The 57,671-nt window shown below is 56.4% G+C and carries 40 protein-coding genes, 2 tRNA genes and 2 pseudogenes (1 of these 44 running past the window's edge); 23 read left to right on the forward strand and 21 right to left on the reverse strand.

Going from position 1 to position 57,671, the window contains the following annotated elements; all coding sequences use genetic code 11:
* From Tam1G_RS05230 to ribF, 5 genes and pseudogenes are all read left to right on the forward strand, one after another.
* A pseudogene (locus Tam1G_RS05230) lies at positions 1-454 on the forward strand (transcription termination factor NusA); the annotation flags it as partial.
* Positions 455-721: 267 nt separating this feature from the next.
* Entirely contained in the window at positions 722-3,625 is a 2,904-nt protein-coding gene (gene infB, locus Tam1G_RS05235) for a translation initiation factor IF-2 (protein WP_101625701.1), read from the forward strand.
* A 152-nt stretch (positions 3,626-3,777) separates the two neighbouring features.
* The gene (gene rbfA / locus Tam1G_RS05240; protein WP_101625702.1) at positions 3,778-4,305 is read left to right on the forward strand and encodes a 30S ribosome-binding factor RbfA; all 528 of its coding nucleotides are present in this window, start codon (positions 3,778-3,780) and stop codon (positions 4,303-4,305) included.
* A gap of 72 nt (positions 4,306-4,377) precedes the next feature.
* Positions 4,378-5,487, forward strand: a complete 1,110-nt coding sequence (truB, locus tag Tam1G_RS05245) for a tRNA pseudouridine(55) synthase TruB (protein WP_101625703.1) — start codon at positions 4,378-4,380, stop codon at positions 5,485-5,487.
* A gap of 115 nt (positions 5,488-5,602) precedes the next feature.
* Entirely contained in the window at positions 5,603-6,790 is a 1,188-nt protein-coding gene (ribF, locus tag Tam1G_RS05250; RefSeq protein ID WP_101625704.1) for a bifunctional riboflavin kinase/FMN adenylyltransferase, read from the forward strand.
* 71 nt (positions 6,791-6,861) lie between these two features.
* Here the strand turns inward: ribF and radA are convergent, their stop codons facing one another.
* A complete protein-coding gene (gene radA / locus Tam1G_RS05255; protein ID WP_101625705.1) occupies positions 6,862-8,307 on the reverse strand; it encodes a DNA repair protein RadA in 1,446 nt (481 codons plus the stop codon).
* 148 nt (positions 8,308-8,455) lie between these two features.
* On the opposite strand from radA, the gene Tam1G_RS05260 reads away from it, so the two are divergent.
* On the forward strand, positions 8,456-9,085 hold the full coding sequence (locus Tam1G_RS05260; protein ID WP_033889894.1) for a hypothetical protein: 630 nt from the start codon (positions 8,456-8,458) through the stop codon (positions 9,083-9,085).
* Positions 9,086-9,201: 116 nt separating this feature from the next.
* A complete protein-coding gene (locus Tam1G_RS05265; RefSeq protein ID WP_004268639.1) occupies positions 9,202-9,291 on the forward strand; it encodes a 30S ribosomal protein bS22 in 90 nt (29 codons plus the stop codon).
* A gap of 167 nt (positions 9,292-9,458) precedes the next feature.
* Here the strand turns inward: Tam1G_RS05265 and rpiA are convergent, their stop codons facing one another.
* The 4 genes from rpiA to Tam1G_RS05285 form a co-directional block, all read right to left on the reverse strand.
* Positions 9,459-10,157, reverse strand: coding sequence for a ribose-5-phosphate isomerase RpiA (gene rpiA / locus Tam1G_RS05270; protein WP_033889892.1), 699 nt, complete (start codon positions 10,155-10,157; stop codon positions 9,459-9,461).
* Between the two features lie 171 nt (positions 10,158-10,328).
* Positions 10,329-11,282, reverse strand: coding sequence for a ribonuclease H family protein (locus tag Tam1G_RS05275; protein WP_242689720.1), 954 nt, complete (start codon positions 11,280-11,282; stop codon positions 10,329-10,331).
* Positions 11,283-11,462: 180 nt separating this feature from the next.
* The gene (pgm, locus tag Tam1G_RS05280; RefSeq protein ID WP_033889889.1) at positions 11,463-13,139 is read right to left on the reverse strand and encodes a phosphoglucomutase (alpha-D-glucose-1,6-bisphosphate-dependent); all 1,677 of its coding nucleotides are present in this window, start codon (positions 13,137-13,139) and stop codon (positions 11,463-11,465) included.
* Positions 13,140-13,349: 210 nt separating this feature from the next.
* Positions 13,350-14,873 (reverse strand): sugar porter family MFS transporter, encoded by a 1,524-nt coding sequence (locus tag Tam1G_RS05285; RefSeq protein WP_101625740.1) that lies wholly within the window; start codon positions 14,871-14,873, stop codon positions 13,350-13,352.
* A gap of 432 nt (positions 14,874-15,305) precedes the next feature.
* Here Tam1G_RS05285 and Tam1G_RS05290 point away from each other — a divergent pair, with 432 nt between their 5' ends.
* Positions 15,306-17,378: a glucose PTS transporter subunit IIA gene (locus Tam1G_RS05290; protein WP_101625741.1), complete on the forward strand. Its 2,073-nt coding sequence runs from the start codon at positions 15,306-15,308 to the stop codon at positions 17,376-17,378.
* A gap of 55 nt (positions 17,379-17,433) precedes the next feature.
* Complete coding sequence (locus Tam1G_RS05295) at positions 17,434-18,276, forward strand: PRD domain-containing protein (protein WP_101625707.1); 843 nt, start codon at positions 17,434-17,436, stop codon at positions 18,274-18,276.
* Between the two features lie 5 nt (positions 18,277-18,281).
* On the opposite strand, the gene Tam1G_RS05300 is transcribed toward Tam1G_RS05295, so the two are convergent.
* Complete coding sequence (locus Tam1G_RS05300) at positions 18,282-19,460, reverse strand: diacylglycerol/lipid kinase family protein (protein ID WP_101625708.1); 1,179 nt, start codon at positions 19,458-19,460, stop codon at positions 18,282-18,284.
* 178 nt (positions 19,461-19,638) lie between these two features.
* On the opposite strand from Tam1G_RS05300, the gene serS reads away from it, so the two are divergent.
* The 7 genes from serS (at position 19,639) to galE (ending at position 29,431) form a co-directional block, all read left to right on the forward strand.
* Positions 19,639-20,925 carry a serine--tRNA ligase gene (serS, locus tag Tam1G_RS05305; RefSeq protein WP_033889884.1) on the forward strand — a complete coding sequence of 429 codons (1,287 nt, stop codon included), beginning with the start codon at positions 19,639-19,641 and terminating at the stop codon, positions 20,923-20,925.
* 280 nt (positions 20,926-21,205) lie between these two features.
* A tRNA-Ser gene (locus tag Tam1G_RS05310) sits at positions 21,206-21,290 on the forward strand.
* Between the two features lie 796 nt (positions 21,291-22,086).
* Positions 22,087-23,403, forward strand: a complete 1,317-nt coding sequence (locus Tam1G_RS05315; RefSeq protein WP_101625709.1) for an ABC transporter substrate-binding protein — start codon at positions 22,087-22,089, stop codon at positions 23,401-23,403.
* Between the two features lie 192 nt (positions 23,404-23,595).
* Positions 23,596-24,567: a carbohydrate ABC transporter permease gene (locus tag Tam1G_RS05320; RefSeq protein WP_033889881.1), complete on the forward strand. Its 972-nt coding sequence runs from the start codon at positions 23,596-23,598 to the stop codon at positions 24,565-24,567.
* Positions 24,564-25,523 (forward strand): carbohydrate ABC transporter permease, encoded by a 960-nt coding sequence (locus tag Tam1G_RS05325; protein WP_033889880.1) that lies wholly within the window; start codon positions 24,564-24,566, stop codon positions 25,521-25,523. The genes Tam1G_RS05320 and Tam1G_RS05325 overlap by 4 nt, the downstream gene beginning before the upstream one ends.
* A 456-nt stretch (positions 25,524-25,979) precedes the next feature.
* Positions 25,980-28,235, forward strand: a complete 2,256-nt coding sequence (gnpA, locus tag Tam1G_RS05330; RefSeq protein WP_101625710.1) for a 1,3-beta-galactosyl-N-acetylhexosamine phosphorylase — start codon at positions 25,980-25,982, stop codon at positions 28,233-28,235.
* Between the two features lie 173 nt (positions 28,236-28,408).
* Positions 28,409-29,431, forward strand: a complete 1,023-nt coding sequence (galE, locus tag Tam1G_RS05335; RefSeq protein ID WP_033889877.1) for a UDP-glucose 4-epimerase GalE — start codon at positions 28,409-28,411, stop codon at positions 29,429-29,431.
* A 9-nt stretch (positions 29,432-29,440) separates the two neighbouring features.
* On the opposite strand, the gene Tam1G_RS05340 is transcribed toward galE, so the two are convergent.
* Both Tam1G_RS05340 and Tam1G_RS05345 read right to left on the reverse strand, forming a co-directional pair.
* The gene (locus tag Tam1G_RS05340; RefSeq protein WP_101625711.1) at positions 29,441-30,124 is read right to left on the reverse strand and encodes a LuxR C-terminal-related transcriptional regulator; all 684 of its coding nucleotides are present in this window, start codon (positions 30,122-30,124) and stop codon (positions 29,441-29,443) included.
* Positions 30,121-31,443 carry an ATP-binding protein gene (locus Tam1G_RS05345; RefSeq protein WP_101625712.1) on the reverse strand — a complete coding sequence of 441 codons (1,323 nt, stop codon included), beginning with the start codon at positions 31,441-31,443 and terminating at the stop codon, positions 30,121-30,123. The genes Tam1G_RS05340 and Tam1G_RS05345 overlap by 4 nt, the downstream gene beginning before the upstream one ends.
* A 113-nt stretch (positions 31,444-31,556) precedes the next feature.
* Here Tam1G_RS05345 and Tam1G_RS05350 point away from each other — a divergent pair, with 113 nt between their 5' ends.
* From Tam1G_RS05350 to Tam1G_RS05360, 3 genes are all read left to right on the forward strand, one after another.
* Entirely contained in the window at positions 31,557-33,512 is a 1,956-nt protein-coding gene (locus tag Tam1G_RS05350; RefSeq protein WP_242689585.1) for a PspC domain-containing protein, read from the forward strand.
* A complete protein-coding gene (locus Tam1G_RS05355; protein ID WP_051917282.1) occupies positions 33,505-34,368 on the forward strand; it encodes an Asp23/Gls24 family envelope stress response protein in 864 nt (287 codons plus the stop codon). Before Tam1G_RS05350 ends, Tam1G_RS05355 begins: the two co-directional genes overlap by 8 nt.
* Positions 34,369-34,501: 133 nt before the next feature.
* Positions 34,502-36,091: an alpha/beta hydrolase family protein gene (locus tag Tam1G_RS05360; protein ID WP_101625713.1), complete on the forward strand. Its 1,590-nt coding sequence runs from the start codon at positions 34,502-34,504 to the stop codon at positions 36,089-36,091.
* Between the two features lie 2 nt (positions 36,092-36,093).
* Here the strand turns inward: Tam1G_RS05360 and Tam1G_RS05365 are convergent, their stop codons facing one another.
* From Tam1G_RS05365 to Tam1G_RS05385, 5 genes are all read right to left on the reverse strand, one after another.
* Positions 36,094-36,729, reverse strand: coding sequence for a DUF4125 family protein (locus Tam1G_RS05365; protein WP_101625714.1), 636 nt, complete (start codon positions 36,727-36,729; stop codon positions 36,094-36,096).
* Positions 36,730-36,933: 204 nt separating this feature from the next.
* The gene (locus tag Tam1G_RS05370) at positions 36,934-39,072 is read right to left on the reverse strand and encodes a DUF4037 domain-containing protein (RefSeq protein ID WP_101625715.1); all 2,139 of its coding nucleotides are present in this window, start codon (positions 39,070-39,072) and stop codon (positions 36,934-36,936) included.
* Between the two features lie 336 nt (positions 39,073-39,408).
* The gene (locus tag Tam1G_RS05375; RefSeq protein ID WP_101625716.1) at positions 39,409-40,599 is read right to left on the reverse strand and encodes an MFS transporter; all 1,191 of its coding nucleotides are present in this window, start codon (positions 40,597-40,599) and stop codon (positions 39,409-39,411) included.
* A gap of 120 nt (positions 40,600-40,719) precedes the next feature.
* Positions 40,720-40,793: transfer RNA gene (locus Tam1G_RS05380), tRNA-Pro, on the reverse strand.
* A gap of 112 nt (positions 40,794-40,905) precedes the next feature.
* Entirely contained in the window at positions 40,906-44,865 is a 3,960-nt protein-coding gene (locus Tam1G_RS05385; RefSeq protein ID WP_101625717.1) for a glycosyl hydrolase family 95 catalytic domain-containing protein, read from the reverse strand.
* 378 nt (positions 44,866-45,243) lie between these two features.
* Here Tam1G_RS05385 and lysS point away from each other — a divergent pair, with 378 nt between their 5' ends.
* The 4 genes and pseudogenes from lysS (at position 45,244) to Tam1G_RS05400 (ending at position 50,289) form a co-directional block, all read left to right on the forward strand.
* Positions 45,244-46,923, forward strand: a complete 1,680-nt coding sequence (gene lysS / locus Tam1G_RS05390; RefSeq protein WP_101625718.1) for a lysine--tRNA ligase — start codon at positions 45,244-45,246, stop codon at positions 46,921-46,923.
* Positions 46,924-47,153: 230 nt separating this feature from the next.
* Positions 47,154-47,219, forward strand: a pseudogene (locus tag Tam1G_RS12075) (zinc-ribbon domain-containing protein); the annotation flags it as partial.
* A gap of 36 nt (positions 47,220-47,255) precedes the next feature.
* Entirely contained in the window at positions 47,256-49,019 is a 1,764-nt protein-coding gene (locus Tam1G_RS05395; protein WP_165781914.1) for a serine hydrolase, read from the forward strand.
* A 103-nt stretch (positions 49,020-49,122) separates the two neighbouring features.
* Entirely contained in the window at positions 49,123-50,289 is a 1,167-nt protein-coding gene (locus Tam1G_RS05400; RefSeq protein WP_033889866.1) for a zinc ribbon domain-containing protein, read from the forward strand.
* A 103-nt stretch (positions 50,290-50,392) separates the two neighbouring features.
* Here Tam1G_RS05400 and Tam1G_RS05405 read toward each other — a convergent pair whose 3' ends face one another.
* The 8 genes from Tam1G_RS05405 to Tam1G_RS05440 all read right to left on the reverse strand — a co-directional run.
* Positions 50,393-50,647, reverse strand: coding sequence for a hypothetical protein (locus tag Tam1G_RS05405; RefSeq protein WP_033889865.1), 255 nt, complete (start codon positions 50,645-50,647; stop codon positions 50,393-50,395).
* Between the two features lie 55 nt (positions 50,648-50,702).
* A complete protein-coding gene (locus tag Tam1G_RS05410; protein WP_033889864.1) occupies positions 50,703-50,996 on the reverse strand; it encodes a hypothetical protein in 294 nt (97 codons plus the stop codon).
* Position 50,997: 1 nt separating this feature from the next.
* Positions 50,998-51,261: a hypothetical protein gene (locus tag Tam1G_RS05415; protein ID WP_033889863.1), complete on the reverse strand. Its 264-nt coding sequence runs from the start codon at positions 51,259-51,261 to the stop codon at positions 50,998-51,000.
* A gap of 47 nt (positions 51,262-51,308) precedes the next feature.
* The gene (locus tag Tam1G_RS05420; RefSeq protein ID WP_033889862.1) at positions 51,309-51,563 is read right to left on the reverse strand and encodes a hypothetical protein; all 255 of its coding nucleotides are present in this window, start codon (positions 51,561-51,563) and stop codon (positions 51,309-51,311) included.
* A gap of 44 nt (positions 51,564-51,607) precedes the next feature.
* Positions 51,608-54,211, reverse strand: a complete 2,604-nt coding sequence (locus Tam1G_RS05425) for an FtsK/SpoIIIE domain-containing protein (RefSeq protein WP_101625720.1) — start codon at positions 54,209-54,211, stop codon at positions 51,608-51,610.
* A gap of 21 nt (positions 54,212-54,232) precedes the next feature.
* Positions 54,233-55,675: a hypothetical protein gene (locus Tam1G_RS05430; protein ID WP_101625721.1), complete on the reverse strand. Its 1,443-nt coding sequence runs from the start codon at positions 55,673-55,675 to the stop codon at positions 54,233-54,235.
* A 33-nt stretch (positions 55,676-55,708) separates the two neighbouring features.
* Complete coding sequence (locus Tam1G_RS05435) at positions 55,709-56,887, reverse strand: zinc ribbon domain-containing protein (protein ID WP_101625722.1); 1,179 nt, start codon at positions 56,885-56,887, stop codon at positions 55,709-55,711.
* Positions 56,888-57,052: 165 nt separating this feature from the next.
* Positions 57,053-57,671, reverse strand: the 3' portion of a protein-coding gene (locus tag Tam1G_RS05440; RefSeq protein WP_101625723.1) for a Rossmann-fold NAD(P)-binding domain-containing protein. 323 nt of this gene lie beyond the right edge of the window; 619 of the gene's 942 nt are visible here — the last part of the coding sequence; its start codon lies off the right edge, out of view — the gene reads right to left on this strand; its stop codon occupies positions 57,053-57,055.

Genomic DNA, 57,671 nt, shown 5'->3' on the forward strand with positions numbered 1-57,671 from the left:
GCCGGAACTGGTTTCCGGTGCTGTGTCCATCATGGCCATTGCTCGTGAGGCTGGCGCTCGCACCAAGATTGCCGTCAAGGCCAACACCGAGGGCGTGAACCCGAAGGGTGCACTGATTGGGCCCGGTGGTTCCCGCGTGCGTGCGGTGATGGAAAACCTTGGCCCGGAGAAGATTGATATTGTTGACTACTCCGATGATCCGGCCAAGTTCGTGGCCGCTGCGCTTTCCCCGGCTGTGGCAACCGGCGTGCAGGTGATTAGCGAAAAGAACAAGACTGCCATCGCCTTCATCCATGACGATCAGCTTTCGCTGGCTATCGGCAAGGAAGGCCAGAATGCTCGTCTTGCCGCGAAGCTCACCGGCTGGAAGATCGGCATCGAATCTGCCGAGGCTCATGCGAAGAAGGTTGCCGCTGAGCAGGCAGCTCGTGAGGCTGCCGAGTCGCAGAACTGAGTAATCTGCTGCAAGCTGCAGTAGGTGTATAGACTGCCCAAAAGACCGCGAATTGTACCGACAATGGTACGGCTCGCGGTCTTTGTTATGCTATCCAGCGCTATGAGTATGCTTGACTGGCGTATGTGGGTTGTCGCAGTGTGCGTAAAATCGCCCGCACAAAAGCGAGGTAACACGATCATGGTCGAACGATGAGACAGGGTAGGCTTGCCGTCATCACCAACTGACCACGCTCTTGTACGCGTGGTCACAGAATAGGAGTAATTAGTGGGGAAACCACGCGTTTATGAATTAGCCAAGGACTTGCACGTCGACAGCAAGACCGTTCTTGAGAAGCTCAAGGACATGGGAGAGTTCGTCAAGTCCGCTTCTTCCACCATTGAGCCGCCGGTGGCTCGTCGTCTGAAGGCTGCATTCGCCAAGGATAACGATAAGAGCGGCGATAAGGGCAATGCTAAGCCCGCAGCTGCAGTTCCGCATAAGCCAGCTGCACCGAATACGACTCCGGCTGCCGCTGCACGCAGTGCCAAGAGCGCACAGGCTACGCCGGCTGCTCAGCAGAATAGCCAGAATACTCAAAATCATCACGCAACGCCGACTCCGGGTGCTCGTCCTGTACGTCCGGGCCAGGGCAATGCACGCCCGCAGGGCGGTGCTCGTCCGGCAGCTCCGTCTCCGGCACGTCATGGCGGTCAGCATGAAAACCGTGAAGGTGCTCGTCCTGCACGTCCGGGCCAGGGTCGTCCGAACGGTGGCCAGCCTGGTCAGCATCAGAACAACCGCAATGGTTCCGCTCGTCCGGCTCCGCACGGCAATGGCAATAATGGTGGCAACAACGCTACCTCCAATGCCATTCCGCGTCCGCACGCTCAGGGTCCGCGTCCGGGCAATAATCCGTTCTCTCGCAAGCAGGGCATGCATACGCCTACGCCGGGTGATATTCCGCGTCCGCATCCGATGGCTCGTCCGACTGCCGAAGGTGGCCGCAATGGTCGTCCAGGCCGTCCGGGCCAGGGACAAGGCCAGGGCCGTGGCTTCCGTGGCGGTCGTCCGGGCCAGGGCGGTCCTCGTCCAGGCCAGTGGGGCCATAACCGTCCGGGCCAGGGCGCTGGCGCTCAAGGCGGTGCCCAGGGCGGCGCACGCGGTGGTTTCCGCGGCGGTGCCGGTGGCAACAACTTCCAGGGCGGCGGTGCTCCGAGTAACGGTCCCGCACGCGGTGGCGGCCGCGGCGGTCGCGGCGGCGCTGCAGGTGCATTCGGCCGCCAGGGCGGCAAGTCCTCCAAGGCTCGTAAGAACCGTCTGGCAAAGCGTCAGGAATATGAGGAGCTGAAAGCACCAACCATTGGCGGCGTTCGCATTCCGAACGGCAATGGTCAGGTTATTCGTCTGCGTCAGGGTGCTTCTCTGGCTGATTTGGCCGAGAAGATCAACGTCAATCAGGCTGCCCTGGTGACTGTGCTCTTCCACCTGGGCCAGATGGCTACCGCTACCCAGTCCCTGGACGAAGAGACCTTCCAGATCCTGGGCGATGAGATCGGCTGGAAGATTCAGCTGGTCTCCGCTGAGGAAGAGGACAAGGAGCTGCTCCAGCAGTTTGACATCAACCTTGATGAGGAAGAGCTGCAGGATGATAAGGATCTGAAGCCTCGTCCGCCGGTTGTCACCGTTATGGGCCACGTCGATCACGGTAAGACCCGACTGCTGGATACCATTCGTAAGACCAACGTCATCGCACGCGAGGCCGGTGGTATTACCCAGCGCATCGGTGCATATCAGGTTACGGTGGATCTTGATGGCGAAGCCCGCAAGATCACCTTCCTCGATACCCCTGGCCATGAGGCGTTCACCGCAATGCGTGCCCGTGGTGCGGAGCTCACTGATGTTGCCATCCTTGTGGTTGCCGCTGACGATGGTGTGATGCCTCAGACCGTTGAGGCCATCAACCACGCTCAGGCAGCTAAGGTACCGATTGTCGTGGCTGTGAACAAGATCGATGTGCCTGGCGCCAATCCGGATAAGGTTCGCGGTCAGCTCACCGAGTTTGGTCTGGTTCCGGAAGAATACGGCGGCGATACTATGTTCGTCGACATTTCCGCCAAGCAGAACATCAACGTGGACAAGCTCCTCGAAGCTGTGCTGCTCACGGCCGATGCAGAGCTCGATCTTCGCGCCAATCCGAACATGGACGCCCGTGGTGCCACCGTCGAAGCCCGACTCGACAAGGGTCGTGGTGCTGTGGCCACCGTGCTGGTTCAGCAGGGTACGCTGCACGTTGGCGACGCCATCGTGGCCGGCACCTCCTACGGCCGCGTCCGTGCCATGCTCGACGAGAATGGTCACACGATGGAGGCCGCAGGTCCGTCCACGCCTGTTCAGGTGCTTGGCTTGACTTCCGTGCCTACCGCAGGTGATCTCTTCCTCGTGGCTTCCGATGATCGTGCGGCCCGCCAGATTGCTGAGAAGCGTCAGGCTACCGAGCGCGCCGCCCAGCTGGCAAAGCGTCGTAAGGTCGTCTCCCTTGAGGACTTCAAGAAGAAGTTCGCCGAGTCCGAGATCGACATGCTCAACATCGTCATCAAGGGCGATTCCTCCGGTTCTGTCGAGGCGCTGGAAGATTCCTTGATGAAGATCGAGGTGTCCGACGAAGTCGGCATCCAGGTTATCCACCGCGGCGTTGGTGCGATTACCCAGAACGATGTCAACCTGGCTACGGTCGACAAGGCCGTTATCATCGGCTTCAACGTGCGCCCGAACCGTCAGGTCGCCGACCTCGCCGAGCGCGAGGGCGTGGAGATCAAGTACTACTCGGTCATCTACCGTGCGATCGAAGACATTGAGGCATCCCTCAAGGGCATGCTCAAGCCGGAATATGAAGAGGTCGTCACCTCTCACTCCGAGATTCGCGAGATCTTCCGCTCCTCCAAGTTCGGCAACATCGCCGGCGTTATGGTGCAGGACGGCGAGGTCAAGCGTGGTACGAAGTGCCGTATTCTGCGCAATGGCGTTGCCACCGTCAACGACCTCGAGATCTCCTCGCTGCGTCGCTTCAAGGACGATGTCCAGTCCGTCAAGGAAGGCTACGAGGCCGGTATCAACCTCGGTACCTTCAACGACATCGAACTTGGCGACATTATCGAGACTTTCGAGATGCGCGAGGTTGAACGCAAGTAGTTCATGATGCGTATAGGCCCCCTCTGACGAGGGGGCTGTCAGCCGCAGGCAGACTGGGGGAGAGCCCTTTCTCATAGGTTCTTCCCACATCTGGCCTACGTTCGGCAGCCCCCTCCGATCAGAGGGGGCCAAATTATTGAAAGGAAACCCTTATGGCAGGAACCAACCCCCGTGCCGCACGCATTGCAGCGTTGATTCAGCGCGTTGTAGCCTCCTCCATCGAGCGTGAGCTGCATGATAAGCGTCTGACCAACATCACCGTCACCGAAGTGCGTGTGACCAACGATTTGCAGATTGCCAAGATTTACTGGACTCAGCTTGGCCACGAAGGCAAGGAAGCAGGAGAACGCAAGCGCGCTCAGCAGGCTCTTGACCAGGCCAAAGGCCATCTGCGTTCCCTGGTCGGTCACAAAGCTGGCCTGCGTCTGACCCCTCAGCTGCAGTTCGTGTTCGATGAAGTGCCCGGCGAGGCTCACGAGATCGAAGATATTCTGGCTTTGGCTCGCAAGCGTGATGAGGAACTCGCAAAGGCTCGCGCCACCGCCCAATACGCTGGTGATGCCGACCCATACAAGCACGATGATGAGCCTGAAGACGATTCGAACTTCGAAGACGACCTTGATTCCGATGATGATGCGGACGACTTCGAAGACGATTCCGTGGACTCCTCCGAAGAATAAACTGTCAACCCAGCCGAAGGCGAAGAACACCATATCGAGCGAAGCTCGCCTCTGTTCTTGCGAAGGAGAACCATGCCACAATCCACTCCATCCGGCCTGCTTATTATTGACAAGCCGCAGGGTGTGACCAGTTTTGATGCGGTGGCCGCAGTACGTGGCGCACTGCATATCAAAAAAGTAGGCCATGCGGGCACGCTTGACCCTATGGCCACTGGTGCGTTGGTGATTGCATTCGGTCATGCTACGCGCTTATTGAACGCGATTGTGGCACACGATAAAACCTATGAGGCTACGATTCGCCTTGGCCTCGGTACCACTACCGATGACGCCGAAGGCGAATTGGTGCATGCGGCTGCTTCTACTGATGTGCAAGGTCTTACTGAATCACTGATTCGTGAGACTATCGAGAGTCGTTTCACAGGTGATATTGAACAAGTGCCAAATACCTTCTCCGCCATCAAAATCGATGGCAAGCGAGCTTACGATTTGGCTCGTGAAGGCAAGGACGTGGAGTTGAAGGCCAGGCCGGTGACGATAGGTGAGTTTACGGTTTTGGCCGTTCGCCGAGGCTTCGTACCGGGCAAATGCGCTGGTGAACCACTTATGCAAGCCGAGACGAACATGCCTTCCGGCATGGTTCCAGTAGTGGATGTCGATGTTCGAGTCAGTTGTTCGTCCGGCACATATATCCGTGCGCTGGCCCGTGACTTGGGTGCTGAACTTGGCGTAGGCGGACATTTGATTCGTTTGCGTCGCACACGAGTCGGTAGGTTCGCGTTGCCGGACGATACGAGCGGGCTGATTAGTGATAGCGCCATGAGCGAAACTCATACACATACGATTACTGCCCATACGGAGTCGAAAACATTCACCACTCGCGAAGGCGAAACCATCACTCGTAGTAAATGCGTGTTGGATACTCCCGCTGAGTTATCTGGTGATGATCGCCGTACTTGGTTGCTGGATCATGCTCTGACGATGGAACAAGCCGCTCGAGGCGCTATGCCGGCATTGGATATCACCACCGAGGAGGCTGCGGAACTGCGGTTCGGACGCCGCATCGAGCGCACCATCAGCGAACCTACGGCCGCCATTGTTCCGCAGACTCATGATGTAGTGGCAATTGTTGAGCGAGCCAATGCGCATCAGGCGAAGCCCGCTACCGTATTCCCCATCGCGTAAAGTAGACGCGGTTAGTTTGATGCTTCGGGCTCCTCTTTATGAGGGAAGCGATCACGCGAAAGCGTGACCGCACAACATGTACGGCCCAGTTTGAATAAAAGGAATCCTACGAGATATGGAAATTACTTATCTGACTCCGGATGAACAGGGCGAAGTCGCTTGGCCCTCGTTCGATAACGATAAGAAGGCCGTGGTGACGCTCGGTGCGTTCGACGGCATGCATCTGGGGCATCAAGCCGTTATCAAGCGTGTAGTGGAGCTTGCCAAGAAACACGATTCATTCTCCGTGGTGATTCTTTTTGAACCGCGCCCGGCTTTTGTGCACGGATGGGCCGCCAAGCACGATGGACAGGAACCTACGGAGGCCAATATCGATGCCGAAGCTTTGACCAGTGTGCATGAGCGTCTGCAGCGTATTGAGCAGCTTGGTGTGGATCATGTGCTTGTGGTCCGTTATACGTTGGCGTTTGCTTCAAAGTCGTACATTTTCTTCCTTGGCCGACTGGTTGGCAAGCTGGGCATGCGCACGCTGGTGCTTGGTCAGGATGCTGCTTTGGGCAAAGACCGTGCAGGCGACATCAAGCATATTGCCAATCTGGCTGCTGGCGCTGGCGTGTTCGAGCTGGATGTGGTGGATGATCGTGGTCCGGGCGAGGTGCGTATTCCCCGTGATTTCAAGCCGCAAATGCCGTCTGAATGGGGGGAGCCGGCCGATCCGCTGGCTGGGCTGAGCAAGGCGGAACGTCGCTCTTGGAGCAAGAAGCATCAAGCCAAGGCCATGCGTGCCTGGAGCTCCACCAATGTGCGCTACCTCTTGGCGCATGGCCGTATTCAGGAAGCTAACGCCATTTTGGGTGCGCCTCATGCCATTGAAGGCGAAGTAGTGCATGGCGAAGAGCGTGGCCGTACCATTGGCTTCCCAACTGCGAACCTTGGCACTGATATCGAAGGCTACATTCCCGTGGACGGCGTATATGCCGGCTGGCTGGTGGATTTGGGCGTGAAAAACGCTGATTCCAGCGAGCGGCCCGAAACCGATGCGTCACCCGAGGAGCAGTCTGCTCGACGCTGGCCGGCCGCCATTTCCATCGGCACCAAGCCCACGTTCAGTGAGAAGACCGGTCTCAACGAACGCGTGGTGGAGTCCTACTGCATCACCGATGATTGGCTTGACCTTTATGGGCACAAGGTGCGCGTGGAATTCACCGGATTCCTCCGCCCACAAGTCAAGTTTGACGGTGTAGATGCACTGACTGCAGAGCTCAAGCGTAACGTTGAGGAAACCAAGCGTCTGACCGCGTAGCGGCCGCCTATGATTCACGCTGAGAAAGGCATATAAGCTGTTGGAGCTGATAATCGTTCCAACAGCTTCTTTTATTTCTTAATGCCTAATGCCTCCAAAGCATCGGTCAGTGTTCCCACCTCAATCAACCGGAGCCCATCGATGTGCACTGGTTTACGCAGCGGAGGAATAACTGCCGTGGTAAAACCCAAACGAGCTGCTTCTCGCAGCCTATATTCCATACGTGGTGCGGGCCTCACCTGACCGGTTAGGGAAATCTCGCCAATCGCGCATGTGGTTTTCGCAATAGGCTTTGCGGTTGCGGCGCTCGCCAACGCGCTCACAATGGCTAAATCCGAGCCGGGTTCTTTAGCCTGCCCTCCGGCGATAGTGGATACGTAGAGGTCATTGGCCAATAGATTGAGCTTGCTGTGACGATATAACACCGCCGTCAGCATGGCAATACGGCTGGGATCCACGCCATTAACCGCTCTGCGAGGCGTAGGCAACACTGATTTGGTTACCAATGCCTGCACTTCGATAGGCAGACTGCGATGACCATCGAGCGTGAACGTCACACAAGTACCTTCTACCGGTGTGGAATCAGTGGTAGAAGGGCCGCCTCCAGACAGGAACAATCCTGATGGATCAGTGACTTCCTCAATACCCTCGCCGCTCATATCAAAACATCCGATCTCATCGGTCGGTCCAAAGCGATTCTTGATTGCGCGCAACATACGGAGCGCTGTTTCGCTATCACCCTCAAATTGGCACACCACATCAACCAAATGCTCAAGCGTGCGTGGGCCAGCAATAGAACCATCCTTGGTTACATGTCCCACTAAAAACACTGGAATATCCAGAGTTTTAGCAGTATCGATAAGCGCGCTTGCCACTTCGCGCACTTGTGTGGAACCGCCTGAAATGCCATCAACCTCTTGAGAGACAATGGTTTGCGCGGAATCAACAATAACCAAAGCCGGCTTGGTTTGTTCAATCAATCCTAACGCGGTGGCCAAATCAGTGGTGGAAGCCAGCAGCAGATTCGGCTCCACGGCGTTGATGCGCGAGGCGCGAAGTCGAACCTGAGCTTGTGATTCCTCGCCGGAAATATACAGCACGGTGTGCGCATTGCTGTTATCAACGCTTGCTACAGCTCTGGCCACATTGCCCGCCGTTTGCAACAGCAGAGTTGATTTGCCGATGCCTGGCTCTCCGGCGATTAATGTCACCGAACCAGGCACCACGCCGCCGCCGAGTACTCGATCGAACTCGCTGAACCCAGTGGATAGCCGCTCCACAGTCTCTGTGCCGATCTCAGTAATGGGTTTTGCTGCTGAACGGGAAGTATCGGCTACGGTAATCGACTGTGTACGCGAGGTGCGGCCGGGGGCTGCCGTTTTGGAACCCGCAGCCGGTCGAGCCTCGTGGAATTCCTCCACGGTGCCCCATTGCCCGCACTCAGGGCATTTGCCATACCACTTCGAGCCGTTCCACCCGCATTCGGAACATACGTATTGCACAGTTGATTTCGCCATGCTTCCACCCTAACGCCGAATATGAGGCGCGGTAAAATTTTTCCCTGCTAGCCCCTCAGGGGATCAATGCTGCGTGAAGATTCCAACAATCGCCGTAATGCTCTTGATATATCGAGCAGCGTCACACGGCTGTGAGAGAATCAAGGGCATGACTAACTCCGAGAATGTTTCGACTACACAATCCCACGGCAAGTTGATCGCAGTCGTCATCGCAGCCGCTGTGGTTATCGTTTTGGCAGTACTTTCGGCGTTCATCTGGCCGGGCTGGGCAATCGTTTCGAAAAACGATACCAACGCTACACAGACCACTCAGCAGCAGTCTACGGATACTGAGCCTACTAAGCCGACCATCGATCCTACCGCTTTGCCGGATGACGCAAGCGAGCTGTTGAAGGCCATGCCGGACAGTGTATTGAACTTTGCTCGTACCAAGGCTGAGGCTTCTACCTCATGGAGCAGTGCTTCCCCTCTTGAGGAATACACGGTGACCTACTCCACTGGGGATACGGCCAAGGATATTACGTTGATTGTGGCCCAGTGGTCCACCGCCGACAATGCCAAGACACAATATGATGCTTTGGCTGCCGCTCAAACTGGCGAAGAACTGGCTTCCGGCAATGTGAAGGTGTCCGGTGACGCAACTGGTTCGTACACCGTCAAGGCTGATGCATCAGATGCTAAGAAAGCTGTGGCCACTTGGCAGAACGATACGGTGGTGTTCCAGGCCAGCGGTAACAAGCAGGCGCTTGAGCGTTTCTACCAGAAGTTCCCGCTGTAAACCGTCTGATGACTCGCTCAACTACGTTGTGCGCCACACAGGTTTTCTCTGTCTGGCAAGACGTGTACTATAGTGCGAGTTGCAACTTTTACGATTAATCGAAATGGAGGCTTCAGATGGGTTCTGTCATCAAGAAGCGCCGCAAGCGGATGAGCAAGAAGAAGCACCGCAAACTGCTGCGTAAGACCCGCCACCAGCGCAAGTAGTCTTACTTAGCGATTTAAGGCATTGAAAACCCCGCGAGCCGTTTGGCTGCGGGGTTTCTTTATCTTCCGTCTGCTGTGCCGAGTAATGCAAAGAGCCGCACCTGCGTTGTGCAGATGCGGCTCTTGGTGTTGCGTCAGCTAGTAGCGGGCATCGCGCCCGCAACGGCTCACTTGTTGGAGTTGGTCATGACGCGCGGACCGTTCGGGTCGCCGACGATGACCTTGTCCACCATGTTGAGGAACAGGCCGTGCTCCACCACGCCAACAGTGGTGATGAGATCCTCGGCCAGCTCCTGCGGATGGTCGATGCGATCCAGGTGTAGATCAACCACGAAGTTGTTCTCGTCGGTGCGCACTTCCTTGCCCTCGGCATCAAGACGCAGCACCGGCTTGTAGCCCTTGGCTTCGAACTTCTTGATGACGTGGCCGGCACCGAACGGAATCACCTCGACCGGCAGCGGGAACTTGCCGATGGTGTCCACAACCTTGGACTCATCCACAATCCAGACGATCTGGTTGGAGTTGGTGGCCACGATCTTCTCCCACAGCAGGGCAGCGCCGCCACCCTTGATGCCGTTGAAGTTCTTGTCCACTTCGTCGGCACCATCGATGGTGATGTCGATGTGGTCCACATCGTCGATGTCCACGATCTTGATGCCGTAGCTCTCAGCCTGAGCCTGGGTGCGGCGGGAGGTGGTCACACCGGTGAACTCCAGGCCTTCCTCCTGATGGCGGCGGCCAAGCTCGTCCACCAGGAACTTCACGGTGGAGCCGGTGCCGAGGCCTGCGATCATGCCATCCTGAATGAGCTTGGCGGCTTCGATGCCGGCGGCCTTCTTCAGCGCGTCCTGCTGAGCCTTATCCATGAGTTGTTCTCCTTTGTTTTCTCTGGGGTCAACCGTATGTATTAACGGTGTAAAGCCTTCTCTCTTATCCTAACGCGGATGAGCGAATTTGTGCCCTCGTGTCCGTTTCCTATGCGTATGCGTGCGGCTGTGTGATGTGAGATTTATCGCAGAGTCGCACACATGGGAAGCTTATTTGCGGAAGAAGGGTGCATTAGTGATAGTCAGATTCCCATCGCCGTCTACATAGCCTTCAATCGCAATGGTGCCAGAGATTGGCATCGGCTGACCGTTGAAGTACGGGCTGGTCTTTGGCGCGGGGGAGAAGATTAGGTTGCCGGAGACGGTAAGTCCGCTTGGTGTTGCTGAGCGTGATGCTACAGAAGCTGCTGGTGTGCTGTGTTCTGCTGTGATGGCTACCTGTGCAGCATCAGTCTCTTCTGCTGGTGCATCTGCCGCCGGCTTGGCAGTGGAACCGCTAAAGTCCAAATCCGGTACGCCCTCAGGCTCGCTCAGTAGGTCAGCGATTGATTGCTTTCGTGTGGTTGGTTCCTGTGATCCGGCACCGGCAGAAGGTGATGAGCCGGTTTCAGGTTTGCGCAGATCAGCCGCGTCAGCCTTACCATCCAACACCAGCTGTACATCAGGTGGAACATCAGTGCCATGCGCATATTCAGAATTCAGCAGCGACTGCCAGCCTTCAATCGGCAGATATCCATCGCGTGCACCCGAACGGCAGTCACCAGCGTATGTTCGAGCCAATTCGTCTACCAGCTCGTTGCCGGCGTTGCCAGCATGACCTTTAACCCATTTGAAATTCACAGGTCCCGGCCTGCGTGAAATCTCAGCGTCAATTGCTTTGATCAGCTCTACATTCTTGACCGGCTTCTTCTGTGAATTCTTCCAACCGTTGCGCTTCCAACCCTTCACCCAAGTGGTGGAGCAGTTGATCGCATACTGTGAATCGGATTCGATGAGCAGCGGTTCGGAACCGGGGTGCGCTCGCAGTGCTTCAAGCACCGCGCACAACTCGCCGATTTGATTCGTGCCGTTTGTGGCGCCGCCTGCATCATAGCCATGCTCGTCATGCTCGTGGCCAGGTGTGCCGCCTGCATTCTTCGCATGGTCGGCCCACGCCCACCCCATTGGACCATTAGGATTGCCCAACGCGCTTCCGTCTGTAGATACGGTAATAGTCATGTGCCCACACTATCGCATAGGGCGTCGGATGCGGCTGATGCGTTGTGAGAATGCTCGCAACAGTAAAAGGGCGTTGGACTGTGAATCACAATCCAACGCCCTAACGCTCTAGGATTTAGCGGGACATCACTCGCTCAGAGCCTTATCGACCACGAGCTTGGCCTCGTCGAGCACCTTGTCGAGAGCTTCAGGGCTCTCGAAGGACTCGGCGTACACCTTGTAGATGTTCTCGGTGCCGGAAGGACGGGCTGCGAACCAGTTGTCCTTGGTGGTGACCTTCAGACCACCGATCTTGGCGTGGTTACCAGGAGCTTCGGTGAGCTTGGCGGTGATGTCTTCGCCGGCAAGCTGGGTGGCAGTTACATCGTCACCGGTGAGCTTGGCGAACTTCTGCTTCTGCTCAAGGGTGGTCGGGGTGTCAACGCGCTTGTACCAGGATTCGCCGAAGCGAGCCACCTGATCCTTGTGCAGCTCAGCCGGGTTCTTGCCGGTCTTCGCAGTGATCTCAGCGGCCAGCAGGTCGGGGATGAGGCCATCCTTATCGGTGGTCCACACGCGGCCATCGCGACGCAGGAAGCTCATGCCGGAGCTTTCCTCGCCACCGAAGGCGACCTCGCCGGTGAACAGCGGGTCGACGAACCACTTGAAGCCGACCGGAACCTCAACCAGCTTGGCGTTGATGGAGGCGGCCACGCGGTCAATCAGGGAGGAGGAGACCAGCGTCTTGCCGATGCCGGCGCCAGCAGGCCAATCCGGACGGTTGCCGCCGAACAGGTATTCCACAACCACGGCGATGTAGTGGTTCGGGTTCATGACGCCCCAGTTCGGGCAGACGATGCCGTGACGATCGGCATCCGGATCGGTGCCGCCGACCAGATCGTACTTGTCCCAAGCGCCGGCGTTGAGCTGGTCAACCAAACCCTTCATGGCGTACGGGGAAGACGGATCCATACGAATCTTGCCGTCGTGATCGATGGTCATGAAACGCCAGGTCGGATCAACCTCGGGGCGCACGACGCCGATGTTCAGACCGTACTTCTCGTTGATGAGCGGCCAGTAGTTCACGGAAGCGCCGCCGAGCGGGTCAATGCCGAGGCGCACACCGGAGTTGCGGATCACATCGAAGTCGATGACGTTCTTCAGATCGTCAACGTAGTGCTCGCGGAAGTCGAAGCCCTCGACGTACTCGGACTTGATGGCCTCCTCATACGGCACACGCTTGATGTTCTTGTAATCGCCGAGCAGCTCGTTGGCGCGAGCGGCGATGGCGTTGGTGGTCTCAGCCGGAGCCGGGCCGCCGGTAACGGGGTCGTACTTGAAGCCGCCATCGGTCGGCGGGTTGTGGGACGGGGTGACGACGATGCCGTCGGCAAGGCCTTCGCCCTCGAAGCGCTGGGTACCATCAGCCGCGCGGTTGTGGGTCAGGATAGCCTGGGAGACCACAGGGGTCGGCACGAAGTCATCGCGGGAATCGATGCGAACGTGCACGCCGTTGGCCACGAGCACCTCGATAGCGGTCTTCTTGGCCGGGCCGGAGAGCGCGTGGGTGTCGGAGCCGAGGTACAGCGGGCCGGTGACACCAGCCTTCTTACGGTATTCGGCGATGGCCTGGGAGATGGCGATGATGTGAGCCTCGTTGAACGAGGTCTTCAGGGACGATCCGCGGTGGCCGGAGGTGCCGAAGATGACACGCTGCTCGGGAACGGACGGATCGGGGACAAGGTCATAGTACTTGCCGATGACCTCATCGACGTTGATCAGATCTGCTGGGGTGGCGGGTAAGCCCGCATTTTTTGCTACCATGCTTCCCTATTGTGCCACGGATTTCAACGTTTTGGGCGAAGCTATGTTAAGAGTTGTCAACTTCTGTGCGAATGGTGAAAAAAGAGGTGGCGACACGCGGACGAGAAGCGCCAACTCCCTCTGCAAAGCATGGCAAAAATTAGTAATGGCCGGTATTGCATCCCGAAATAATCGAGGCAATACCGGCCGTCAGCTAATGGTGATAAGGAATCAGTGGCGGGATATTTCCTTCTCGATCTCCTCCAGTGACTTGCCCTTGGTCTCAGGCACGAAACGCAGCACGAACGGAATGGACAGGGCCGCGAACACACCGAAGATGGCGAACGGGCCACCCACATTGTTGCCGAACGCGTCGAGCAGCACGAGGAAGAACTGGGAGACGATGAAGTTGCCCAGCCAGTTGGCGGCGGAACCGAAGGAGGAGCCGATGCCGCGCACGGACAGCGGGAAGATCTCACCGATCAGCACCCAGGCGATCGGACCCCAGGAGATGGCGAAACCGAGGATATAGAAGGCGATCAGAATCATGGTCGGCACAGCGAGCACAGCAACGTCGCCCACGAAGTTCATCACAGCGAGAATGGCTAGGGAGACGGTCATCACGATGGAACCGAAAATCAGCATGCCCTTGCGCGGGAACTTGTCCATGATCATGGTGGCCACGATGGTGGAGACGAAGTTCACCACGCCGATGCCCACGGACACCCAGATGGCGTCTGCTTCAGGGAAGCCGAAGCCCTTGATGAACACCTGCGGCAGGAAGTAGATCACGGAGTTGATGCCGACGAGCTGCTGGAAGAGCATGATGCCGATGGCAGCGATGAGTGCCGGGCGGGCGATACGGAACAGTTCGCGCACGCCACCCTTGGTGTCCTGGGCGGCGACAGCCTTGATTTCGTCGAGTTCGAGCTGCACCTGTGCCTGGTCGACATCCTTGCGAATCAGGGTCAGCACTTTGAATGCGTTGCGCTCGTCGCCCTTGTTCACCAGGTAACGCGGGGATTCCGGCAGCAGAATACCACCGATGAGCAGCAGTGCGGCCGGCACCAGTGCGGAACCGAGCATCCAACGCCAATCACGGGCGCCGAGCAGATTGTGGCCCAGGAAGCCGAGGTTGGAGGCGTAGGCCAGCAGGATACCGAACGTGATCATGAGCTGGAACAGCGTGGAAAGCGAGCCGCGGCGCTCCTTCGGCGCGAGCTCAGCCAGGTAAGCCGGAGTCAAAGCGGAGGCGGCACCCACGGCAAGGCCCAGGATGATGCGGGCGGCAACCATCATCAGGAAGCCGGTAGCGGTGGCGCACATACCCGAGCCGATGAGGAACAGGATGGCGGAGACGATGAGCAGCTTCTTACGGCCGAACTTGTCGGACAGGGCGCCGATGGACAATGCGCCGGCGCAGGAGCCGATGAGCACGGAGGAGGTGATGAAGCCGGTCTGGGAGACGCTCAGTCCGAAGTCCGATTCGATCAGCGGGGAAGCGCCGGAGATGATGCCGGTGTCGAAGCCAAACAGCATGCCGCCAAGGGCGCCGAACGTGAAGATGAATGAGCTGTTCAGCGGGAATCGGGAAGAGAATCCGCGAGATTCCGCCGCCTCGATGGTCTCAATCGTGTTGGTTGCCATGTTTGCCATTGCGTTGGCGCCGTTCTCAAGTGCCTCGGTGGCATCTGCCGCCACGTTTGCTGATGCGGCTGTGGTGTTTGCCGTCGTCATTGCTGTCGTTCCTTTCATCGCCATTGACGGAGTGCATTCGGTTGCACCCCATGTGCTGCGTGCAGGTAGTACCTCGTTGTGCCACCGAAAACAAAAAAGACCTGGAACAATGTGGAATGCGCGCATCCAATACGGCAATAGCCGCATCTGGATATGCAAATTCCACATCGCTCCAGGTCTTGCCTCGTTTCCAAGTAACAACCCTGCTACGCAACGTGTGAAGAACAGGATACGACTTTTCCGCTCGCGACACTCCGATAGTCGGACGATTTTTGCAATCGTTTGCGTTGGGTAAATGGACAAGGCCGTACTTGATGCGAGACAATGGCGGAGCATACGGTGAAGGGAGTGAACGTGGCGGTATCGAAAGCATCATCTACGCAGACGCAGGATGCGCCGGCTACGGAACTACTTGCAACTGCTCCCGCATCTGCCGCTTCCTCGTCAGCGATGGCCAAGCAGATTCTCGAAGCCCTTGGCGGCGCGCCCAATATCCGTGAACTCACCCACTGTGCCACTCGACTGCACGTTACGCTTGACGACGAGCGTTATGCCAACCTGAAACAGATTGAATCCATTCCCGGTGTGCTCGGCGCATTCCCACGAGCTGGCGGGCGTTGTCAAATCATCATCGGCGGTGCTGTGGCCTCGGTATATGAGCGCATGATAAGCATGATGAATGCAGCTGCTGCATCCGGCGTAACCGAAAAATCCATGGAGGCCGCAGATCCTTCCGATGCCGCAGACTCCGGCGCAGCAAGCCAGGAGGCTCCGCAATCATTCGCGTCTCGCACGCCGCGAGCATGGGCAAGCGCCATCCTCGACTATGTTTCCGATGCCTTCCGCCCGCTGCTCGGCGTGCTGCTGGGCGCATCCATGATTATTGCGCTCGCCAACGTGGCCGTAGCGCTAGGACTCACTCCGGACGGCAACGCTACTGACGGTTGGCGAGCATTGAAGGCCATCTGGGAAGTCATGTTCGTGATGCTTCCTATCATGATTGCCACCAATGCCGCCCGCAAGCTCAACGTCGACCCTTGGCTTGGCGGTGCGATCATGTCAGCGCTATTAGCTCCCCAACTTGCAGGCTTGAGCGGTGGCATCAATGTATTCGGCATCACCATGCCCATCAATGACTACAGCGGCAACATCTTTGTGCCGTTGCTTATGGTCGTGTTGCTGGCCATGATTTATCACGGGCTGAAACGCGTGATTCCAGACAGCGTGCAGCTCGTGTTCGCGCCGTTCTGCTCGCTCGTGGTGGTGTATCTGCTCTCGGTACTGTTCGTCGGTCCGCTTGGCGTATGGGTTGGCGATGAATTAAGTGCGGGCACGGCATGGTTGAACACGCATGTGCCGTTCCTGTTTGCGCTCTTGATACCTATGCTCTACCCGTTCCTAGTGCCACTCGGCCTGCATTGGCCGTTGAATGCTCTGATGCTGATGAACATTCAGACGTTGGGCTATGACTTCGTGCAGGGGCCGATGGGCGTTTGGAATTTTGCTTGCTTCGGTGTGACCGCGGGAGTGCTCATGCTCTCTATTCGTGAGCATGATGCCGATATGCGCCAGACTTCGCTCAGTGCATTACTTGCTGGTTTGCTCGGCGGTGTTTCAGAACTCAGTTTGTATGGTATTCATCTTCAGCATCGCCGCACGTACCGATGGCTGCTCGCCGGTTGTGCAGCTGGAGGCCTCTCTAGTGCGGTGCTCAGTTGGGCGTTTCCCTCGGTGTTGCCTTCCGGGCAGACGATTCATGGAGTGACGACTACGGCGTTCGCTTTTTCCTCGTTGTTGACCATTCCGGTGTTCGACCGTGCATGGGTATATGCACTGTCCATCACCATTGCATTTGCTGTTGCCATGATGTTGACGGTGATATTCGATTACCGTATGCCGCAAAGCGCTCACGAGACCGAAACTTCAGCAAAGTCGGCGGCCGGGATGTCCGCTGCTGCAATCGCTGATGTTGAGGATTCCGCCGTTCCTGCGCAACAGCTTTGGCATGCCGAGTCTTCCAATGCTGTCTTCGCTCCCATCGCAGGCGTAGTAGTCGGTTTGGAATCCATCGGCGACCCGGTATTCGCATCCAAGGCGCTTGGTGATGGGGTTGGCATCGTGCCTGATGGTTCGGCTGGTATCGCTGCGGTGCATGCGCCGGTAAGCGGCACCATCAAAACCGTGGCCAAAACCGGTCATGCGCTCGGCATCAAAACCGACGATGGTATTGAAGTGCTGGTACATGTCGGTCTCGATACCGTAGATATGGGCGGCGAAGGATTCGCCTTGCAAGTTGCAAAAGGGGAGCATGTTTCTGCTGGCGATGTACTGCTGCAGGTGGATTTCGAGGCTATTGCCCAAGCCTGTCATAATCCGGTGGTCGTGGTGACCGTAGTCAATACGATGGCGATGACTTCGGTAGTGCCGCTGCTCATGCCTGCCGACAGCCCAAGCGCCGACGTGCGGCAAGGCGAGCCGAGAAAGGTGACTGCCGGAGAACCTATTATCGATGTAGAGCGTTAGTGGTTAATGCGGCAATCGAATAATCGGCAGATCGACCAACGAGGGGAGGTGCGTCATGGAAATACTGAGAGTGTTCAACAATAACGTCGTGCTTGCCAAAGACGGCAATGGCGGTGAAGTGATTCTTACTGGCCGAGGCTTGGGCTTTCAGGCCAAGCCAGGGCAGTCGGTGGACGAATCGAAGATTGTGCGCACCTTTGTGCCAGCGGATGGCCGAGACCCTGATCATCTGGCACAGATGCTTTCGGATATTGATCCGGAGATTATTCGTATTGTTGTGGATGCCATGAAACAGGCTGGACTGGGGGAGCGGGAGATTGGCAGCACCACATTGGTGATGGCGCTCTCCGACCACATCGCCGGAGCCATCGCGAGGCAGAAGCGCGGTATTGCAGTCGAATATCCGCTGGTCGGTGAGATCAGCAACCTCTATCCCAAGGAATACGAGCAGGGTTGTGCATTGCTCAAAGCCATTAATGGCAAGCTTGCGGAACCACTGCCGGATGGTGAGGAAACATCGCTAGCCATGCATCTGGTGAACGCAGGGTTTGCCACTGGAGACTTGACATACACGTACACAATGACCGGCGTGATTCAGCAGATGCTCGACATCATCGAGCATACATATGGACTGAAATTGGACCGTGAATCCGTCAATGTCGGGCGTTTCATCACCCATTTGCGGTACCTGTTTATTCGTATCCATCAGAACAAGCAGCTTGCTGACGAGCCAGCGCCGATCATCAATGCGATTCGCGATGCCTACCCCGAGGCACTGCGTTGCGCATCGACCATCGGCCGCCTACTGGAATTGCGTCTGGATGCGGATGTGAGCGAAGACGAAGTAGCCTATCTCGCCATGCATGTGGCGCGAGTCACAGCCGACGCACGCCAATAGCAGCACTACTTCACCGGCTCCAGAATACTCGTCGTCTCAGCGAAATCGGACGTGGCGTTCGCCGCCGCAACCTGAGCGGTCTTCAACGTGGAGGTATCCGGCACACGCACGATGAGCGCTCGCTGGTCCACGGAGAAACGAATGTGCTTGGTCTCCGGCAACATGTCGCCATCCACCTGAGCCTTGGCGGGCTTTTCCAACGTAATTTCCGCGGTGATGCCTTGCACCTGCTCTACCGTGGAATTGGTGGAGAGCGGGTTCTGCTCGGGCTTCCCGGTAATAGTCTGATGTACCACATCGCCGAACAGGTTTGCCCAGCCCAGAATGCCGCCGGTGGTGTCGATGATTTCAAAATCAAGGATGCCGTCATCGTATGAGGCGGCGGGCATCAGCGAGAATACTGGGATTTGGCCGCAATTGCCGGCCATGATCGTACGAAAATCAAGGTTCTTGATGGAATGAGTGGAACCATCGGAACTGGTGATAGTCAGGTTGCCACGGAACTTTGGTGCGAACAAATTCTTGATGCCGCCCACAAAATAAGCAAGCCAGCTGATGTTGGCTTTCAACGCCGGGTCGGTATCGTCAATCATGGCGGCATCGAAGCCGATGCCGGCGATGATGAGGAACGCGTGGCCGTGATCATCTTCAGGATGGTCAAGCAGTCGGAGACGGCCCATGTCCACTAAGCGAGAGCCGTGAGAGGTGGCCACGGTCAGTGCCGCATCGATATCGTCCACGGGAATGCCCATATTGCGGGCAAACAGGTTGCCGGTGCCGATGGGAATGATGCCCAGTGCATGGCCGGTACCGGAAACCGCGCTCGCCACCGTGCGCACCGTGCCGTCACCGCCGACTGCGATGACCACATCAGCACCATCTTCGAGTGCTTCCAATGCGCAGGCGCGCCCATCCTTATCGAGTTGCGTATCGTAGAAGCGAATGCGGTTCAATCCTTTGGAGCGGCAGAACTCCTGAATATGCAGACGCTGAGTGGCGGCCTGAGGCTTGGAAGGGTTGATAATAAAGGCGTACTGCACCTCATCGTCCCTACGCTTTTCCAGCGTTTCGGCGAGCCTGCGGCGACGCTCGGCGCGAATACCCAAGACGATGGCTGCAATAAACACCGCAAGAAGCAGCACCGCGGCGATGATGATAAGCACTGTAAGCGTGGACTGAGGCATGATTCCTATTTGTAGTGGCACTCAAGGAACAAACGCCGAAGGTTGCGGGAACGTGAACAATTTGCGCACAGGGCTATTGTGCGCGCTGTTCAAAACCATTCCTGCACTTGCGCAATTAGTGAGATTAATAGAATGAATAACCTATCGCGTGTCGGCTTACGGCGGTAGTGTTAGGCGCATGCTTGATATTCAATTCATCCGTGAACACACTGATATCGTCAAGGAATCCCAGCGCAAGCGCGGCGAGTCCGTTGAACTCGTCGATGAAGTGCTCTCCTCCGATACCGCACGCCGTGAAGCACTGAAGGCTTTCGAAGAGGCCCGCGCCCAGCAGAAGGAAATCGGCAAGAAGGTTGCCGCAGCCCCGGCCGACGAAAAGGCCAAGCTGATCGCTGAAACCAAGGAACTTTCCCAGAAGGTTGCCGAGTACAAGTCCAAGGCCGATTCCGCAGCCGAGGAATACACCACCGCCATGTGGAAGCTCTCCAACATCGTGGAGCCGGAAGCTCCTGAAGGTGGAGAGGATGATTACGTGGTGGTCAAGAAGGTTGGCCAGATTCGTGACTTTGCCGCTGAAGGTTTCGAGCCGAAGGATCATCTGACCCTCGGCACCGAGGTGGCTGGCATCGATATGCGCCGTGGCGTGAAGGTGGGCGGTTCCCGTTTCTACTTCCTGCGTGGCGCTGTGGCCCGCATGCAGATTGCCATGCTGACTATGGCTGTGGATCAGGCCGAGGAGCACGGCTTCGTGCTGGCCATCACTCCGACGCTGGTACGTCCTGAGGTCATGCGCGGCACCGGCTTCCTGAACTCCCATGCCGACGAGATTTACCGTCTGCGCGAGCCCGATGACCAGTACCTGGTCGGTACTTCCGAAGTGGCTCTGGCCGGTATGCACGAGAACGAGATCCTTGACCTCGGCAACGGTCCGCTGCGCTACTGCGGCTGGAGCTCCTGCTACCGCCGCGAGGCCGGTGCCGCAGGTAAGGACACCTCCGGCATCATCCGCGTCCACCAGTTCGATAAGGTGGAAATGTTCGTCTATGCCAAGCAGGAGGACTCCTACAAGGAGCATGAGCACCTGTTGGCTATGGAACAGGAGATGCTTGCCAAGGTCGAGGTGCCGTACCGCATCATCGATACCGCTGCCGGCGATCTCGGCTCCTCCGCTGCCCGTAAGTTCGACTGCGAGGCTTGGGTGCCGACCCAGGGTCGTTACCGCGAGCTGACCTCCACCTCCAACTGCACCGAGTACCAGGCTCGTCGTCTGAACATCCGTGAGCGCATGGAAGACGGCAACACTCGCCCGGTCTCCACGCTGAACGGCACGCTGGCCACCACCCGTTGGCTGGTCGCCATTCTCGAGAACCACCAGCAGAAGGATGGCTCCATCGAGATTCCGAAGGCCATGCGTCCGTACATGGGCGGCAAGGAAGTCATCGAGCCGACCAAGTGGGAGGCCTGATTCTCAGGCCTGCTGTTGCCCTGCGACGCGCGCGACGCTATCGCTGGGCGCTGCTACGAATACTCCACCGGACTGTTCGTCAAGTGGGAGGCCTGATTTCGCCAGCTTTGTTCTCAATCGCTATTGCCTCCCTCTGACGATGGAGGCGGCTCGAAGAGTCGGAGGGAGAGAAGCCGGCGAAGCCGTAACGGATATTGTTGCAGCGGCGTCGGTAGGTTCTCCCTACCGTATGTATAATTGAACATCGTGCGCTTCGGGGTTGCTCGGAAATGCGCACAAAGGACAGATGTCTGAGCGGTCTAAAGAGACGGTCTTGAAAACCGTTGAGGGGCAACCCTCCGCGAGTTCGAATCTCGCTCTGTCCGCCCTTCAAGGGCTAGGCGACGCGCCTAGCCCTTTTTCTTTTCTTGGAATTCCTATACCCCACGTACAGAGTTCGTCTTAGTGCAAAGATTTCGGGCAGTGAGGCCTAGTCTCCCGAATTTCTTGTACTGAGTTCGTCTCAGTGCAAGAAATTCGGGGTGAGTGGCCTTATTCCCCGAATAAGTTGCGCTGAGTGGAGGGTATGTTGCGCTGAGTGGAGGGGAATTTAGCGATGAGGGGAGATATGGGCCGGTGATAACACAAAACGACCGTTTTTGTTCGTGTGTACAGCACGCACGCGAGCAAACGCTCATGCATGTCTGCACATGTTCGCTGTGATGACAAACTATGGCCGCATAGGTGTTTTCTCATGTTCACTGAAATGACAGGCCGTATCCGCATGGGTATATGCACAAGTCGTTCGAGGATGGTCTCCGAAAACGGTAGCTGTTGAGGTCGTATCCACATGCGTGTATTCACTCGTCCACTGTGATGGCGAGTACACACGCATAAGTGTCTTCACACCTTCTTCATAATCTAGATACATGCCGTTGTTGAAAGCAGGATTTTCCGTGATAGTCTGTAACCGGTCACACAAACCAAGCGAATATAACATTTATGCGAAGGGAAGTCGGCTAAGTTAACTGACCTTATGTGTCTCGAACCGTTTGAACTCAACGTTTTTGCGGGGGGCGCGCGGAAATTGTTAGCAAAGTTGACAATTTTCTTTTGAAGGCATAAATTAGCTATTGTTCGTCACAGGGAAGTGATGAGACCATATAACGAAGGAGTAGAGATATGGTATCGCACAACAAGCGCCTGGTAGCAGCTCTGGCTGCAGTAGCAGCTATGGGTATAGGCCTTGCCGGTTGCGGCAGCGACACTGCTAACACTGGTGATTCCAGCAGCGACGGCGGTAAGGTCACCATCACCTACATGCACCGTCTGCCGGATTCCGAGGGCATGACTCTGGTCAACGACATCGTTGCCAAGTGGAATAAGCAGCACCCGGATATTCAGGTCAAGGCCACCAAGTTCGATGGCAAGGCCTCTGAAATGATCAAAAAGCTTGAGACCGACGTCAAGTCCGGCGAGGCTCCGGATCTGGCTCAGGTCGGTTACGCCGAGCTGCCTGAGGTCTTCACCAAGGGTCTGCTGCAGGATGTGACCCAGTACGCCGAGCAGTACAAGAACGACTTCGCATCCGGCCCGTACAGCCTGGTTCAGGTTGACGGCAAGGCTTACGGCCTGCCGCAGGACACCGGCCCGCTGGTTTACTTCTACAACAAGGCTGAGTTCGATAAGCTCGGCATCACCGAGGTCCCGCAGACCGCCGATGAGTTCATCGCCGCTGCCAAGACCGCTGCCGCCGCTGGCAAGTACATCATGTCCTACCAGCCTGATGAGGCTGGCAACATGATCTCCGGTCTGGCTGGCGCCTCCGGTGGTTGGTACAAGGTGAAGGGCGACTCCTGGGTCGTCAACACCGAGACCGATGGCTCCAAGGCAACTGCTGACTTCTACCAGCAGCTGCTCGACGCCAAGGCAGCCACCACCAACCCGCGTTGGGATCCGTCCTTCGATGCATCCATCAAGGATGGCTCGTTGATCGGTACTGTGGCCGCTGCTTGGGAGGCCCCGCTGTTCATGACCTCCTCCGGTGGCACTGGCTCCGGCGAATGGCAGGTCGCTCAGCTTGGTGACTGGTTCGGCAACGCTGGCAAGAGCGGCCCTGACGGTGGTTCCGCCGTGGCCGTGCTGAAGAACTCCAAGCATCCGAAGGAAGCAATGGAGTTCCTGGATTGGTTCAACACCCAGGTTCCTGATCTGGTTTCCCAGGGCCTCGTTCCGGCTGCTACCACTGAAGACGCTGAGACTCCTTCCGAGTGGTCCACCTTCTTCGGCGGTCAGGACATCATGAAGGAATTCAAGACCGCTAACAACAACATGGGTGACTTCACCTACATGCCTGGCTTCTCCGCAGTCGCCGCCAAGATGAACGAAACCGCCGCCAAGGCCACCGATGGCTCCGGCAAGGTTGCAGACATCTTCTCCGACGCGCAGACCACCTCTGTGGATACGCTGAAGAACCTCGGCCTGTCTGTTTCCGAGTGACATTAACGGTTAGGGTTCCTTCCAGCCGCTGATATCCTCAACCACACATCGAAAGGCCGGAGCTCAACACTCCGGCCTTTCTTTTTACTCGAGTTCGGTTCGTCATTAATTGTGTTTGATCTGACTGCATCGATCCGAACTGCATTACGTACTTTCTATTTCTTACTGTTCTTTTGAAAGACAGGTTTCCCTATGACTGCAACAACAAAAACGGCGAAGACGGGGGTCGCCAGGCGTGCCGCTAAGCCAAAGGCTTCTGATGCTGTGAAGCGTGAGAACCGTACCGGCTGGGCCTTCATGGCACCGTTTGGCATCCTGTTCGCTCTGGTATTCATTCTGCCCATTATCTGGGCTATTTATTCCAGCTTCTTCCGCCAGGTCACCACGGGCGGTGGCGCATACGGCGGCGGCGAACTGGTCAATAAGTTCGTCGGACTTCAGAACTTCCAATACGTTATTACTTCCGGCAACTTCTGGGCTGGCGTGGGCAGGGTAGTGCTCTACACCGTGGTTCAGGTGCCGGTCATGATCATTGCGGCACTTGCTCTGGCAATGCTCATTGATTCCTACATCGTCAAGCACATCACTGCATTCCGTCTGAGCTACTTCCTGCCGTACGCCATCCCGGGCGTGGTCGCATCCATCATCTGGGTGTACCTCTACAACGGCCAGATTTCCCCTATCGTTAAGGGTCTTGCCGCCATCGGCATCAAGGTGAATTTCTTCGGCGACAATGTGGTTCTTGGCTCTATGGCCAACATCACGACCTGGACCTTCACCGGCTACAACATGCTGATCTTCCTCGCCGCACTGCAGGCTATTCCGCACGATCTGTATGAGGCCGCACGCATTGATGGCGCCAACGGCTTCCAGATCGCCATGAAGATCAAGCTGCCGAACGTGCGCGCAGCAGCCCTGCTTGCCATGCTGCTCTCCATCGTCGGCACCATCCAGCTGTTCAACGAGCCTCAGGTGATGTCGATTTCCGATCCGAGCATTTCCAAGTCGTACACGCCAATGATGATGGCCCTCAACACATCGCAGGGCACCCTGACCCCAGGTGGTGACGGACCTGCATCCGCTGTGGCCATCGTTATGGCACTGATTGCTGGCGTACTCGCCGTGGTTTACACGCTCGTTGAAAGGAAGGTGAACGCAGAATGAGCACCGTAGAAGCTACTGATAAGGAATCCCGCGCGGCCGCACGCGCTCGTAAGAAGGCTGACAAGATTCGTGACAAGCATGCCAACGACCTGCCTCGTTCCATGCAGCCTTCCGCGCTGGTCAAGACCATCACCATCGTTGTTCTGGTCTTTGCGCTGATCTACTTCCTGTTCCCGATTTATTGGGCCATCATCGCCTCGACTAAGACGCCGAGCCAGATGACCGGCAGCAACGGTCTGTGGTTCGCCGTGGGGCTGAGCGATTTGCCTGCCGCCATCGCCAAGAACTATGGCACGCTGATTGGTTGGACCCGTGGCCAGTTTTGGCGCTGGGTGCTGAACTCTCTGATCTACTCGGGTGTTTCCGCTCTGGTGGGTACGCTCGTGGCTGTGATGGCAGGATACGCTACCGCAAAGTTCAACTTCAAGGGTAAGAACCTTGCCATTGGCGTGATTATGGGCTGCATGCTGATGCCGGCCGCACTGCTGACCATTCCGCAGTACTCCATCTTCCACGCCATGCATCTGACCAACACGATGCTCTCCATCATCATCCCGTGCTGCGTCTCTCCGTTCGGCTTCTTCCTGGGCCGCGTGTACGCACAGACCTCAGTGCCGAACGAACTGCTTGAAGCAGCTCGTATCGATGGCGCAAGCGAAGCTCGCATCTTCTTCACCATTGTGCTGAGGATTCTGGCTCCGGCAATGGTCACGATCTTCCTGTTCCTGTTCGTGGCCACTTGGAACAACTTCCTGCTGCCGTTGATGATGGTCTCTTCCGATACCTTGAAGCCGGTGACCTTGGGTCTGTACGGCATGGTCTCCCTGGCTACCTTCACTGATCGTGGCGCTCTGATGATGGGTGCTCTGCTCGGTGTGCTGCCTGTGATCGTGCTCTTCCTCGGTCTCCAGCGCTACTGGCAGGCCGGCCTTGCCGCTGGTGCGGTCAAGGGCTGACGCGTTAAGCAGACAGCCCGGTGGGCTGTCTGTAGCGTCAGCCTGAGCGAGACGATAGTCGAGCGAAGACAGCATTGAGCCTCGCCGTAGGCGAGTCCTTAATTGCAGGGGCCGAAGGCGACGCGTTAAGCAGACGGCCTAAGACCAATAATTCCCGCCGTCCGGTGCCTCGTGCTACTCCTTCCGGCGCCGGACGGCTTCTCAACAATAAGTAGCACGCAACCATACTGATCCGGAGCCTTCCTGATTCTTGTTATGAGATTGTCGGTAAAACGACTGGGAAGCTCCGGTGATGTTCAATTCGCTCTTCCGGCGTTGCCGTGGGGCTACTCTCAAGGATTTATGCAGTCAGGATCCTGGACGCCCGACGGCGGCGTCGGATTCTTGTTTTATATGCATATATTGTTTACAATTTAATTATCCAATAAAATAATCAATGTCCTCAAAGGAGAGACTATGACTAGCACCGGCCGCTTCACCTTGCCTAGCGAGGAGAATTTTGCGGAGAAGACCAAGGAGCTTGCCAAACTGTGGGGCGCGGACGCCATCCGTAACTCCGATGGCACGCATCTGGATGAGGCTGTGCTTGCCTTGGGCAAGAAGATTTACAGTGCGTATTTCCCAACTCGCGCGCATAACGAGTGGATTACGCTGCATATGGATGAGACCCCGCAGGTGTATCTGCTGACCGATCGCATTCTCGCTGAATCGGATACGGTTGATATTCCGCTGATGGAAAGCTTCTTCGCCGAGCAGCTGAAGCCGAATCGTGATGCCGACCCTCACAAGTATTGGGAGGTTGTGGACCGCACCACTGGTGAGGTCGTCGATCCGGCGAACTGGACGCTTGACGCGGACGAGGACACCGTGCATGTGAGTGGCGTTGCCGCATGGCATGAGTACACGGTGAGCTTCCTGGCCTACATCATCTGGGATCCGGTGGAAATGTACAACCACCTGACCAATGACTGGGGTGATAAGGAACACGAGATTCCATTCGACATCTACCATCCGGCCACCCGCAAGTTCGTGTTCGACACGTTCGAGAAGTGGTTGAAGGACAATCCGCAGGTGGATGTGGTGCGTTTCACCACGTTCTTCTACCAGTTCACCCTGCTGTTCGATCCGAAGCACCGTGAGAAGATCGTGGATTGGTTCGGCTGCGCTTGCACTGTGAGCCCGGCCGCTCTCGATGACTTCGAGAAGGAATACGGCTACCGTCTGCGTCCGGAGGACTTCGTGGACGGCGGCGCCTACAACAGCGCATGGCGTGTACCGCGCAAGGCGCAGCGCGACTGGATCGACTTCCTCTCCGGCTTCGTGCGTAAGAACGTCAAGCAGCTTGCCGATATGTCCCATGCCGCGGGCAAGGAAGCGATGATGTTCCTCGGCGACCAGTGGATCGGTACTGAGCCATACAAGGAAGGCTTCGAAGACCTGGGTCTGGATGCCGTGGTTGGTTCCATTGGCGATGGCACCACGACCCGTATGATTGCCGACATTCCGGGCGTCAAGTACACCGAAGGCCGCTTCCTGCCGTACTTCTTCCCGGATACCTTCTATGAGGGCAATGATCCAAGCATCGAAGGCCTCGACAACTGGCGCAAGGCACGTCGTGCCATCCTGCGCTCTCCGATCTCCCGTATGGGATACGGCGGCTACCTGTCTCTGGCGGCCAAGTTCCCGAAGTTCGTGGACACCGTGACCCACATCGCCGATGAGTTCCGCGATATCCACGATCGTACGGACGGCAAGCCGGCCGAGGGCGAGCTGAACGTGGCCATTCTGAACTCCTGGGGCAAGATGCGCTCCTGGATGGCATTCACTGTGGCCCACGCGCTGCCGAACAAGCAGACCTATTCCTACTACGGCATTCTGGAATCCCTGTCCGGTATGCGTGTGAACGTGCGCTTCATCAGTTTCGATGATGTGCTCGAGCATGGCGTGGCCGATGACATCGACGTGGTCGTCACCGGTGGCCCGGTCGATACCGCGTTCACTGGCGGTGACGTGTGGGCCAACCCGAAGCTGGCCGAGACGCTGCGCGCTTGGGTGCGTCATGGCGGCGCTCTGGTAGGTGTGGGCGAGCCGAGCTCGCTGCCGCGCTTCCAGGCTGGTCGCTTCTTCCAGCTGGCCGACGTGTTCGGCGTGGACGAGGAACGCTACCAGACTCTGTCCGTGGACAAGTACTTCCCGCCTGTCACCCCGGACCACTTCATCACCGCCGACGTGCCGGTTGATTCCGAGGCGCGCGAGGCATGGGAGAAGGCCGGTTATCGCATTCCGTTGTCCGGCTGCGGCGGCGGTCAGGGCATCGAGCCGCTTGGCGGCATCGACTTCGGTGAGCCGGTGCTCAACACCTACCCGGTTAACGAGGATGTGACCCTGCTCAGGGCCGACAACGGCCAGGTGCAGCTCGCGGTCAACGAATACGGTGAGGGTCGTGGCGTGTACGTGTCCGGTCTGCCGTATTCGGCCGCCAATGCCCGCCTTCTGGAGCGTATCCTCTTCTGGGCCTCCCATAACGAAGGCAAGTACGCGGCATGGAGCTCCTCGAACCCAGAGTGCGAGGTTGCACACTTCCCGGAGCAGGGCCTGTACTGCGTGATTAACAACACCGACCAGCCGCAGACCACCACGGTCACGCTGGAAGATGGCAGCAGCGAGACCTTCGACCTTGAAGGCAGCGGCATCGCCTGGCGCAACGCCTGATTGATACATTGGCTCCCCTCACTGAGGGGAGCCAATGTTCTCTTTTGTGAACAAAAAGCACACAAGAACCGCTTACCGCGCTTGATTTTGCAATCAAATGCAGTAAACTCATACATGAAAGAACAAAAGTGCACATTCTAGAAACAGAAGTGCACATTCTTCAAGGAGAAGACATGACCACTGTTCTGGTTACGGGCGGCGCGGGCTTCATTGCCACCCACACTGACGTTGAGCTGCTGAACAAGGGATACGACGTGGTGTCCGTAGACAACTACGGCAATTCCTCCCCAATCGCTCTTGACCGCGTTGAGCAGATCACCGGCAAGAAGATCAAGCGTTACGACGGTGACGTGCGTGACGAAGCCCTGATGAACAAGATCTTCGATGAGAACCCGATCGACTGGGTCATCCACTTTGCTGGCCTCAAGGCTGTGGGCGAGTCCGTGGCCAAGCCGATTGAGTACTACGACAACAACCTGTACTCCACGCTGGTGCTGCTCAAGGTGATGCGCGCGCACAACGTCAAGAAGATCATCTTCTCGTCTTCCGCCACCGTGTACGGTTCCCCGAAGGAACTGCCGATTACCGAGGAGACCCCGACTGGCGGCACCACCAACCCGTACGGCACCTCCAAGCTGTTCCAGGAGCAGATCTTGCGCGATGTGCATGTGGCTGATCCGGAGTGGACCATCGTGCTGCTGCGTTACTTCAACCCGGTTGGCGCTCACGAGTCCGGCCTGCTGGGCGAAGACCCGAAGGGCATCCCGGCCAACCTGACCCCGTATGTGGCCAAGGTTGCCATTGGCGAGCTGAAGGCCGTGCAGGTCTTCGGTGACGATTACGACACCCCTGACGGCACCGGCGTTCGTGACTACATCCACGTCGTCGATCTGGCCAAGGGCCATGTGGCCGTCATCGATCACATCGAAAAGTCCGGTGTGTTCACCTACAACCTGGGCACCGGCCACGGATACTCCGTACTTGAGGTCATCAAGGCTTATGAGAAGGCCGCTGGGCACGCAATCCCGTACGTGATCAAGCCTCGCCGCCCCGGTGATATCGCCGCTTGCTACGCTGACGCCTCCAAGGCTGCTCGCGAGCTGGATTGGAAGGCCGAGCTGACCATTGATGATATGGCCAAGTCCTCCCTGAACTGGCAGATCAAGAACCCGAACGGTTTCCGCGACGCCAAGTGACCTACTAGGTCATACGATCCGTCTATCGACGGCCCAACGTGTGAGCTCGGTGCGGTTGGAAAGCTGAAGCTTTCTGAGCACCGAGCTCACATGCGTTTCCACAGTCTTAATCGAAATAAAGAGCTCAGCAGCCACTTCTTTATAGGTGTAGCCGCGGGCGATCAGCCGCATTACTTCCTGCTCGCGAGCAGACAAGCGATCAAGTTCCTCATCATGCACTGGCGCATCGGAAGCAGCGCCGCCATATGAGGCACCTTGGAATGCGGAGAGCACAAAGCCGGCCAACTTTGGCGAGAACACGGCATATCCTTCATGCACCTGTTTGATCGAGGAAATCAAATCAGCGCCGGTAATGGTTTTTGTCACATACCCTTGCGCTCCAGCACGAATCACCGAACCTACGTCTTGCGGCGCATCGGAGACGGACAGTGCCAGAAACACGGTATCGGGGGAATATGGGCGGGATTTCAGCAGAATCTCCGCGCCGCCGCCACCTTCACCGCCCGGCACATGTACATCCAGCAACACTACTTGCGGTTTGACCTGCGCAATCATCGCCACCGAACTGGGCACATCCGCAGCCTGACCCACAATATCGAACGTATTCTTCAGCGTGGCGATTACACCGGCACGAAACATCTCGTGGTCATCCACCACTGCCACGCGAATCTTCTCGCTCGTCTCCTCGCTCATTCCTTCTCTCCTTGCTGTGTTGCAGTAGGCGCTATCGGCATATGCATGCGCACTTCGGTTCCCCATCCCGCTCTGGATACGATTTCCACTGTACCGCCGCGCCTCTCAATGCGGCCGATAATCGATTCGCGAATACCGAGTCGGTCTTTCGGAATCGCATGAATATCAAATCCATTGCCATGATCACGAACGAACACCTCCACCAGTGAAGCATTGGCCTCGCAATACAAGGAAATCGGTTCCTCGCCATGCGTCACCGCATTGACCAGCGCTTGACGCGTGGCATCCAATAGCGCATCGGTTTGCGCGCTCGGACGAGCATCGCCCACGGTCACCACTTCAATAGGCTTGCCGTGACCGTCCTCCACTTCGGCGGCAATCGCCTTCAATCCTGCACTGACCGAGCGGTCAGACGTGACGCGCTCCTGATAGAGCCATTCGCGCAATTCTCGCTCCTGTGCGCGTGCCAATGTGAACACGGTATCCGGTTCCTTGGAATGCAGCTGAATCAGCGCCAAAGTCTGCAATACGCCGTCATGCAAATGTGCGACCATATCCGCGCGCTCTTCCTCGCGCTCTTTCAACGACTGCTCATGTGTGAGCTGCCGCAGCATGGCATTGGCCCACGGCAGCACTGCAGTTGCCATTGCAGCAATCATCACCAACCCAGATGCCATAATGCGCCGCGGCGAAGTACCCCAGCCAATGAACGACACATTGGACACATATAAGGCCCAGCCAACGAAAATCAACGCCAATCCGCCCAACATGGAAAACACTTGCATGCCTCGAGGAGCAAGATTCATCCATGCCAAAGCGATGCCGGCAAATACCAGCAGCAAAGGCATAATGATGTCATTATCCACGCCAGCGCTGAATAACAGGAGGCCTATAGTCATCAGTGCGAATCCGCTCAATGCCACCAATGCGGGTTTTGGTGCTCGCTTGACTGCATCGGCCAATGATTCGGAACTGCCGACAATATCTTCCGTGTCAATGGCCGAACCTTGCGCATCCACAGGGCGATTGCCGTGTGCCAAAGGAGCTTGATTGATTGGCATGGTGTTGGATTGTGCTGCTGCGGCGGCTACCGGATTGCCTGCGGGTACAAAAATCCACAAGAATACATATGCAACAATGCCTGCACCGTAGAGCATGGTCAACACAATGAACGCCAAGCGCACCCATACTACGGAAATGCCCAAATGCAATGCAATGCCTTGGCATACGCCGGTCAGCCAACGGCCACGTTTAGGGCGCATCAACGGCATACGCGCGGGCAGTAAAGGCTCAGAGGCCTGCAGTGTGGGTGAAGTCATAGTTCTATTGTGCCGCGCTTAGGGAGTCATCACCGAGTTTTAAGCCCGGGTTCAGGGATGAATCAGGGTGGTTTCGGGGGAGTATGGCACCAGTCAAGCGCTGTAATGGAACTATGAGCAATCCGAATATGAACCAATACCAACCGCCGCGTGAGGGCATTGGCACTGGCAGTGCCAATGGCAAGGCTCCGCGGCGTCTCTTCACATGGATCCGGTCGAGTGGTCTGATGCGTGGCGACGACCGGTGGATTGGCGGCGTATGCAGTGGCATCGCCGCCCGGCTCGGTTGGAGTCCGACGCTGGTGCGTGCGCTGGTCATCATCGCTACGCTGTTCTTCGGCTTCGGTGCCGCGCTCTACGCATTCGGCTGGTTCTTCATGCCGGATGTGCGCGATGGTCGAATCTTGGCCGAAGAGTTGATCGCCGGACGATGGGACTGGAACTGCCTTGGCTGCTTCGTGTTCCTGGCGGTGGCGCTGTTGATTCCAGGTGCTGGCTGGGCGAGCATCGTGGTGGCGGCAATCGCTTTGTGGTGGCTGATGAAAAGCGGTATTCGCCAGCGTGAGGGTTATGGTTTTGGCGCTCGCGCTCGTGGCGCTAACGGGCCGGTGCCATACCCGCCATATGGGTATGCGGCTGGTCCCGCTGTCCCCAACGCCATGCCCAATGGTGCGCCGACTGCTCCGTATGCCCCGTATGGTTCGCCGGCATCGTATAGGCAAGCCAATCCGGGCGCGGCACCGTATCCGGGTGAGTCTCAGCCAACGCCTCAAGCAGGTGCGATGCCGCAGCAACCGTCTCAAGCCGCGTCGCAGTCTCCTACCCAAAGTAATCCAGGACCTTTCGTGCCACAGGCTGGGCAGCCGTCACCTCTCTATGTTTCACAGGGTGTTTCACAGCCTGCTGTGCGGGAGAATGTTGTCGGCGCCACTCAGCCTGCAGCGGACTACTCCGCACCCGCTGCGTCAGTCGTGCCGGACACCGTTCCCCACAAATCCAAGCGTCGCAAGCCGGCTGGCCCGATTATGGTGTTAAGCATCTTGGGTATTTCCTGCATCTCCTTCGCTGCTTTGATGGGATGGATTTGGTTCAACGATCTGGGTATCGAATCCATTGTGCGCTGGGGAACCGTATGGATTTCCGCGCTGTGCGTGCTGATGGGCATTGTGGTCGTAGTGCTGGGCATGAAAGGCCGGCGAACTGGAGGTTTGATTCCGCTGGGTCTCATCGCCGGATTCTGCGCGGCCTGCATGATTATGGTGTGCAGCACCTATTCGGTCTATTGGTATCACTACACGCTTGCCGATAGGCAGAACACATTGCAAACCATTGAACTGACGAAGAACGCAAGTTCCGAGAACTGGTACGACATGAGCGAGGTACAGGTCGGTCGTACGTTTGCGTCTGACTCCAGCGACCACACGTTCAAGAAACTCGAAAAAGGTGTGGCATTCAGTGGCGATAGCTACGAACAGAGCAAAGCCATCCTCGATTTGTCTGCCTGGGACGACACGCATGCACCCCATCAGGTGAAAGCGCATAGCGGCAAAACCATTACCAGTAATTGTCCGGTTGGCACCATCAAGGTGGCCGCGAGAAGCGCTCAGGTGCATATCATTCTGCCAGACGGTTGCACGTACGGCTTCGGCGAGGGGCAGTACGGGTATATGGTCGGGCCAACCAGTGTCGGCGGCAAATACGCACTGGTGTATGACACTTCCGGTAGCTTCAACTTCAGCTTGGACGGTGACTCTCCATTCGATACCGCGCCTATAGGCGCGAAGAACTACGAATGGATGGCGAACCAAACTGACTTGATGCCGGAATCAGGCCCCGAGCTGCTGATCGCCGTGCCCTACACCGTGGAAGGCCGCGTGAATGTGGTGTACGCGTCCGACTGGGAGGATGATGACTTCCAGCAATACGCCGACAAGTACGGCACTGAAAGCGGCAACGTTGAACGCCAGCAGTATCTGGACGAGGAAAGTGATTACTCGCCTTGGAATCAGCAGCCCGATAATTCCGGCAATGATTCCGGCGATGCCAGCAAGGAGGCGAACAATGACTGACGATATCAATGCAACCAAGGAATTCCAATCCGTTGAGGATGAGAGCCAGACTCAGATTATTCCCACGGAGTCTGCGATGGAATCGCAGACGGACGCCGCAGTCAGTGAGACCAAGGTATTCGAATCGGTAGCTGACGGCAGTCAGACCCAGGTGCTGCCCACTGCAAATGATAATCAGCAGACTCAGGTGCTGAACGTCGAACAGCAGACGCCTGACGAGAGTCTTACTCAGCCAATGACTGCGATCGATTCCGAATCCCAAGCCGCTGAAACTCAAGTGATTGAGCCTCACGTTGAGAAGTCTGCAGATAGCGAGCAGACGGAAACGGATACGATTACATTACAGTCGGTGGCTGATGTGGAAGAACCGGACAATGCGGAATCAGATACTCAAGAATCCGTGGCGGCCGATGCCTCATCTGCTGAGATTGCACCGGAAACTCCAGTTCAGCCGGATTTGAATGTGCCGCTGATGGAAGCGTTCGCTCAGTCTGCAGATGATGTGCCCTCGCCTCAAGCCGATGCTGTCTCCGATAGTCCGCAAGATTGCGAAGAGCCAAACCAGCAGGAATCATCTGCCCCAGACGTTCCGGCTGCCGCTGCCGTGACAGCCTCTGAGTTGAAGAAACCCAAGCATGATATCAGTGTTCTGACCGTCATCTTCGGCGTTCTGGGCCTGATTATCGGTGTTATCGGCTTGCTGTTCGGCTGGGCATTCCCCGGATTGCTCGTTGAAAGTTTCTACATTGATCCGCGCATGTTGACTGCGATCATCTGTGGTGCAGTCGGTGCGATTCTGGTGATCGTAGCGATTGTCTGGGCTGTTTTAGGCGCCAAGAAAACACAACAACAATAGCTCCTTCTTTTAGGCTCCCCTCCATGAGGGGGCTGACTGCGATAGCAGACTGAGGGGGAGCGTCAACATCCGTTGAGATTGGGCAGTGTTGCGAGTACACCTAATATCCGATGTGTGAAATCAGGAGGCTGTGATGAAACGAGTGGCGCGCATTGCATGCATTGCGCTAGTGCTGATGCTTATCTGCGCGCTACTCGGCTGGGCCATGATGCCGCGTTGGAAAAGCAAGCCATATACCGACCACATCGCCGTAACCTCCTCCGACCCTGCCATCGTTCCAGCGAGCATATCCATTGCTCACGAAGGACAGTATCAAACTCGCGAAACCCAGCTTTCCGTTGATATTGGCGATGGTGAAACATTGCCTGCAGTGCTGCGCGAACCAATCAATGCTCCAGGCGCGCGCCCAGCCTGCCTGTTCATTCATGGCTCCGGTACCAGTGGGGCCGAAGATTTCGGCGATATCGCCAATGCGATGGCCTCCGCAGGCATCGTGACGCTGGTTCCAGCTAAAAGCAACGAAGATTACACAATATTCCATCGTGATTACCCACGATTTGCCAGCGAATACAGCAAAGCGTTGGATGTGTTGCGCGACGTCGATGATGTGGATCAATCCAACACCGGCATTTACGCCGAATCCGAAGGCACATGGATTGCTACGATTCTCGCTTCGAAGCGCCACGATATTGCGTTTGCGGCACTCACTTCCGCGCCGGTATTCAAAGGCCGTGAGCAAATGGCCGTGGCGATGAGCACGTATGCGCACGAGGCGGGAGCGCCCAAGCCGGTAATCGAAGACACAATGAAACTACTGTCTTTGGATTACCGGCCATTTGGGCTGCAATATGCCGACTTCGATGCCGACCATTACCTGAAATCGCTCACCATGCCAGTATTGGTCAGCTACGGTGTCTACGACACTGCCATGCCAATCGAACAGGGAGCGCAACGCATTATGCGTGTAGCTGCACGCAATGGAAATAATGCGGTGACCGTGCGTTACTTTGCCGGCAACCATCAAATGCGTGCAGGTAAAGGATTGTTCGCGCCGGGACTTCCATTGGCTGATGGATACACGCAAGCATTGGAAAACTGGGTGAATGGGGTAGCGGCCGGTGCCTCTCATAGTGGCTGGGCTACACCTCAGGTAGCAGGACCCCAACCAGGGCAGCAGTATGCGGCTCCTAGCCGAACCAATTCCGGCATCATCGGATCATTAGGCGTACTGGTAGGCGTGATGCTTGCCGGTCCATTGTTGCTGGGAGTGGCATTACTGCTGAGCATCGTTGCGATCGCGCGTACGACATGGCGTGAGCGCGATGATGGCATTGTGCGAATGCGGGGAAAGCGCGCGGCATTGTATACGGTGCCGCCATCGCATGCTCGTGAAACGGTGCCAGTCAGCGTAGCCGAGCCGTGTTGGGGCTTGGGGTTGAGCCTGCTCGCCGCCTCTGCGTTACTCTATGGCTACCTTGCCGCAGTCGGCGCTGCAGCGGTGCTCGCCATGACGCCGGCACCCCGTTTATTCGATATCGGATGGCATGTGCTGCAGGTAATCGCCGTTCTCGTGGTGATTATTCTTGCATGGAGCGGACAGACCATGTGGTCCGCCCGCCGCAATATTACCGGTATTCAACGCATGATGTGCTGGCTGGTGATTGCCGCCGCGGCTTTCACGCTGCTCTCCATGACCTTCTGGGGCCTGTTCTGCTGGTGGTAGAGTTATGCCGCCTGCAATGCTTCTGCTTCTTTAAGGCTTTCGAATCCACCGAGCTTTACCGTATGCAGTAAGGTTTCTTCGGTGATATTGCGCGGAGGAGTGGCGCTCGCGCGCTCGCTAATCATGGTTTCATACAGATTGAATGTGGTATCCGAATAGGTGCTGAGTTCGCCGCGCAGATAGGTCTCGAACGAAGTGGCTTGCAACGTATCCTCATCGGTAGTGAGCACTCGCATGGCTTGGCCGAGTTTCGGGTACTGTACGCGGAAATCGGCAGCCCATACCACCTGTTGTTTGATGACCTGTTCCTGACGTGCGATACGGTTTGCGGAAAGTTTCGGAATATACGGTTCGATGTTCTTTCGGAATTCGTCGGGTGCGGTGGATGACATCATGCGGCCGTACTTTTCGGTGATGAGATTGCGGCCAACCTTGTCTGCCGCATCCAAATCCGCCGCATAGGAAGCCAGCAGCTCATGCGGCCATGTTAAGAACTGTGCCAAACGCATCTGGCGGAACACCGGCCAATTGCCTTGGCAGGCCGCACGCCCACCCTCATTATTGGTGTTCTGGAACTGATTCCATTCGTGCCTCACAATAGCCTCGCGCAGTTCCTCGTCATTGTCGTGATTATCCATTGCCGATCCCTTTCCTCTTTGAATATCAGCTTGAGACTATCTGCTTTGCAAGGGGTACCGAACATCCGTGAATCAATATATTCATGTTGATATTGCAACGCTTCTATTTGGGGTGTGTCCGTTTTGGTGCCCCTCGTAAAGCAGATAGAGGTTTTGAGATGAGCTGAAGTACCCCTTGTAAGGCAGAACCACATCCTTTTTTCGTCACAGACTGTGCAATGCCGGATTGTCGGACTGAATATGCTCCTCCACATACGGGCGCTGCCATTCCAGAAACGTTTCACTGGACGCGGTTAGCTCCTCTCGCCGCAATTCCTTGACGATTTCAGCAGCAATATGCTCCACCGTGTCGGCAATGACTTCAGCAGCCGGTTCGGAACCCTTGCCGCCCTCGCCGAAGCTGGCACCGCCATAGCAGGCAGCCGAACTCAATCGCATTACAGTTTCCAGCTGTTCGCAAACATCCGGCAGCAAGGCGAACATTGAGCCGGAAAGCTTACGTAGTGCGGCAAATTGCCATTTGTAATACGGCAGGTATCCAACAATCAGCGGTTTATTAATCAGGAACACCAGCGATGCCGTGGCCTGAACGAATTCGTTAATCGACAGCCAGGCTGCCGCGCCATCGCCGCGCTTCAAGGAACGTGGCAGATTGTATTGTCCGGCTTGCGCAATCATGCCAAGGCGCTTGGAAATCAACGACAGTCGCACATCTTCCGGCATATCCTTGAAACCCTGACGCACGGCGGAGAATTCGCCGGTTGGATCTTGGAATACTGCACCATTGGTGGCTGCAGCCAACGTGGCTTCATCTAGCATCAACCATTCATGCGGTGCATTCTGAGCAGGAGCTTTAGGGTAGCCGGTAATGGATGTGAAGAAATCGCCGATGCGGAATACGCCATCGCGGCGGTTTGCGCCTTGCGCGCGCGGCGTGGTGGGGGAGAAGCGTTGCGAGTCGGGTGCAGCTTTGGATTCGTATGCAACGGCACCCTGAGCATCTCCGATGAAATGCACAGTGCCTTGCTCATCCACCGTAAAGTCGCGAGGCAATGCCGCATAATCGGCCTGCAGTTGCTCGCCAATTGCAGCATAGTCCTCACCGTTGAGCCACAGGCAGAAGCGCGGGCCGAAATCATGATCTTGGGAGTATTGGTCATCGAAGCCATAGCATTCTGAGCCATGACCAACCAAACCGGCTGCGATGCGGTTGGCGTACTGCGAGTAGCGCTGCACAATCATTGGCTTGCCGACCTGATTCCAAAATTCGCGGGCCAGTTTGAGACCAGATACCGGGCAGAAGGAAGATTGCTCACTTTCGGAATCGGTAGTTGATCGAGGTGCGGCATCTGCCTGTTGCCGAGATTCGCTGACGGCTTCCGGAGCGGAACGGTCATCTGCAGTGCTGGCCTTGGTCTCGGCTTCATGCAGATTCTCGGCAGTAATACGGTAATAATCAGTGTCTGTGCCATAGCATTCGGCAATCACCGCCAGAGCTTTGCGGTAGTGAGCTGCCGCCTCGCTGTAGCGCTGTTCGGCATAGAGCACTTGCGCAAACCCAGCCAGAGCAGAAGCATAATGGGCGGAATGCGTAAGCTTGCCGGTGGAGTAGATGTCCAACGCCTTGGCGGCGTGCTCGTGTGCATCTTGGAGTTTGCCCTCCTGCAGCAATACCAGCGCCAGATTCGTGTGGGAAGAAGCCACATCAATATCCGCTTGTGGATTCACGCTGGAGGCTTCGATAATGGTCAGGGCCTGCTGCAGTTCTTGCTCGGCCAGCGGCAAACGGTTGGTCTCGCTGTAGAGCATGGACAGATTGTTGTGGAGCGCAGCCAAACGGCGGTCGTTGTCGGGATAGACTTTCTGCGCGCAAGACAGCGCTTGGGTATATAGGTCTTCGGCCTGATCGTATTGTTTCGCTGCACGCATGGCAGTGGCGCAATTAATCAGCGTGGTGGCCCAGACTTCGGAACCTTCCAATCCCATGCGCAGCGCCAATTCGATGGCTCGTTGCACAATCCACTGGTTTTCTTTGTGCTTGCCCTGTGAACGATTGAAGCCCATCGTCTCATTAAGCACGGTCAGGAGTCCGGCTTCATCTCCCGCGTTTTCTGCATCGATGGCCGCTTGCTCCAGATATGGCCCGGCTTCAGTTTCTGCGGCATGGCGATTGAAAATATCGTCCAGACCCTTCAGGAAGGTGTCGGTGTTGAAGGTTGCGGGAGATTCGTCGGGGGCGTCTTCGCTGCCGCTCGGCAAACCTGCGGTATCGTCCAAATCTCCTGGACCATGTGCAAACTGTGCGGCGAATTGTTCGAGCAGCGCGTCTTCGTCAACCACCATGTACCTCCTTGAGCTGATGCTCCTATCAGTCTATGGGCAGGAAGAGGTGTGTGCGCCTGCGCAACCCTGTGAATTACCTCTCAATCCCCGTTAATCACTCATTGATACCTGTTTGATACTCACTGATACTCACCGACTGTAGGTTTTTGAACACTGACTGTAGGGCATCGAACACTGACTGTAGGTTTTTGAACGGATTTCGTTAGAAAACCTACAGTCAACGTTCAAAAACCTACAGCGGATGTGGAAAAACCGTCAGTCAGTGTTCAGAAACCTACAGTCAATTTATGGTCAATCTGTGGGGATTGATGGGATTGATGGGAGGGGTGGGATTGGTCAGTCAACGGTGATTTCGTGCAGGCGCTGGGCGGCTTGAGTATCGGATTCGCAACGCCAGGAGTAGAACGTGAGCAAACCGATCGACAAGATCGCCAACGGCAGGCCACCTAAACCGGTGAATCGGTAATTCATGGAGAATGTGGTCAGCATAGCGCCGCCGACGATGGAACCGACTGCGTTGCCGAAGTTGAACGCCACCTGCACGGCAGCGCCTGCGATAAGTTCGCCGCCGCCCTGGCCGGCTTCGGTCATCAGCAGCTGCTGCGGAGCGGAAATGAAGAACAGACCGAAGGCAATCCAGAAGGTGAGCAATGCAGTGGTGAAGTGATTGCCGGGCAACAGCAGCACCATGAGCAGGCCGATGCCGGAAATCGTCTGTCCGAGTGCGGCGGTGCCGGCGTGACGCCAACGGTCGGTGATTCGTCCGCCGATAAGACCGCCAACCACCATACCGAAACCGGCGAGCATCATCAGGAACGGTACGAGCGAGGACGTCCAACCACCGGTCTTCTGCAACCACGGGGAAACGTAACTCCACCAGCAGAACACGCCTGCGTTGCCGGTGAATACGGCGGCGAGAATCACCCACGGGCCACGGCGAGTGAGGAACTTGAACTGGCCTGCAATGCCGGCGTCCTTAATCGGAGCCACGTAGGGAATCATCGTGACAGTAAGCACAATAGTCATGGCGGCCCATGCGGCAAGCACGCCAAACGCGAGTCGCCAATTCAGATATTCGGCCAGCAGTGTGCCAGCCGGTACGCCGAGCATATTGGCCACGGTCTGACCGGTGACCATGATGGATACTGCTTGGGCTTCCTTGCCTTTTTCGGCAAGGGTTTTAGCGATCAGCGTGGCCGTGCCGAAGAACGCGCCATGCGGCAAGCCGGAGATGAATCGTGCCACGATGAGGATCGCGGCGTTCGGAGCGAATGCCGACATTGTGTTACCAACGAGCGCAATCACCATGAACAGTGCAATCAGGTTGCGCGGTGGGACCTTACGGCCGAACACAAGAATCAGTGTGCCGATGCACACGCCGAAGGCGTAAGCGGAAATATAGTTACCAGCGGTTGGAATAGAGACGTGCGTGGCTTCGGCAGCTTGGGGGAGGATACCCATCATCACAAATTCGGCTGCGCCGAGGATGAATGCGCCTGAAGCAAGTGCAAGCAAGCTTTTCTTCATGTTGTGTTCCTCTTGTGATTGTGCTGTGGAGTGTAAGCGGATGTGCAATGTACTCATACCGCACAGCCGCTTACACATAGCAAAAGGGCCACCGGCTTTCACCGATGGCCCTTTGAGTTGTCGGGCTGGCGGGATTTGAACCCGCGGCCTCTTCGTCCCGAACGAAGCGCGCTACCAAGCTGCGCTACAGCCCGTTTTGGCAACGAACGTAGATATTACAGGATTTTGTTTGAACTGCAAAATCGGCGTGTCGCGATGGTGTGTGGGCTGGCGCCCCTAATGCCGCAAGGGGCGCCAGTGCGAGGATTATTGTGCCTGGTCTCCTCCCTTCTTGCCGCGGATAATGAACGCTGCACAGCCGGCCAGCGAGAGTCCGATAGTCAGAAGCACTGCGGTGGCTATGCCCACGCCTGTGGCAGACAAGGGGGATTCCTTACTGCTTGTTGCGCTGGAAGTATCCTTGTTTGATGTTTCCGGCGCTGGGTTGGGTTCCGGATCCGGCTCAGGCTCAGGCTCCGGGTCCGGGTCTGGGTCAGGTTTGGGCTCCGGTTCCGGATCCGGATCAGGCTTCGGCGAAGCCTTGACGATGGTGTAGGACTCGCCCTTGGTGGTATCGAAAACAAGCAGGGATTCGCCGTCTTCGTTGCGAACCGTCTCGGACTTGATTGTTGCGCCGTTCTGCTGGACCTCGTAGTGCTCGGCTCCGCCCTCGGTGATCTTGACTGCCGCCTGACCGCCATTGTTGGACGTGAGCTTGACCTTAGTGGTCTTGCCCTTGTCCCAAGTGATGCCGACAGTGAAGTTACCGCGCGACACGAGACCATTCACCTTGCCTGATGCCCATGCGGACGGTAGTGCAGGCAGGATGTTCGTGTAGTCCTCGTATAAAGTGCCGTCTGTTGCGGTGAACGTTGAGTTGGACTGCATCAGCATCTCGTTCACACCGGAGGTGTTGCCGAAGTTGCCGTCAATCTGGAATGGAGGGTGAGCGTCGAACAGGTTTGCGTACATGGCACCCTTAAGCTGCTTTTGAATCAGCAGGTAGGCATGGTTGCCATCGCCGGTGCGTGCCCACGAGTTGATGCGCTGTCCCACGCCCCAACCGGTTGCATCGTCGCCGCGCTTGGTTAGTGAGACCTTGGCGGCATCCATGTATTCCGCGTTATCCACGGTGATGAGATCGCCGGGGAACAGGCCGAGCATATGCGAAAGATGGCGGTGGCCCTGTTCGTAGCCGGAAATGCTGTTGCCGTTTGCGTCCTTGCCGAGTTCGCCTTCGAAGTACCATTCCTTAATCTGACCGCTGCTGCCAACTTCAATCGGGTGAAGCAGACTCTTTGCGCATGACCATGAGCGGTTTGCGTCTGCGTTGGTGAACGTTCCGGCATCATCCTTGGCCCAGTTATCCACCGAGCATGCCGTAAGATCGCCAACCAGGCCGTCCGGATCGCCCTTGGCCTCGGCGGCTTCGATAGCATCGTTGAGCATTTGCCATACCAACGAATTCTCATACGTGTTGCCATCGGTGCCTTGCGGTCCATGCTCGGGCGAATATGCCACGCCGGTGGTCAAACGCTTGCCATTGCCGGCCTTGTGCAGCATGTAGTCAACGTAGAAGTGAGATTCCTCCTTGAGTAGTGCGTAAACGCGGTCAAGCAGTTGCTCGTTGCCTGAATACTCATATGCTTCGTACACATTCTGCAGAATCCACGGCACAGCGGCTGGGCTCCAGCCCCACGAGAACTGGTAACCGGGGGCCGTGAATCCGTACGCTGTGTTTTCGGTGTGTGCCATGAAGCCTTCGCCCTCGCCGATGGCAGCATCGGCATTCGCGGTTTCCGCTCCCGCATACACCTTCGCGGTAACACGGCCAGGCTTGACCAGCCCCTCCACGTACTCGATAAGCGGTTCGGCGAGTTCGCCCATATTGCCGGAGTAGGTGGGCCAGTAGTTCATTTGCAGATTGACGTTCATGTGGAAGTCGGAGCCCCAAGGTGTGGCGCTGTTATGGCCGTCATCGGCTGCGGTGGTGGACCAGATGCCCTGCAGATTGCTGGGCAATTGGCTGTTTTCACGGGAGGAGCCAATGGTCAGGTAGCGGCCATACTGGTAGACAAGTGTTTCCAGTTCGCGCTGCTGCTTGGTGGTTGCGCTGCCATTGCGGTACGCTTTGACCAGCTTGTCGGTGGCGATGGCGCCGTCCGAAGCGTGGCTGCTTTGCCCGAGGTCGAGCTTTACGCGATCGTAGATTGCCGTATGGTCGGCGATGTGCGTCTGTTTGACGGCGACATAGCCTTTATTGGCTGCGGACTGTACAGTGCTGGCTACGCGCGCATTCACATCGTCTGCCGTTTCGCCGGTACGGTAGCTCGGATACTCCTGCTTGTAGTCGGTTGCGGCGGCGATATACAGCGTTACGGCGGTTGCGTCGCTGATGGTTAGCGACGCGCCATCTGCGCCGGTTTCCACAGTGCCTTCACCGTTGTCTACAACAGCCTTGATTTGCGAATCGTAGATGAGCCCGTTGTTGCCGAGTGCGCCGCGTACGGTGAGTGTATCGCCGGTGACGGTGGTGGTTTCACCCTGCTTGGAGAAACCTGCGTTGGTGGGCATGGCGACGGTAAGGTTCAGCTTGCCGGCTTTGCTTGCCTTGAGTCGAGCCACCATCACGTTGTCTGGGTTGGAGGCGAAGTATTCGCGCGTGTACGTTACGCCATCATGTGTGAACGTGACATCTGCCTTGCCTTTGGAAATGTTCAGATCGCGTCGGTATTCGGTGGCCGAAGTGTTTTTGCCGAAGCCGTAGTCGATGGTGATGTTGCCCCAGTTCTGGTAGGCGCCTTGCTCGACGGCGTTCTCGCCGCCGGTCAGGTTGCCGGGATTGACGGTGGTGGCACCCTGCTCGAGCTGCTTGTTGAGCGCGCGCAGCGTTGCGCCATTATTGCCCTTGGACTCGTTGTTGCCGCCGTTGTAGGTTGCGGTTGAGCCAGGGCCACCAGTCCACAGCGTCTCCTCATTGAAGGTGATGCGCTCCTTGCCGATTTCACCCCAGACAGTGCCGCCGATGCGTCCATTGCCGATGGGTAGTGTGGTCTGCTGCCACTGATTGCCATCAGCATTGCCATTCATCCATTGGCCGGCGGTCATCGATGCGTCCGTGGATGAGGCGGGCTGGGAGTACCACAGCCAGTCATCGCCGCTGGTGTCGCCGTCACCGCCTTCTTCGACTTCAGCGATAACGTACACGTTGAACGAGGCGGTAATGCTGGGATCGGCGTTGTATGTGACGGTGATGGGATATGCGCCAATGTTGTTGCCGTTGAATGCGCTCGCATCAAGCGTGTATTCGTCAGCGGACAGTGTTCGCACGCTGCCATCGGCGGTGCTGGTGGCGGTGACGGCAAGGCCCTTGGCGTTGAACTGTTCGCCGAGGCTGTATTTGGTCGTCATCGCGGATGCGTCGATGGAGAGCACATAATCCTTCGGCTTGGCGGTGACGGTCAGCTGTGGCTTCATGTCGTCGGTTGCTCCGGTCAGCGAGGTTACCTCGTTGCTGCCGAAACGCACGTCGATATGGCGGGATTCGCCGAGCGCCAGCGTAATAAGCGTGTGTCCTGCCTCAAATTGCTCTCGAATGATATCGGTCACATCAAGTGTGACTTTCGTGGTATTCGAAGCACTTACCGTCATTCGGTCCGCATATTTCACCGAGCCGAGCGTGAAGGCGTCCGATTGCGCCTTGGTGGCGTTCGTGGCATCGAACTTCGGTCGGCTGGCCCAGGTGGCGCTATTCACATCGCAAGCCGCCGCAGTGGTGCATGTTGCGGTGTCTACGGCCGTGACGTGCACGGTGTCGGTTGCGTCGGCACTCTGCTGGGCGCCCGCATAGCCGAGATAGGTGAGCGTTAAGGCCGCATGTTCGGGCGCTGCCGTCTGAGCGGACAGGTCGAAGGTCATCAGGCCCATCTTTGCGTCGGTCTGGTCATTGATATCGGTGGATTCGAAGAGTTCGCCGAAGTCACCGTAGCCGTTTGGCTGCAGTGCGCCGAGGTAGGCTGCAGTGTTCTTTGTCTGGGTCTTTTCGTTGGCCCAAGCCTGCAGTGTGGTATCGGCGATAGGGGTGACGGTTGTGGTGTTTCCGGTGCGGGGTGCCGTTGTTTCCAACGCTACCGCAGGCGCTGTGGCCATAGTCAACGTCAGGCTGGTTGCCGCTATGCCTGCAATCCATGAGAGGATGCGGGAGCGTTTATGCTGAGGGGTGCTCATAAATAGGGGATACTTTCTTGTAGTGCCGCCGCGTCAACGTGGCGGGCGATAGTGCGGCGTGAGTTCGGGCCGCGGGGAACCGGTTGTCTGAGACTGCCGGCTGTGTAGAAGGGACATTGACATGCGGTCAGCGGCATTGTTGACCATGCATCACACAAATGTTAAGTTCCCTTACATTGGGTGTCAAACTTACAATCTCAGGCATTGCTTGTTGATGGTCTGCGAAGCGTTGTGCTCACTGGAAACAACGTTTACAGTATGGCGAATACTCGGCGCGTCGCTATTATGCAATGTTGCTGCAGTGCCGCTGTGCCACTGCTAATGCGCTCAGGCTCATAAAAGGCCGGTGGTAGAACCCCGTCGCTACACTGATGCGTTATGTGCGAAACCCAAGAATCCCAAGCAAATGAGGAAGAAACCCCGGTAGTCCCGCAGATGACTACCGTTGAGCGTGCGGAAATGCTGCTCAAGCAGGATGCCACCATTACCGAAAAGATTAAGTCCGGCGCCACGCTGGATGAGGCTGTGGACCCGTCCAACAAGGAATTCGGCCCGCTGGCCCACCCGGAGCAGGTGCAGATGCGTGTGGCCAAGCGCGCCATGATGCTGGATGCCGGCATGGCTCCCTACCCGGTGCATCTGGATGTGACCAGCACCATCGAAGCCGTGCGCGCCAAGTATGATGGCAAGCTTGAAGCCGGCGAGGAAACCGAAGACATGGTTGGTATCGCCGGCCGTGTGCTGTTCCTGCGCAACGCTGGCGGCCTGTGCTTCGTGCAGCTCGCCGCAGGCGACGGCACCAAGATTCAGGGCATGATTTCCAAGAAGGAGATCGGTGCCGATTCTCTGAAGCAGTTCAAGCAGCTGGTTGATCTTGGTGACCATCTGTACTTGAAGGGCCGTGTGATTGCCTCCAAGACCGGTGAGCTGTCTGTGTTTGCCACTGAGTGGGCCATCGCTTCCAAGGCTTTGCAGCCGTTGCCGGCCCTGCACAAGGAACTGAACGAGGACACGCGCACCCGCAAGCCGTACATTGCCATGATTGCGGACGAGAAGACTCGCAATATGGTGCGCAACCGTTCCAAGGCCGTGGCTTCCTTGCGCAACACCTTTGCCAGCCATGACTTCCTCGAGGTCGAAACCCCGATGCTGCAGACCCTGCACGGTGGTGCTGCGGCCCGCCCGTTCACCACGCATATGAACGCTTTCGATTTGGACCTCTACCTGCGTATCGCTCCGGAACTGTTCCTGAAGCGTTGCCTGGTGGGTGGCATCGACCGTGTGTTCGAAATCAACCGCGACTTCCGTAACGAGGGCGTCGATGCCACGCACGCCCCTGAGTTCACGATGGTCGAGGCCTACCAGGCTTACGGCACCTACGATTCCATCGGCCAGTTGGTCAAGGAACTCGTGCAGAAGACCGCTATGGACGTCTACGGCTCCCACAAGGTCACGCTGCTGGATGGCACCGAATACGACTTCGGCGGCGAATGGAAGACCATCAGCATGTATGACTCCCTCTCCGAAGCCCTCGGCGAGGAAATCGTGCCGAACGGCGGCCCGGAGCACCCCGGCACTTCCGTGGAACACCTCGGCGAGATCGCCGACAAGCTCGGCGTGGAGCGCGATGAAGTCGAGAACCACGGCAAACTTGTCGAGCACCTCTGGGAGCACTTCTACGAGGACAAGCTTTACGAGCCGACCTTCGTGCGCGACTTCCCGGTCGAAACCTCTCCGCTGGTCAAGGGTCACCGCACCAAGCCGGGTGTGGTGGAGAAGTGGGATCTCTACGTGCGCGGCTTCGAGCTGGCCACCGGCTACTCCGAGCTCAACGATCCGGTTGTGCAGCGTGAACGTTTCGTGGCCCAGGCCAAAGATGCGCTCGCCGGCGATGAGGAGGCCTGCGATATCGATGAGGACTTCCTCGAGGCTCTCGGCGTGGGCATGCCTCCGGCAGGTGGCATGGGCATGGGCATCGACCGTCTGCTCATTGCTCTGACCGGTGCCACGATCCGCGAGACCATCACCTTCCCGCTGGTCAAGCCGTTGGTCGCCTGACATAAGGTTTGTGGCCTGACGATAGGCCAAGTGAGAACCCCTCAGCTCTATTTGATACGGAGAGCTGAGGGGTTTCTTGTATGTGCAGTGCATGCAGTACGGCTTCATATGCATTCGCGTAAATCCGTATATTCTACGAACTGTCCATTGCCCTGCTTTCTATCATGGCGGCGTAGCTGAAAGTGCTAACTTATAGTTATCGCCACGAAGAAGGATGCGAGGGAAGAAATATGGGATTCTGTGGTCAATGTGGCACAAAGTTGGTGCCGGGAGCTGCGTTCTGTCAGCAATGCGGCTCTCGGGTTGAGTCTGAAAGCCAGCCATCTGCGCCAGTGGAGCAAGCTGCTGCAACTCAGCCTGATGCTGAGCAAACAGCCGTGGAGCAACCCATCGCAGCGCAGCCCACAGTAGAACAGCCTGCTGCAGCGCAGCCCACAGTAGAACAGCCTGCTGCAGCGCAGCCCACAGAGAGTATGTCTCCGCTGTTGCCTACTGAAACAGCAGCTCCCGAAATACCGGTTCCTGGAATGCCGTCCGATGCGACGGTTCCGGAAACATTTGCTCCCGTGATGCCACAGACGGTTGAGAATAATCTTCCGCCAGTACCACTGCCTCCGAGGCCTGACTCCACTGCAGGTACTCCAGCGATTCCTAGCGCCGATACGCCGGATGTTCCTGCGCTGGATACGCCAGTAGATGCCAAAACCAAGAAGTGCAAGAAGATTATTGCTTTGGTGATTGCCGCAATAGTTGTTGTAGCGCTGGTAGTGGCCAGCGTGGTCTACGTGAAGTTCCGCAACAATACGGCATCCGAGGCTCCTGCAACAACCACTGCGAAAACCACGAAATCAAAGAAAACTGAGAAGAAGTTCTCGTTTGACTCGAAAACGCTGGACGACATCGTCGACGCAGCGCAGCCGGCATCGGTGGCCGCTGCGACTGCTGATGGCAAGGCTGAGTATTCATCGTCCAAGGCGAGCACCAGTGGTGTAGCCAGTGGTTTGTACCTGCCCGTGTACCTTGCCATAACCGATAACGGCAAGAAGCAGAACGATCAGGCCACTGAACTGCTGAAAAATCAAAGCAATGACACTGCCAACGCGCTGATCAGCCAAATGGGTGGCCTTAATGCGGTGAACAATTGGCTGAAGAACAACGGTTACACGCATACCGAGTTGCAGCGCAACTATGGAGACACTGCAGCATCCCAGGCTGGTAAGGAAAACGTGACCACGGCCGAGGATGCCACCAATATGTTGACCGTGATCGAACGCCTTGGCCTTAGCGATTTGATGAATCTGGACACGCAATCCGAAGGCATTACCGTGCCCGATACCATGACTGTGCACGGATTCCACGGCCAAGGTATTGGCGGATATTACAACTATTACTTCATCATCAAGGATGGTGACCGTACCATCACGCTGACCGTGATGACGCAGCAAAGCAAGGAGGCCGCCGCCAAGCTCGCATCCGATCTGCTGGCCGAGATTCACAAGCAGGCCAACCCGGACAACAAGGGCGAAGGCAACAAGAACAGCAACAATGGCGATACCGCTCAGAACGGCAATGACGGTTCCAATGCCGTAACGCCAGTGCAACTCACTCAGTCGTACACCACGCAGTTCGACACGGTGAATATGATTACGGTGACGAAATACACATTCCAATATCCATCCGATTGGACCATTGGACAGCCCGAAATCACAGATCTGGTCGAAATAGTTAACTTAACCAATGCTCGTGGTGTGACCATCCAATACTATTGGGGGCCGATACAGGGCAAGTTCATGAAGCATGAGACGGTGACGAAGATTGCTGATGCGCAGTTTGATGCGCCATGTGCCCAGGATTGCCGAAATTATCAGAACCCAGGCCCCTTTATGGTGGCGCAAGTTGATGGTGATGAAGGCTCGCACTTGGCGTTGATGCCGGACTCATACCAAGGAGCACATGATTTTCCGGCTTATACGGGATACCTGTTCGAGAGCTTCGGATATAGCAGTTTCGCCACAATCGATACCAAGGGTGGTCTGACCGCACAGGAGAAGGCGGAAGTCATCGCCATCCTCGCCAGCCTCAGAAGCGCACAGTAAACGCGCCGAACGCTCAAGCCACAGATAATTCCATCGCCGTTGTGAGGTACTGCCATCGCTGCGCAGCATCGCACAACGGCTTCACCTGTAAAGGAGAAACCTCATGTTCTGCCCATCATGTGGCAAACCGAATGCAGAAGGCGCCAAATTCTGTGCGTACTGCGGCAAGCCAATGCCTCAGCAGCCTGCACAACAGGCAGCGCCACAACAACCAACGCAGTCCGCGTCGAGCTCGCAGCCTCAGCCATCCATACCATTGCCAAACCAAAGCGGTACACAGTCGGCACAAGCAGAGCAGAAACCAACCAGCCACCTACTCGACACCCTGCACAATGCGCCTCGCGGATTGCTGGTCACCGTTGTAGTGGTGGCAGCACTCGCAGTCGGTTCGTTAGCGTTACACGGGTTCGGCTCCACCTCGAAGCAGGCCTCCAGCCAGCAGCAATCCTCTTCATCCACCAGCGCTGATACGCAGTCCAATGGTGCCGATGATTCCTCTGATGGCACTCAGCAAGAGGATTCTCCAGTGAGCATCAGCGATGTTTCGTATAGCAAGAGCTACTACTGGGATAGCGGCCTCAGCAAGCAGGATTGCTATGTGGTCTCTATGACTGTTTCGAGCAGTGAGGCGCTGACCGTCGCTCCGACCATCCGCGTTGACTACAGTGCTACCGACAAGTACGGTGATGTGCGGGATCATGTAGTGGCATTGGGCGGCCACGTTACCAAGTACGCAAGCATTGAGGATGAGAACTCCGAGGTTGGCGGATTCCAGATCTTCGCTAATACGGCAGGTGGCACATCCAATTTCAGCATTGGCGCAAGTGCGCAGCGAACCGTGGACTTCTATATCATCTATGATGCCGATGCCGTAACCGACGTATCCAAAATCAGCGTGATTGATTCCCAATACAGCGAAGACGATAGCTCCAGCGAAGGCACCCTTGATGAGGACGCATTGAGCCAAATCAAGTTTGAGAAACAGCAAGCTGGCGATAATGGGCACAATTCGTTGACCGGTACTGTTGAGAACACTACGAATGATAAGTGGCCTTCAGCCAAGGTATCGGTAATGTTTACCATCGATGGTCATCCGGTGGCAGGCGGATCCGGATTCATGGTGAGTGGCAAGGTGGATAAGCCGTTGAAGCCTGGTGCATCCGGTACCTGCACGATTGAGCAGCCGCTGACCGATGAGGAAGTGGCGAAAACCGGTGGCACGCTTGCATGGCAAGTGGCCTCGGTGTCGTATGACATCGATTCGGAGTGATTGAGTATAGGCGATTGAACTGTAGACACAAGTAAGGGCCGCGCGATTTCCGTAATCAGGAATTGCGCGGCCCTTACCGTAGATGACCTAGCTCGTGAGTATTTCAGAACGACCGCAGCTGTCGCATGGCCGTTTTCGCAGCCTGTTGATAGCGCTGCGTATTCGCGACCAACTGCTGCAATTCCGCGCGTGCCTGTGCGGCTTGTGCCTGTGCTCGCCCACCTTTAGGAATACGCGCCAACGACGATTCCGCAGTGCTTACAGCTTGCGCTGCCTGGCGTGCCGCATAGGACACGCGTTCAGCGGATTTGACGTACCGCTGCAGGTCATCGATATGATTCTGAATGCTTTCCACCATGATTAGGCTCTATTCTCCCTAAGGTTGTGCTGCGATCAGATGACTGTGCAGTCATTTATCGGTAGGTATCGGGAACGTAGACGACTTCGGTAACATCTATGCCTTTGGCCGCGGCGATGGCGGCGGCGATGGATGAGGCCGCCGCGCTGGCGCTTCCAGTCATTACATGGGCAGCACCCTCAACCGGAACACCAGTGCCGGTGCCCTGCAGGGTTGCGTTCGACATCTGCTCCACCTTGGCGGCTTGGCTTCCAGCCTCATTCGCTATGCGCAGCGCTTGTTGTAATGCGGCGACTGCAGCGTCTCGTGCTGCAGCCCACTGCTTGTTTACCACGGTGACGTATGCCATATCAGGCTCCTCGCGATTCCTTGATGTATCGTGCGGTTTCGTTCTGCAACTCTTCCAGCATGCTGATCGCTTTCTTCATTGCTGCAGATGCCTGCTGTACTTCGCGCGTGGCGCGCTGACCGGGAATCGAGCCGCGCGTGACCGCGGCTAATTGCACGGTGTTGCGGTCGATTTTCTCCCTGTTGGTTGCCATCAGTGTTTGGAGCTGCTTGGAGTTGTGGCTGATTTTCGCTGCCGCGAGTTGCGTTTCGTAAATTGATGCCATAGTGGGTATGTCCTTAGTGAATATACGAATTGATTGAGCAAGCTTGTTTAGAGCATGCGAATCTGGTCCAGTGCCGTGGAAGCCTGCTTCAACTCGATGAGCGTCTCTTCCAGCGACTTTTGAGTCTGCTTGATGGAGGCAATCATGCGCTGATCGTAACCTTTATCACTGCCGTCAAGTTCTGAAACCACCAATGACATATTGTCCCGTGTGGCGCCTTGATAGTTGAGTACCAGCCTGATTTGGGCGTTGATTTCGCTTTGCAGCAAAGTCACAATGGCCTTGGTCTGCCGTAACGACATGATGACTTCCTTTCTTATGTGTGCTGTGCGTCGGGATGCGCTGGTTATATGCCTGGATGCGGAGCGATGGGCAGTGGCACTGTGGCATACGGAATGATGATTGCCGGTTCGTTCATGTTGGAGGCATCCCACGCGAGGGCGCGATTGTCTTCAGGCGTGTATTCGAATGCCGGATCGCCGGTGATGTTACCGATGGTACGTTGATCGGTTTGGAAGGCGATGCGTGCATCGAAGAAGTCCAAACCATCGGATGCAATACCCATCTGCTTCTCGAAAGCGCTGTATTTGCGCCACCAGCCGAGCACATGAATGCCGTTGGTCGGGCCCTGATCACAGAGTGTCGAGAATTCCTCCGGCATCCGGCCAACGCGATCCAGGCCAAAGCCGAAGATATAGGTCTCCATCTCATCTGCAGTGGATTCGTCTCCAAGATGCGAAGTGCTCGTGGGAGCCGAGGGGCCATTGACATCAAGACTCGGCATAGGAACGGCAATATCGGCGGTGCTGCGGCCCGTATCGGTGTTGGAGAAGGAATCGGAGCTCGGCTGTGGCGGAAGCCCGAATTTCGTGGCGTCAAAGTCGGCGCCGAAATCGGTATTGGCATCCGCCGCAGCTTCCCAGTCAACAGTGGGCAGCAGTGCGTCGCTTCCGGAATTAAGCCCATGCTGTGCGGCGATTTCCTGGATGGTCTTAGTGATATGACGACGATCCACTAAGTCAACTTGCACTCCCTGAGCCTGTAGCATATTGCGGAGCTGCTCGCAGGTGTACGGCCTGCTGGGATCTGGCAGCATCGCATCGAGAATCACAAAGTGGGCAGCATGCTCCTTGCTCTGACGTGCCAAAGCGAGGGCGAAGCCCATCAATTCCACAGGAACATGCTCGCCGGAGCCGAACAACGCAATATTGCGGCCAGCATCTCGGCCCAGCGGAATCGCCAATGGTTCGGAATCAACTTCAATTCGTCCGCCGGCCAGCACTACGGGAGAGCCGCTGATATCCGGTACTGCGAGTGATGCGTCAGACTGCCAATCGCGGTCGCGCTCGCCGTCGAAGACGAATGGCGGCCGGGTCATGTGTGCGTTGATGGCGTACTGCCACCACTTCCGTCGCAGCGGCAGCAGTGTTTGCTCCTCGAACTCGCCTCCTGCGTACGCGATATTGACGGTGTCATTATCCTTTGGGTTGCCATAGTTGAGGTTGACGATAGTCTCATGCGGTCGCAGATATGCGGCAGCTTCGTTATTCATGCCCAATGTGGCACGGGATTCGGAGACGGAGTTCTTCAAAGCGATGCGAATCGGTACCTGTGCCAGCAACGTGTTCTCTCCGCCCATCAACGCCATGCTGTTGCCGATGGTCTGGGACGCCAGAATGATGTGAATGCCAGCTGCACGGAACAAGCGGACGGCATTCGTCAGCAACGAAGCAATATGGCGTGATTTCTCGTCGTTCGAGTCAATCATCATCTGGAACTCATCGATGATCAATACGATACGGGAAATAATAATGCCGGTCTTTTTGCGATAGTCGTAGATGTTTTGCGCGCCCGCCTCTTTAAAGAGCTTCAGACGTTTGCGGTGCTCGTCAAACAAGTGCTCGAGTACGCTCAAACCGAATTCGCGATCCGCTTCAAGACCTATGGCGCGTGCCTGAGGAAGGTATGCGCCATCAGCCTGTTGGCAGAACGGCTGCAATGTAACGCCTTCCTTAAAGTCCAGCAGGTACAGTTCCAATTCCTGAGGACTGTAACGCTGGCAAAGGCTGTGGATGATGACGGAAATCAGGTTCGATTTACCTTGACCCACAGCGCCGGTGATCAACGCATTGTGACGCTGATTCAGCGAATCGCCAAGCGTGATTTCCACATTTCGTTTGCCGTACCGGCCTACGGAGAACGTCACGCCGTCGATGCTGCTGCCTTGCCAGAGCACATCATCAGACAGGTTCTCGACGGTGTTGAAGAGAATGGAATCAGTCCCGTACGCCGGGTCTTTCAGTTTTTCCGTGATATTGTGCGCGACTGCGATGATGTCGTTGGCATTGGTTTCGTAATAGTTCTCTTGCGGTATCCAAGCATGTTGATACGGCTTGAGAACAATGTTCTTCATCACCTCATCATCCGGGAGCAGCGAATGCATAATGATGCTCACGCCCGCCCTTGGCCCGGCTGTGGCGAGAATGTCCAGATTGACTTGGATGTCCTTGGGCAGGAGCGAATAATTCGCCGCCACCACCAGAAGGGTGTAGCCGCCCATAGGATAATCCTCGTGCTCGCGAAAATCAGCCAATGTAGGTGCGGTTCCCTGCATCATGTCATACGTGGAACGCACCTGTTCCTTGAGACGTGTAATGGCCAATGCCAAATCCTGCTTGGAGCTGAGTATGTCCAGCAGCTGGCGGCCGCCTTCGTTGAGCTCTTTGAATGGTGCGGCGAATCCGGTCAGTCGTTCGTCGTAGACCATAACGTTCAACTGGCCTGGAGCGGTGTTGGCCAAAGCTGTGCACATGAAATCCTGCGTCAAAGCGATGCTGTAGTTGCTGTTCACCAGCGACTCTTCCACCCAGATATTTCCATTGCACAGCAGCGGCCAAGTGCCGCCTCCTACGTTTACTTCACGGGCGACCGGAAGCATCGGCGATGTCATGATGTTCTCCCTGAAAATGAATTATTGCAATGACAGTACGTATTGCGAAGGGTCCTGCTGGGCCAGCTGTATACGGTTCTGCGTCTGCTGCATAGTGGTTTGCAATGCGTTGATATTGCTGGCGACCTGCTGCAGTTCTTGGTTTGCTTGCGTGATTTGCGTCTTGAGCTGGTCATATCGTTTGCCGGCGGTCAAGCCTTGCCATGCCAGATATACGCACGGCGCTTCCAGCACCAGCAACAGAATGAACGTGAGTGCTCCGGCATTGGTGCCGTACGTGAGAATGATCAAGCCCAGAATGATTGCTGCAACGAGTGCAAGACGATGGCGCTTCGGTGGTTTGCCATCGTTGGACATGGACTGTACTTTGCCGAGCAGCGCATTGTATTCGGCGGTTTTGCTGGCATGGATTTGCTGCAGGTTCTGATAGTTCGCATTCATCTGCGTCAGTTGCTGCTGCAATGCTGCTGCATCCTGAGCTGCTTTTTGATTGATCCAGGCGATGCGCTGATTGCATGCGGCAATTTCCTGCTGGAAATGCTGCTGCCATTGGTTTTGAGCGGGTTGCGGAATAGGCTTTGCGTTCAACTCGTCAATACGTTCGCTGCAGGTTTTTGCATAATCCTGAATGTCTGTAATAGTTCGATGAGAAAGGTCATGCCTTACCGGAGCATATTGCACCAAATCCTTGTATAGGGCTTGGAATTGCTGATCGGCCCATTGATTGCGGGTGATGGCCAACACATGCAATCCATATGTCGCACAATGCGAAGACTCGTCAAGGAAACGCTCTCGGTCCGCTCCTGTAGCGACTCGTCTGAACAGTTCGGCCTGGTAGAGATGGATGTAAGGCTGGGAGGTTGCCGAGGCATGCCGCACTGCATCGTTCAGTTTGTTTAATGCCTGCTGAGCATTGCCCTGCGCGAGCAGCACTTCCATCCATGCGTGAAGCACATCCAAATGTGTTTGTTCGGAGTGTTCGCCAACCTTGAGATATGCGTCGGCGTCGATGATGTGGGATTCTGCGGTTTTGATGATCTGTTCGTGTTCAAATGCATCGTCCGAGGTGGGCTGCTTGAGCTCGATGAGTGCAGCCCATGCGTGCACCTGTGGATCGTTGCCTCGTGCGCCGATGGCATTGCCGATGATGGTTTTTGCTTGGCGATACTGCTTGTCCCTGTAGAATTGCTGAGCCTGACCTAGCCAATCCGTTTCGTGTGATTCTTCTGGCTGAGGATGCTTTTGGGCTTCCAACGCGGCATCGTAACGTTGACGAGTGGTCTCATCTGCAAAAGCGTTCGTTAACGCATCATTGATGATGGGAAGCAGTCGCTTAGCTTCATCGCTTTGCAGATAAACTCTTTCTTTCGTGGCTTTCAGATGCTGCAGCTGCTGCTGGATTGTTCCAAGCGTATTCGCAGGGTTGAGATTCAGCAGCTCGTAGTAATCAGGGATTTGTTCCATAGTGGTGACCACTCCTCGTGACGATACCTATGCTCAGGACTTGAAGCCGAAATGCTTCAACTGATCTTTGGCTCCATCGACCAGATTGTTGACGGCAGGAATATTAAGATTCTGAAGGTTTTCGAGGGGATTGCCGTTGCCGTCATTGTTGATTTGATTGGCGATGTTCTGGGCAATGATGTTGTTCTGATATTGCTGTGCGATGTTTTGAGCAACGTTCTGCGCGGCTTGCTGCGCAACGCCATTGCCGGCTTTCTTGCCGAACTCATGTGCGACCAGATCAAGGCCGCCTGTGGAGGTATCGAGTACGCCCTTGCCGATTTTGGAAATCATGCCGAAGGTGAAGATGCCGAGAATCGCGGTGATGATGCCGCCGATGATACCGGCCTTCTTCAGACCGTTCGACAGTGAAACGTATCGTTTGGCTCCGGCCACGGACTGGACCCTGTTCTTCTTCAGCAGGAAAACGGTTTTCTGCAGTTGTTCTGCATCCTTGAAGTCGCTGTCGTAGTACCCTTCGGCAATGGCGGCGATGCGCAAATCATTGGTGTGGGCTCGTGCATAGATGGCCTTATCGATGAACTTGACGGCATACCTAGCGATGAAGTAGCTCACGATCATAGGCACGAACGCGGTGAGCATGGCAAGCGTGGTGTTCGTGTATACATCATTGCCGGCAATTTGCTGAAGCAGCATCGAAATCAGGGTGCCGAAAATGGCCCACAGGAAGAAGCCCACAATCACGCTGTAGTAGCTGTACCAAGTGAATTTCATTTCACTCTTTGGGTCGATGCCTTTGGCTCGGCAATACCGGACCAATGTTGCTTCGACGTGCGGGATTTTATTGTGCTGCAGATACAGCAGCATGAGCCCAGCGCCACACAAATATCCGAGTACGAGCACCACGATGAATATCACGATGTTGGAAACGTATTCGAAGAGCATGAACAGTGCGAGAACCGCGACGAGGAAAGGAACAAGTGTGCGTTCCTTCATCACCTGCAGCAGTGTCCATGTGGTGTTCGCCTTGTCGAACTCTGCGTCGGCGGCCAATGGGGTGGGCGGCGCGGTTTGCTGGCTTTGGTTGGTAGTCGGGGCGGCGTTCTGCGGCAGTGGAACCTGCGGCATTGCCGGTTGAGTGAGTGGATGCCCACAGGAGGTGCAGAATTTGGAAGTGTCTTTGTTGGGGTTGCCGCAATTCGTGCAATACATGATGGATCCTTCCTTGGCTTGCTAACTAAAAGTTAGCACAGTGGGTATTAATGATTGGCGATATTGTCACGGTAGGAGCAACGCAAATAAACGTTGCGTAGATTTTACGGAAAATAGGGTAGGTCTACGCACTCATTGGCGCACTTCGGCTGCCGTGCCATACGGCTAGGCGTTGTGATGAAGTTTGTCCAGAAACTCCTCGTACTCTCGCTCTTCTTCGGGGGTTAGATGCCATGAGTCATCGTCCAATAGGGGGTCCTTGTCTTCAAAGAACCGTCGCAACGATTCAGGGCAACCTTGCGGTATCGCATTGTTGTGTACATAGGTGAACTCGTGTGTCATCCAGCCTTCTGTCAAACGCCGGTACCATTGCAATGCCTCATCCCAATCGGTGAACACCTGTCTGGCCGCTTCGCTATCTGTTCCAATCCCTATAGAGAGTCCTGCCTGTGCAACGTCAAGCCCATCAACATCCGTGCGTATGTCTCGCGGAACCAGCGTGGCGAAGAAACACTGCTTATCTGTGACCTCGGTGACTAGATCGGTGACCCAGGAGCGGCCGAGCAGATACAGCGCAGCGCCGGTACGTGAATCCCAACGTAAAGGAATTACCACCTCGTTATATGACCCATCGTTAGCGATAAGCGAATACAGTTGCACAATATCTTCTGCGGGAATGACTTCACTCGGCGAGCTCATACTGCCTGCATCCGACTCCGGTGTATGTAAGGCATATCTGCCCGCAGCGCGTACTGGGCCACTGGGTGCCTGATCGTTCAAACGA

Source organism: Bifidobacterium imperatoris (assembly GCF_002860405.1).
Taxonomy (GTDB): domain Bacteria; phylum Actinomycetota; class Actinomycetes; order Actinomycetales; family Bifidobacteriaceae; genus Bifidobacterium; species Bifidobacterium imperatoris.

What these genes read in the sequence shown, in the direction of transcription:
- rbfA (WP_101625702.1), top strand. Translation starts at nt 3,778, where the DNA reads ATGGCAGGAACCAACCCCCGTGCCGCACGCATTGCAGCGTTGATTCAG.
- truB (WP_101625703.1), top strand. Translation starts at nt 4,378, where the DNA reads ATGCCACAATCCACTCCATCCGGCCTGCTTATTATTGACAAGCCGCAG.
- ribF (WP_101625704.1), top strand. Translation starts at nt 5,603, where the DNA reads ATGGAAATTACTTATCTGACTCCGGATGAACAGGGCGAAGTCGCTTGG.
- radA (WP_101625705.1), bottom strand. Translation starts at nt 8,307, where the DNA reads ATGGCGAAATCAACTGTGCAATACGTATGTTCCGAATGCGGGTGGAAC.
- Tam1G_RS05260 (WP_033889894.1), top strand. Translation starts at nt 8,456, where the DNA reads ATGACTAACTCCGAGAATGTTTCGACTACACAATCCCACGGCAAGTTG.
- Tam1G_RS05265 (WP_004268639.1), top strand. Translation starts at nt 9,202, where the DNA reads ATGGGTTCTGTCATCAAGAAGCGCCGCAAGCGGATGAGCAAGAAGAAG.
- rpiA (WP_033889892.1), bottom strand. Translation starts at nt 10,157, where the DNA reads ATGGATAAGGCTCAGCAGGACGCGCTGAAGAAGGCCGCCGGCATCGAA.
- Tam1G_RS05275 (WP_242689720.1), bottom strand. Translation starts at nt 11,282, where the DNA reads ATGGGGTGGGCGTGGGCCGACCATGCGAAGAATGCAGGCGGCACACCT.
- pgm (WP_033889889.1), bottom strand. Translation starts at nt 13,139, where the DNA reads ATGGTAGCAAAAAATGCGGGCTTACCCGCCACCCCAGCAGATCTGATC.
- Tam1G_RS05285 (WP_101625740.1), bottom strand. Translation starts at nt 14,873, where the DNA reads ATGAAAGGAACGACAGCAATGACGACGGCAAACACCACAGCCGCATCA.
- Tam1G_RS05290 (WP_101625741.1), top strand. Translation starts at nt 15,306, where the DNA reads ATGGCCAAGCAGATTCTCGAAGCCCTTGGCGGCGCGCCCAATATCCGT.
- Tam1G_RS05295 (WP_101625707.1), top strand. Translation starts at nt 17,434, where the DNA reads ATGGAAATACTGAGAGTGTTCAACAATAACGTCGTGCTTGCCAAAGAC.
- Tam1G_RS05300 (WP_101625708.1), bottom strand. Translation starts at nt 19,460, where the DNA reads ATGCCTCAGTCCACGCTTACAGTGCTTATCATCATCGCCGCGGTGCTG.
- serS (WP_033889884.1), top strand. Translation starts at nt 19,639, where the DNA reads ATGCTTGATATTCAATTCATCCGTGAACACACTGATATCGTCAAGGAA.
- Tam1G_RS05315 (WP_101625709.1), top strand. Translation starts at nt 22,087, where the DNA reads ATGGTATCGCACAACAAGCGCCTGGTAGCAGCTCTGGCTGCAGTAGCA.
- Tam1G_RS05320 (WP_033889881.1), top strand. Translation starts at nt 23,596, where the DNA reads ATGACTGCAACAACAAAAACGGCGAAGACGGGGGTCGCCAGGCGTGCC.
- Tam1G_RS05325 (WP_033889880.1), top strand. Translation starts at nt 24,564, where the DNA reads ATGAGCACCGTAGAAGCTACTGATAAGGAATCCCGCGCGGCCGCACGC.
- gnpA (WP_101625710.1), top strand. Translation starts at nt 25,980, where the DNA reads ATGACTAGCACCGGCCGCTTCACCTTGCCTAGCGAGGAGAATTTTGCG.
- galE (WP_033889877.1), top strand. Translation starts at nt 28,409, where the DNA reads ATGACCACTGTTCTGGTTACGGGCGGCGCGGGCTTCATTGCCACCCAC.
- Tam1G_RS05340 (WP_101625711.1), bottom strand. Translation starts at nt 30,124, where the DNA reads ATGAGCGAGGAGACGAGCGAGAAGATTCGCGTGGCAGTGGTGGATGAC.
- Tam1G_RS05345 (WP_101625712.1), bottom strand. Translation starts at nt 31,443, where the DNA reads ATGACTTCACCCACACTGCAGGCCTCTGAGCCTTTACTGCCCGCGCGT.
- Tam1G_RS05350 (WP_242689585.1), top strand. Translation starts at nt 31,557, where the DNA reads ATGAGCAATCCGAATATGAACCAATACCAACCGCCGCGTGAGGGCATT.
- Tam1G_RS05355 (WP_051917282.1), top strand. Translation starts at nt 33,505, where the DNA reads ATGACTGACGATATCAATGCAACCAAGGAATTCCAATCCGTTGAGGAT.
- Tam1G_RS05360 (WP_101625713.1), top strand. Translation starts at nt 34,502, where the DNA reads ATGAAACGAGTGGCGCGCATTGCATGCATTGCGCTAGTGCTGATGCTT.
- Tam1G_RS05365 (WP_101625714.1), bottom strand. Translation starts at nt 36,729, where the DNA reads ATGGATAATCACGACAATGACGAGGAACTGCGCGAGGCTATTGTGAGG.
- Tam1G_RS05370 (WP_101625715.1), bottom strand. Translation starts at nt 39,072, where the DNA reads ATGGTGGTTGACGAAGACGCGCTGCTCGAACAATTCGCCGCACAGTTT.
- Tam1G_RS05375 (WP_101625716.1), bottom strand. Translation starts at nt 40,599, where the DNA reads ATGAAGAAAAGCTTGCTTGCACTTGCTTCAGGCGCATTCATCCTCGGC.
- Tam1G_RS05385 (WP_101625717.1), bottom strand. Translation starts at nt 44,865, where the DNA reads ATGAGCACCCCTCAGCATAAACGCTCCCGCATCCTCTCATGGATTGCA.
- lysS (WP_101625718.1), top strand. Translation starts at nt 45,244, where the DNA reads ATGTGCGAAACCCAAGAATCCCAAGCAAATGAGGAAGAAACCCCGGTA.
- Tam1G_RS05400 (WP_033889866.1), top strand. Translation starts at nt 49,123, where the DNA reads ATGTTCTGCCCATCATGTGGCAAACCGAATGCAGAAGGCGCCAAATTC.
- Tam1G_RS05405 (WP_033889865.1), bottom strand. Translation starts at nt 50,647, where the DNA reads ATGGTGGAAAGCATTCAGAATCATATCGATGACCTGCAGCGGTACGTC.
- Tam1G_RS05410 (WP_033889864.1), bottom strand. Translation starts at nt 50,996, where the DNA reads ATGGCATACGTCACCGTGGTAAACAAGCAGTGGGCTGCAGCACGAGAC.
- Tam1G_RS05415 (WP_033889863.1), bottom strand. Translation starts at nt 51,261, where the DNA reads ATGGCATCAATTTACGAAACGCAACTCGCGGCAGCGAAAATCAGCCAC.
- Tam1G_RS05420 (WP_033889862.1), bottom strand. Translation starts at nt 51,563, where the DNA reads ATGTCGTTACGGCAGACCAAGGCCATTGTGACTTTGCTGCAAAGCGAA.
- Tam1G_RS05425 (WP_101625720.1), bottom strand. Translation starts at nt 54,211, where the DNA reads ATGACATCGCCGATGCTTCCGGTCGCCCGTGAAGTAAACGTAGGAGGC.
- Tam1G_RS05430 (WP_101625721.1), bottom strand. Translation starts at nt 55,675, where the DNA reads ATGGAACAAATCCCTGATTACTACGAGCTGCTGAATCTCAACCCTGCG.
- Tam1G_RS05435 (WP_101625722.1), bottom strand. Translation starts at nt 56,887, where the DNA reads ATGTATTGCACGAATTGCGGCAACCCCAACAAAGACACTTCCAAATTC.